Source organism: Xanthomonas sp. GPE 39 (assembly GCF_000963005.1).
GTDB lineage: Bacteria > Pseudomonadota > Gammaproteobacteria > Xanthomonadales > Xanthomonadaceae > Xanthomonas_A.
In genome coordinates this window covers 703,343-759,450 of record NZ_JZHZ01000007.1, presented here as the reverse complement: position 1 = coordinate 759,450, position 56,108 = coordinate 703,343, and the positions used below count along the sequence as shown (strand labels likewise).

Annotated in this window: 52 protein-coding genes, 10 tRNA genes and 1 other RNA gene (1 of these 63 cut by a window edge); 19 read left to right on the top strand and 44 right to left on the bottom strand. The window is 63.6% G+C overall.

Annotated elements, in window-relative coordinates; translation table 11 throughout:
* Positions 1 to 1,103, bottom strand: partial view of a glycosyltransferase family 39 protein gene (locus tag XALGPE39_RS03305; protein ID WP_045726972.1) — the 5' portion only. It extends 745 nt beyond the left edge of the window; the window shows 1,103 of its 1,848 coding nt (coding positions 1-1,103); its start codon is at positions 1,101 to 1,103; its stop codon lies beyond the left edge, outside the window.
* Positions 1,104 to 1,139: 36 nt separating this feature from the next.
* On the opposite strand from XALGPE39_RS03305, the gene XALGPE39_RS03300 reads away from it, so the two are divergent.
* The 4 genes from XALGPE39_RS03300 to XALGPE39_RS03285 are packed head-to-tail and all read left to right on the top strand — an operon-like array spanning position 1,140 to position 5,509.
* Entirely contained in the window at positions 1,140 to 2,093 is a 954-nt protein-coding gene (locus tag XALGPE39_RS03300; protein WP_045726971.1) for a MoxR family ATPase, read from the top strand.
* Positions 2,094 to 2,098: 5 nt separating this feature from the next.
* The gene (locus XALGPE39_RS03295; RefSeq protein WP_045726970.1) at positions 2,099 to 3,055 is read left to right on the top strand and encodes a DUF58 domain-containing protein; all 957 of its coding nucleotides are present in this window, start codon (positions 2,099 to 2,101) and stop codon (positions 3,053 to 3,055) included.
* Positions 3,048 to 4,997: a DUF3488 and transglutaminase-like domain-containing protein gene (locus XALGPE39_RS03290; RefSeq protein ID WP_045728924.1), complete on the top strand. Its 1,950-nt coding sequence runs from the start codon at positions 3,048 to 3,050 to the stop codon at positions 4,995 to 4,997. Before XALGPE39_RS03295 ends, XALGPE39_RS03290 begins: the two co-directional genes overlap by 8 nt.
* The gene (locus XALGPE39_RS03285; protein WP_045726969.1) at positions 4,994 to 5,509 is read left to right on the top strand and encodes a Slp family lipoprotein; all 516 of its coding nucleotides are present in this window, start codon (positions 4,994 to 4,996) and stop codon (positions 5,507 to 5,509) included. The genes XALGPE39_RS03290 and XALGPE39_RS03285 overlap by 4 nt, the downstream gene beginning before the upstream one ends.
* A gap of 112 nt (positions 5,510 to 5,621) precedes the next feature.
* On the opposite strand, the gene XALGPE39_RS03280 is transcribed toward XALGPE39_RS03285, so the two are convergent.
* The 4 genes from XALGPE39_RS03280 to dnaX all read right to left on the bottom strand — a co-directional run bounded on the left by XALGPE39_RS03280 (position 5,622) and on the right by dnaX (position 9,103).
* A complete protein-coding gene (locus XALGPE39_RS03280; protein ID WP_045726968.1) occupies positions 5,622 to 5,969 on the bottom strand; it encodes a histidine triad nucleotide-binding protein in 348 nt (115 codons plus the stop codon).
* 82 nt (positions 5,970 to 6,051) lie between these two features.
* On the bottom strand, positions 6,052 to 6,666 hold the full coding sequence (recR, locus tag XALGPE39_RS03275; RefSeq protein ID WP_045726967.1) for a recombination mediator RecR: 615 nt from the start codon (positions 6,664 to 6,666) through the stop codon (positions 6,052 to 6,054).
* Positions 6,667 to 6,925: 259 nt separating this feature from the next.
* Positions 6,926 to 7,246, bottom strand: coding sequence for a YbaB/EbfC family nucleoid-associated protein (locus XALGPE39_RS03265; protein WP_045726965.1), 321 nt, complete (start codon positions 7,244 to 7,246; stop codon positions 6,926 to 6,928).
* 6 nt (positions 7,247 to 7,252) lie between these two features.
* Positions 7,253 to 9,103, bottom strand: coding sequence for a DNA polymerase III subunit gamma/tau (gene dnaX / locus XALGPE39_RS03260; RefSeq protein ID WP_045726964.1), 1,851 nt, complete (start codon positions 9,101 to 9,103; stop codon positions 7,253 to 7,255).
* 245 nt (positions 9,104 to 9,348) lie between these two features.
* Here dnaX and XALGPE39_RS03255 point away from each other — a divergent pair.
* A tRNA-Ser gene (locus tag XALGPE39_RS03255) sits at positions 9,349 to 9,441 on the top strand.
* Between the two features lie 125 nt (positions 9,442 to 9,566).
* Here the strand turns inward: XALGPE39_RS03255 and XALGPE39_RS03250 are convergent.
* The 5 genes from XALGPE39_RS03250 to XALGPE39_RS03215 form a co-directional block, all read right to left on the bottom strand.
* Positions 9,567 to 10,571, bottom strand: coding sequence for an AAA family ATPase (locus XALGPE39_RS03250; protein ID WP_045726963.1), 1,005 nt, complete (start codon positions 10,569 to 10,571; stop codon positions 9,567 to 9,569).
* Between the two features lie 852 nt (positions 10,572 to 11,423).
* Entirely contained in the window at positions 11,424 to 12,167 is a 744-nt protein-coding gene (locus XALGPE39_RS03235) for a DUF5343 domain-containing protein (protein WP_045726961.1), read from the bottom strand.
* 958 nt (positions 12,168 to 13,125) lie between these two features.
* Positions 13,126 to 13,512 (bottom strand): hypothetical protein, encoded by a 387-nt coding sequence (locus XALGPE39_RS16170; protein WP_045726959.1) that lies wholly within the window; start codon positions 13,510 to 13,512, stop codon positions 13,126 to 13,128.
* A 36-nt stretch (positions 13,513 to 13,548) separates the two neighbouring features.
* Positions 13,549 to 13,782: a hypothetical protein gene (locus XALGPE39_RS16165; protein ID WP_200893858.1), complete on the bottom strand. Its 234-nt coding sequence runs from the start codon at positions 13,780 to 13,782 to the stop codon at positions 13,549 to 13,551.
* Positions 13,783 to 14,157: 375 nt separating this feature from the next.
* The gene (locus XALGPE39_RS03215; protein ID WP_082061811.1) at positions 14,158 to 15,240 is read right to left on the bottom strand and encodes an integrase arm-type DNA-binding domain-containing protein; all 1,083 of its coding nucleotides are present in this window, start codon (positions 15,238 to 15,240) and stop codon (positions 14,158 to 14,160) included.
* A 276-nt stretch (positions 15,241 to 15,516) separates the two neighbouring features.
* On the opposite strand from XALGPE39_RS03215, the gene ffs reads away from it, so the two are divergent.
* Positions 15,517 to 15,613, top strand: an RNA gene (gene ffs, locus XALGPE39_RS15050) — signal recognition particle sRNA small type.
* 144 nt (positions 15,614 to 15,757) lie between these two features.
* On the opposite strand, the gene XALGPE39_RS03210 is transcribed toward ffs, so the two are convergent.
* Genes XALGPE39_RS03210 through XALGPE39_RS03180 form a run of 7 tightly spaced genes read right to left on the bottom strand, consistent with a single transcriptional unit; the run spans position 15,758 to position 19,896 of the window.
* Positions 15,758 to 16,183 (bottom strand): molybdenum cofactor biosynthesis protein MoaE, encoded by a 426-nt coding sequence (locus XALGPE39_RS03210; protein ID WP_045726957.1) that lies wholly within the window; start codon positions 16,181 to 16,183, stop codon positions 15,758 to 15,760.
* Positions 16,184 to 16,186: 3 nt separating this feature from the next.
* A complete protein-coding gene (locus tag XALGPE39_RS03205) occupies positions 16,187 to 16,432 on the bottom strand; it encodes a MoaD/ThiS family protein (protein WP_045726956.1) in 246 nt (81 codons plus the stop codon).
* A complete protein-coding gene (gene moaC / locus XALGPE39_RS03200) occupies positions 16,429 to 16,947 on the bottom strand; it encodes a cyclic pyranopterin monophosphate synthase MoaC (RefSeq protein WP_045726955.1) in 519 nt (172 codons plus the stop codon). The genes XALGPE39_RS03205 and moaC overlap by 4 nt, the downstream gene beginning before the upstream one ends.
* A gap of 31 nt (positions 16,948 to 16,978) precedes the next feature.
* Positions 16,979 to 17,353 carry a DUF4440 domain-containing protein gene (locus XALGPE39_RS03195; RefSeq protein ID WP_045726954.1) on the bottom strand — a complete coding sequence of 125 codons (375 nt, stop codon included), beginning with the start codon at positions 17,351 to 17,353 and terminating at the stop codon, positions 16,979 to 16,981.
* A gap of 4 nt (positions 17,354 to 17,357) precedes the next feature.
* Positions 17,358 to 18,392 carry a GTP 3',8-cyclase MoaA gene (moaA, locus tag XALGPE39_RS03190; protein ID WP_045726953.1) on the bottom strand — a complete coding sequence of 345 codons (1,035 nt, stop codon included), beginning with the start codon at positions 18,390 to 18,392 and terminating at the stop codon, positions 17,358 to 17,360.
* Positions 18,389 to 19,147: an MBL fold metallo-hydrolase gene (locus XALGPE39_RS03185; RefSeq protein WP_045726952.1), complete on the bottom strand. Its 759-nt coding sequence runs from the start codon at positions 19,145 to 19,147 to the stop codon at positions 18,389 to 18,391. The genes moaA and XALGPE39_RS03185 overlap by 4 nt, the downstream gene beginning before the upstream one ends.
* Complete coding sequence (locus XALGPE39_RS03180; protein WP_045726951.1) at positions 19,147 to 19,896, bottom strand: 3-deoxy-D-manno-octulosonic acid kinase; 750 nt, start codon at positions 19,894 to 19,896, stop codon at positions 19,147 to 19,149. Before XALGPE39_RS03180 ends, XALGPE39_RS03185 begins: the two co-directional genes overlap by 1 nt.
* A 20-nt stretch (positions 19,897 to 19,916) precedes the next feature.
* Here XALGPE39_RS03180 and XALGPE39_RS03175 point away from each other — a divergent pair, with 20 nt between their 5' ends.
* Positions 19,917 to 20,966 carry a glycosyltransferase family 9 protein gene (locus XALGPE39_RS03175; RefSeq protein WP_045726950.1) on the top strand — a complete coding sequence of 350 codons (1,050 nt, stop codon included), beginning with the start codon at positions 19,917 to 19,919 and terminating at the stop codon, positions 20,964 to 20,966.
* Positions 20,967 to 20,983: 17 nt separating this feature from the next.
* Here XALGPE39_RS03175 and XALGPE39_RS03170 read toward each other — a convergent pair whose 3' ends face one another.
* Positions 20,984 to 21,388, bottom strand: a complete 405-nt coding sequence (locus XALGPE39_RS03170) for a DUF6165 family protein (RefSeq protein ID WP_045726949.1) — start codon at positions 21,386 to 21,388, stop codon at positions 20,984 to 20,986.
* A gap of 138 nt (positions 21,389 to 21,526) precedes the next feature.
* Positions 21,527 to 21,617, bottom strand: a tRNA-Ser gene (locus tag XALGPE39_RS03165).
* Between the two features lie 209 nt (positions 21,618 to 21,826).
* On the opposite strand from XALGPE39_RS03165, the gene XALGPE39_RS03160 reads away from it, so the two are divergent.
* Positions 21,827 to 22,531, top strand: coding sequence for a PP2C family serine/threonine-protein phosphatase (locus XALGPE39_RS03160; RefSeq protein ID WP_045726948.1), 705 nt, complete (start codon positions 21,827 to 21,829; stop codon positions 22,529 to 22,531).
* A gap of 76 nt (positions 22,532 to 22,607) precedes the next feature.
* On the opposite strand, the gene dnaQ is transcribed toward XALGPE39_RS03160, so the two are convergent.
* Genes dnaQ through XALGPE39_RS03145 form a run of 3 tightly spaced genes read right to left on the bottom strand, consistent with a single transcriptional unit; the run spans position 22,608 to position 24,507 of the window.
* Positions 22,608 to 23,345 (bottom strand): DNA polymerase III subunit epsilon, encoded by a 738-nt coding sequence (dnaQ, locus tag XALGPE39_RS03155; protein ID WP_045726947.1) that lies wholly within the window; start codon positions 23,343 to 23,345, stop codon positions 22,608 to 22,610.
* 26 nt (positions 23,346 to 23,371) lie between these two features.
* Positions 23,372 to 23,830 (bottom strand): ribonuclease HI, encoded by a 459-nt coding sequence (gene rnhA / locus XALGPE39_RS03150; protein ID WP_045726946.1) that lies wholly within the window; start codon positions 23,828 to 23,830, stop codon positions 23,372 to 23,374.
* A 17-nt stretch (positions 23,831 to 23,847) separates the two neighbouring features.
* Positions 23,848 to 24,507, bottom strand: coding sequence for a methyltransferase domain-containing protein (locus tag XALGPE39_RS03145; RefSeq protein WP_045726945.1), 660 nt, complete (start codon positions 24,505 to 24,507; stop codon positions 23,848 to 23,850).
* 12 nt (positions 24,508 to 24,519) lie between these two features.
* Between XALGPE39_RS03145 and gloB the strand changes: the two genes are divergently transcribed.
* Positions 24,520 to 25,296 (top strand): hydroxyacylglutathione hydrolase, encoded by a 777-nt coding sequence (gene gloB / locus XALGPE39_RS03140; protein ID WP_045726944.1) that lies wholly within the window; start codon positions 24,520 to 24,522, stop codon positions 25,294 to 25,296.
* Complete coding sequence (locus XALGPE39_RS03135) at positions 25,293 to 26,513, top strand: lytic transglycosylase domain-containing protein (protein ID WP_045726943.1); 1,221 nt, start codon at positions 25,293 to 25,295, stop codon at positions 26,511 to 26,513. Before gloB ends, XALGPE39_RS03135 begins: the two co-directional genes overlap by 4 nt.
* 249 nt (positions 26,514 to 26,762) lie before the next feature.
* Here the strand turns inward: XALGPE39_RS03135 and XALGPE39_RS03130 are convergent, their stop codons facing one another.
* The 14 genes from XALGPE39_RS03130 to XALGPE39_RS03065 form a co-directional block, all read right to left on the bottom strand.
* Positions 26,763 to 28,751 (bottom strand): peptidylprolyl isomerase, encoded by a 1,989-nt coding sequence (locus XALGPE39_RS03130; RefSeq protein ID WP_045726942.1) that lies wholly within the window; start codon positions 28,749 to 28,751, stop codon positions 26,763 to 26,765.
* 188 nt (positions 28,752 to 28,939) lie between these two features.
* Positions 28,940 to 29,016: transfer RNA gene (locus tag XALGPE39_RS03125), tRNA-Asp, on the bottom strand.
* A 119-nt stretch (positions 29,017 to 29,135) separates the two neighbouring features.
* Positions 29,136 to 29,212: transfer RNA gene (locus tag XALGPE39_RS03120), tRNA-Asp, on the bottom strand.
* Between the two features lie 27 nt (positions 29,213 to 29,239).
* Positions 29,240 to 29,314, bottom strand: a tRNA-Val gene (locus XALGPE39_RS03115).
* An 11-nt stretch (positions 29,315 to 29,325) separates the two neighbouring features.
* Positions 29,326 to 29,643: an HU family DNA-binding protein gene (locus XALGPE39_RS03110; RefSeq protein WP_255352375.1), complete on the bottom strand. Its 318-nt coding sequence runs from the start codon at positions 29,641 to 29,643 to the stop codon at positions 29,326 to 29,328.
* Positions 29,644 to 29,822: 179 nt separating this feature from the next.
* Positions 29,823 to 32,294, bottom strand: coding sequence for an endopeptidase La (gene lon / locus XALGPE39_RS03105; protein ID WP_045726941.1), 2,472 nt, complete (start codon positions 32,292 to 32,294; stop codon positions 29,823 to 29,825).
* A 174-nt stretch (positions 32,295 to 32,468) separates the two neighbouring features.
* Positions 32,469 to 33,755, bottom strand: coding sequence for an ATP-dependent Clp protease ATP-binding subunit ClpX (gene clpX / locus XALGPE39_RS03100; RefSeq protein WP_012915123.1), 1,287 nt, complete (start codon positions 33,753 to 33,755; stop codon positions 32,469 to 32,471).
* 129 nt (positions 33,756 to 33,884) lie between these two features.
* Positions 33,885 to 34,511, bottom strand: coding sequence for an ATP-dependent Clp endopeptidase proteolytic subunit ClpP (gene clpP / locus XALGPE39_RS03095; RefSeq protein ID WP_045726940.1), 627 nt, complete (start codon positions 34,509 to 34,511; stop codon positions 33,885 to 33,887).
* A gap of 134 nt (positions 34,512 to 34,645) precedes the next feature.
* A complete protein-coding gene (tig, locus tag XALGPE39_RS03090; RefSeq protein WP_045726939.1) occupies positions 34,646 to 35,941 on the bottom strand; it encodes a trigger factor in 1,296 nt (431 codons plus the stop codon).
* Between the two features lie 204 nt (positions 35,942 to 36,145).
* Positions 36,146 to 36,230, bottom strand: a tRNA-Leu gene (locus XALGPE39_RS03085).
* Between the two features lie 92 nt (positions 36,231 to 36,322).
* Positions 36,323 to 36,398 (bottom strand) — tRNA-Lys (locus XALGPE39_RS03080).
* A 76-nt stretch (positions 36,399 to 36,474) separates the two neighbouring features.
* Positions 36,475 to 36,551, bottom strand: a tRNA-His gene (locus XALGPE39_RS03075).
* 36 nt (positions 36,552 to 36,587) lie between these two features.
* Positions 36,588 to 36,664, bottom strand: a tRNA-Arg gene (locus XALGPE39_RS03070).
* Positions 36,665 to 36,708: 44 nt separating this feature from the next.
* Positions 36,709 to 36,785: transfer RNA gene (locus XALGPE39_RS03065), tRNA-Pro, on the bottom strand.
* A gap of 157 nt (positions 36,786 to 36,942) precedes the next feature.
* On the opposite strand from XALGPE39_RS03065, the gene XALGPE39_RS03060 reads away from it, so the two are divergent.
* A complete protein-coding gene (locus XALGPE39_RS03060; RefSeq protein ID WP_045728922.1) occupies positions 36,943 to 37,716 on the top strand; it encodes a Bax inhibitor-1/YccA family protein in 774 nt (257 codons plus the stop codon).
* A 94-nt stretch (positions 37,717 to 37,810) separates the two neighbouring features.
* Here the strand turns inward: XALGPE39_RS03060 and XALGPE39_RS03055 are convergent, their stop codons facing one another.
* The 3 genes from XALGPE39_RS03055 to grxC form a co-directional block, all read right to left on the bottom strand.
* A complete protein-coding gene (locus XALGPE39_RS03055; RefSeq protein ID WP_045726938.1) occupies positions 37,811 to 38,818 on the bottom strand; it encodes an isocitrate dehydrogenase in 1,008 nt (335 codons plus the stop codon).
* Between the two features lie 168 nt (positions 38,819 to 38,986).
* Positions 38,987 to 39,385, bottom strand: a complete 399-nt coding sequence (locus XALGPE39_RS03050) for a carboxymuconolactone decarboxylase family protein (protein ID WP_045726937.1) — start codon at positions 39,383 to 39,385, stop codon at positions 38,987 to 38,989.
* Positions 39,382 to 39,693: a glutaredoxin 3 gene (grxC, locus tag XALGPE39_RS03045; RefSeq protein ID WP_045726936.1), complete on the bottom strand. Its 312-nt coding sequence runs from the start codon at positions 39,691 to 39,693 to the stop codon at positions 39,382 to 39,384. The genes XALGPE39_RS03050 and grxC overlap by 4 nt, the downstream gene beginning before the upstream one ends.
* A gap of 139 nt (positions 39,694 to 39,832) precedes the next feature.
* Between grxC and XALGPE39_RS03040 the strand changes: the two genes are divergently transcribed.
* The 8 genes from XALGPE39_RS03040 to lpxH all read left to right on the top strand — a co-directional run bounded on the left by XALGPE39_RS03040 (position 39,833) and on the right by lpxH (position 50,111).
* Positions 39,833 to 41,488 (top strand): M48 family metalloprotease, encoded by a 1,656-nt coding sequence (locus XALGPE39_RS03040; RefSeq protein WP_200893857.1) that lies wholly within the window; start codon positions 39,833 to 39,835, stop codon positions 41,486 to 41,488.
* An 83-nt stretch (positions 41,489 to 41,571) separates the two neighbouring features.
* Entirely contained in the window at positions 41,572 to 42,261 is a 690-nt protein-coding gene (gene phoB / locus XALGPE39_RS03035; protein ID WP_045726935.1) for a phosphate regulon transcriptional regulator PhoB, read from the top strand.
* A gap of 66 nt (positions 42,262 to 42,327) precedes the next feature.
* On the top strand, positions 42,328 to 43,653 hold the full coding sequence (phoR, locus tag XALGPE39_RS03030; protein WP_045726934.1) for a phosphate regulon sensor histidine kinase PhoR: 1,326 nt from the start codon (positions 42,328 to 42,330) through the stop codon (positions 43,651 to 43,653).
* 11 nt (positions 43,654 to 43,664) lie between these two features.
* Positions 43,665 to 45,761 carry a polyphosphate kinase 1 gene (ppk1, locus tag XALGPE39_RS03025; protein ID WP_045726933.1) on the top strand — a complete coding sequence of 699 codons (2,097 nt, stop codon included), beginning with the start codon at positions 43,665 to 43,667 and terminating at the stop codon, positions 45,759 to 45,761.
* A 54-nt stretch (positions 45,762 to 45,815) separates the two neighbouring features.
* The gene (gene ppx, locus XALGPE39_RS03020) at positions 45,816 to 47,342 is read left to right on the top strand and encodes an exopolyphosphatase (protein ID WP_045726932.1); all 1,527 of its coding nucleotides are present in this window, start codon (positions 45,816 to 45,818) and stop codon (positions 47,340 to 47,342) included.
* A gap of 213 nt (positions 47,343 to 47,555) precedes the next feature.
* On the top strand, positions 47,556 to 48,689 hold the full coding sequence (locus XALGPE39_RS03015) for a glycosyltransferase family 1 protein (protein WP_045726931.1): 1,134 nt from the start codon (positions 47,556 to 47,558) through the stop codon (positions 48,687 to 48,689).
* Complete coding sequence (locus XALGPE39_RS03010) at positions 48,673 to 49,200, top strand: phosphatase PAP2 family protein (protein ID WP_045726930.1); 528 nt, start codon at positions 48,673 to 48,675, stop codon at positions 49,198 to 49,200. Before XALGPE39_RS03015 ends, XALGPE39_RS03010 begins: the two co-directional genes overlap by 17 nt.
* A gap of 173 nt (positions 49,201 to 49,373) precedes the next feature.
* The gene (gene lpxH, locus XALGPE39_RS03005; protein ID WP_045726929.1) at positions 49,374 to 50,111 is read left to right on the top strand and encodes a UDP-2,3-diacylglucosamine diphosphatase; all 738 of its coding nucleotides are present in this window, start codon (positions 49,374 to 49,376) and stop codon (positions 50,109 to 50,111) included.
* Positions 50,112 to 50,360: 249 nt separating this feature from the next.
* Here lpxH and XALGPE39_RS03000 read toward each other — a convergent pair whose 3' ends face one another.
* The 5 genes from XALGPE39_RS03000 to folC all read right to left on the bottom strand — a co-directional run bounded on the left by XALGPE39_RS03000 (position 50,361) and on the right by folC (position 56,021).
* Positions 50,361 to 51,203, bottom strand: a complete 843-nt coding sequence (locus tag XALGPE39_RS03000; protein ID WP_045728920.1) for a ferritin-like domain-containing protein — start codon at positions 51,201 to 51,203, stop codon at positions 50,361 to 50,363.
* 58 nt (positions 51,204 to 51,261) lie between these two features.
* Entirely contained in the window at positions 51,262 to 52,728 is a 1,467-nt protein-coding gene (gene purF, locus XALGPE39_RS02995; protein ID WP_045726928.1) for an amidophosphoribosyltransferase, read from the bottom strand.
* Positions 52,729 to 52,756: 28 nt separating this feature from the next.
* Positions 52,757 to 53,509 (bottom strand): CvpA family protein, encoded by a 753-nt coding sequence (locus XALGPE39_RS02990; protein ID WP_045726927.1) that lies wholly within the window; start codon positions 53,507 to 53,509, stop codon positions 52,757 to 52,759.
* Positions 53,510 to 53,602: 93 nt separating this feature from the next.
* Complete coding sequence (locus XALGPE39_RS02985; protein ID WP_045726926.1) at positions 53,603 to 54,691, bottom strand: SPOR domain-containing protein; 1,089 nt, start codon at positions 54,689 to 54,691, stop codon at positions 53,603 to 53,605.
* A 70-nt stretch (positions 54,692 to 54,761) separates the two neighbouring features.
* Positions 54,762 to 56,021, bottom strand: coding sequence for a bifunctional tetrahydrofolate synthase/dihydrofolate synthase (gene folC / locus XALGPE39_RS02980; protein WP_045726925.1), 1,260 nt, complete (start codon positions 56,019 to 56,021; stop codon positions 54,762 to 54,764).
* Between the last annotated feature and the right edge of the window lie 87 nt (positions 56,022 to 56,108).

Below are 56,108 nucleotides of genomic sequence, written 5' to 3'. Positions count from 1 at the left end.
TTGCGCGGATAATATTTGTCCGCGGCAGCATGCTCGCGTATTGCCGGCACCGACACCGCCAGGTAGTAGCCAAATGCGCCGATCAGCCCCAGCCCGGTCAGCAACCAAGTCGCACGGCGCAGCCGTTTTGACCAGCCGCTGAGGATCACCGGCGTGGCGATCAACAAGGCCAGATAACCCGGCAACGGCCAATGGAAACTGACTCGCTCGGCATCGCTAAAGAAGCCCAGCAGGAAAATGCCCAGAGTGGACACACCACCGAGCAGACCGAAGTAACGCCACTGCACCCGTGCGCCACCGTTACCGCCACCGCGTGTGGCGATCAACGCAACCTTTGCCATCGCCACCGCCAGCAATGGCGTCACCAACAGCAGTTGGATCACAACGAACGCGATGCCGGCGAATCGGAAGCTCCAAGGATGGCGGTCGATCAACTGAAACTTGATGCCAGCCTCACCGTTATCCACATTCCACGCCAGCAGCGGCAACCAGGCAACGATGCCCAGCGCCAGCGCAACCCATACCTGCGGATCGCGCAGCATGCGCCGGCCTTGCGGAATCAACAGCAAGGCAATCGCGCCGACCCCGATCACGCCGACAAAACGGTAGTGACTCAGCGCACCAAGGCTCAAACCCAGCGCCAATTCCACCGCACTCATCGCCTCGACCTTGCGTAGCAAGCGCGCGCTGGCGTCGATGCACAGGATGGTTGCCAACGCCATCGGCACGTCCGGCAACGCGAGAATGCCCAGCGTCCCCGACAAGGGCATCAGCAAGGTCAGAGCGCCGGCACGCCACCCCGCCACCGCGCCGAACCAGCGCGTGGCGATGCGCACGATCAACCACGGCAGCACCGCACTCAGCAGCAAGAACGGCGCGCGCAGCGCCAGCAGATGATCGCCGCCGATGGCCACGCCCAACCGCGCCAGCCAGGCGGTGAGCCCAGGCAGATCGGAGTAGGCAGCGGCAAGATGCTGGCCCTCTTGCCAGTAGAATGCTTCATCAACGAACAATGGCAAATGCGCAGCCACCAGCAGCTTGGCTGCCGTCACCAGTATCCACAACAGCACAAAGATGCTGCGTGCACGTTGTTCGCCTTGCATTGCCCGTAAACTCCTTAAGACCGTTGCGAGAATGCGATGTCGACTCCGCCCCCCTTACCAGGAATCCTAACCGATACGCTACGCGAAGCACTCGCGCACGCGCAGCGGCAGGTCAATGCGCTAGTGCTGGGTAAGCCGCAGCAGGTGCGTCTGGCCTTTGTCGCCCTGCTATCGGGCGGACACTTGCTAATCGAAGATCTGCCCGGCCTGGGCAAAACCACCTTGGCGCATGCGTTGGCGGCAAGCCTGGGCCTGGGTTTCCAACGCGTGCAGTTCACCTCCGACCTACTGCCTGCCGATGTGCTCGGGGTCTCGGTATACGACCCACAATCGCGTCAATTCCAGTTTCATCCCGGACCGGTGTTCACCCATGTGCTGCTCGCCGACGAGATCAACCGCGCACCACCGCGCACCCAGAGCGCGCTATTGGAGGCGATGGCAGAGCAACAAGTCACCCTGGATGGCACCACGCATCCGCTGCCTGCGCCGTTCTTCGTCATCGCCACACAGAATCCGGTGGATTTATCGGGCACTTTTGCGTTGCCCGATTCGCAATTAGACCGTTTTTTACTGCGCCTGTCGCTGGGCTATCCAAACAGCGAATCCGAGCGCGCATTGCTCAGCGGCAGCGACCGCCGCGATCTGATCGCACAAGCACAGCCGCTGCTCAGCGATGCCGACATCGCCACGCTGCGACACAGCGTGGAGCGGATTCATGCCAGTGACGCGCTGGTCGGCTACGTGCAGGCATTGCTGGCACGCAGTCGTCAGCATCCGGGAGTGCGCGTGGGCCTGTCGCCGCGCGCCGGCATCGCACTCCTGCGCGCCGCCAAGGCGCATGCGTTGCTGCTCGGCCGCAGCCATGTCCTGCCCGAGGACGTACAGGCGCTGTTCCTGGAAGTGGCCGAGCACCGATTAGTGGCCGAGCAGGAATCGGCCTCCGGACAGGCACTGGCCAAAGCAATCCTGCACAGCGTCGCCGTGGACTGATACCGATGCCGGCACGGCAGCACGACTGGCGGCAACGACTGGCACACCTGGCGACGCCACGCGATCCGGAACCCCTGCCAGTACGACTGGACCGACGCCGCATCTATATCCTGCCGACGCCGTTCGGCAACTTCATCGCCCTGCTGCTGGCGACGATGCTGCTCGGCGCGCTGAACTACAACAACAATCCGGCACTGCTGCTGGCGATGCTGCTCGGCGCGGCCGCGATGGCCAGTGCCATCGTGGCGCACCTGCAACTGTCGGGATTACGCCTGGACGCCCTATCGGCGCAACCGGTCGCCGCCGGCAGTCCACTGCGGCTGCGACTGGCACTGACAGCCAGCGATGGTCGCCGCCGACGTGGCCTGCGCGTGCGCTACGGCGAAGTGCTGGCCCACCTCGATCTGCACGACGACGCTCGCAACGAAGCCGACCTGCACATCCCCACCGAACGCCGCGGCTGGATGGATCTGCAACGCATCCAGATCTCGACCACCCAGCCACTGGGTCTGCTGCGCGCCTGGGCCTGGTTCTGGCCCGAGACTCCACTGCTGATCTATCCGCAACCGGAAACCGACGGCCCGCCGCTGCCGACCGGTACCGGCACCCCCACGCAAACCAGGCTGCATGCACTCGGAGAGGAACTCCACCAATTGCGTCCCTATCGCGCCGGCGATGCGCCACGCACGATCGCCTGGAAGCATTCGGCACGCCGCGACACCCTGCTGGTACGCGAGTACGAACGCCCAATCGGTGTGGACGTGGTGCTGGACTGGCGCATGCTGCTGCCGCTGCCTTACGAACGCCGCATCGCACGGCTAGCACGCTGGGTCGACGAAGCCGAGCGCGATGGCCGCCGCTATCGCCTGCTGCTGCCGGGGCATCCCGCGCTGGGTCCGGACCGTGGCCCACAACACCGACACCAGTGCCTACGCGCGCTCGCGCTGTTGCCACATGACTGAGTCGCGCACACCCGCATTGAGCACATCCAGCCGGGCCTGGGCACTGAGCACGGCACTGCTGTCGCTGCTGCCACTGTTGCTGCAACTGCCCACTGCACTGGCTTGGCTGATCGCACTCGCCGCACTGCTGGTCGGTGCCAGTTCGGCCTGGCGCCCAGTGCCGGCCGCACTGCGCCTGGCACTGATCGCGGCGATGCTGGCGACGCTGTACTGGCAAGCCGGGCTACGCTTCGGCCGCGACACCGGATGCGCCCTGCTCGCGGCCATGTTGGCGATCAAACCATCGGAGCTGCACACGCTGCGCGATGCACGCAGCCTGCTCGGCTTCGCGCTGTTCGCGCCCTTCGCTGCCTTCCTGCTGGATCAAGGACCAGCGACGATGGCACTGGCACTGGCTGCGGTGATTCTCGCCCTGCTGTGCATGCAGCGCTTAGCCGATCAGGAAGGACACAGCGAACGCCGCCCACTGCGTGGGCAACTCATCAGCGTTGGCCGCCTACTGCTGTTGGGCCTGCCACTGGCGCTGGCCGCATTCTGGCTGTTTCCGCGCCTGGGCTCGCCACTGTGGGGCGTGCCGGAACGCGCACTGGGCCGACCCGGCCTGTCGGACACCATGACCCCGGGGCAATGGCTGGACCTGATGGCCGATGACACCCCGGCACTACGCGTGCAGTTCTTCGGCCCGGTGCCACCGCCCACGCAGCGTTACTGGCGTGGACCGGTGCTGTGGGATTTCGACGGCCGCACCTGGCGCGGCCAGAACGACAATGCAACGAGGCCCGCACCGACGATACAACCAGGACCGAGTGCGTGGGACTACCAGATCGACGTGGAACCGACCGATCGCCGCCAACTGGTTGCGCTGGAACTGCCGCTACAGGCGCCCGCCGGCACCCGGCTCACGGCCGACGCCGTACTGCAGACCGAACAACCGCTCAACGCCCTGACCCGCTGGCATCTGCGCTCGGCACCGGCGCAGCGAGTGCAAGCCGATCTGGCACCTGCGCAGCGCCAGCGCGCACTGGCACTACCACCTGGCTATAACCCGCGCACGCTGACGCTGGCCCGACAATGGCGGCAACAAGCCGGCAGTGACGACGCGGCGATCATTGCCCGCGCGCTGCAATGGATCCGCCGCGACTTCGCCTACACCCTGCAGACACCACTGCCCGGCCGCGATAGCGTGGACGAATTCCTGTTCCAGCAAAAAGCCGGCTTTTGCGAACACTTCAGTTCGGCGTTCGTCGTACTGATGCGCGGCGCGGGCATTCCCGCCCGCATTGTCACCGGCTATGCCGGAGGCACCCGCAATCGGCTTGGCGACTATTGGATCGTGCGGCGCATGGACGCCCACGCCTGGGCCGAGGTATGGCTGCCGCAACGCGGCTGGGTGCGCGTGGACCCGACCGCAGCGGTCGCACCGGAACGCATCTACGACACGCTGGAAGACCGCATCGGTGGCGGCGGCACCACACAGGGCGACGGCGCCATCTGGCAGTGGCGTGACATCGCCGACTGGGCCCGCCGCGGCTGGAACGATCTGGTGCTGTCCTTCGACGCCAATCGCCAGCAGCAGCTACTGCGCCTGATCGGCATCCCCCGGCTGGAGCCGGCGCAGCTGGTCGCCCTGTTCGCGGGTTGCGCGGCGATGCTACTGGGCGCAATGGCCTGGTGGCTGGCCCGTGGCGAGCGCGAACGCGACCCGTTGTTGCGCGCCTGGCGGCGCCTTGGCGGGCGCTACGCGCGGCTGGGCCTGGAGCGCCAGGCGCATGAACCAGCACAGGCATGGGCCGCACGGGTGGACCGGGGAGTAGGCGACACGGGGCTGATTTCACTCAGCCGGCGTTTCGCCGATGCGCGATACGCTGGCGCCGATTCGGACAGCGCTTCATTGTTGCGCGACCTGCGCAGGCACCGTCCGCCAACCGGAGCATCCCGATGAAGATCCGCCTACTGTTCCCCATACTCGCCGCGCTGGCACTGTGTGCCTGCGCCACCGCGCCCAAACCGCTGCAAGGCCAGTTCGCCTCCGTCACCCCACGCGATTCGGTCGCAGGACAGCAAGTCGGTGCCGCCGTGCGCTGGGGCGGCAAGATCATCCAGACCAAGCCCAGCCAGGGCCAGACCTGCTTCCAGATGCTGTCGCGGCCGCTCAACGCCAGCGGCCGACCGGATAGCGACTCGGCCGACGCCAGCGATGGCCGTTTCGTCGCCTGCCGCTCCGGCTTCTACGATCCGGCCGTGTTCGAACCAGGCCGCGAAGTCACCTTCATCGGCCATGTGGCCGGCTACGAGAACACCCGCATCGGCGAATACGACTATCGCCTGCCGAAAATAGAAGCCGATGTGGTTTACCTGTGGCCGGTCGTGCGTCAGGTCGAAGTGGTGCCAGCTTATCCTTATCAACCCTGGGGACCATGGGGTCCGTGGGGTCCGCGCTGGGGCTGGTGGTGAACCTCTCGCATTGAGCAAGAACGCAACACCGAAACGCCGCTGACTCAGCGGCGTTTCGCATTACAGGCAAAAGCGACAATGCCAGCACGCGCCAGCATGGCTAACGCCGCGCTCAAGGCGTACCGAAGTGCCCCAACGGTGCCCCTGCCAGCAAATGCAAGTGCAGATGAAACACCGTCTGTCCGCCATGCTCGCGGCAGTTGATCACCACGCGATAGCCATCCTCGGCCAGACCCTGTGCGCGTGCGTAGCTGGCCGCTGCAAGCACCAGCTTTCCGACCAGGGTGGCCTGATCCGGCAACAAATCGTCCAGCGTGGGAATCTCCACCTGCTTGGGAATAAACAACACATGCACCGGCGCCTGCGGCGCGATGTCCTTGAACCCAAGGACGACATCGTCTTCGTAGACGATGCTGGCCGGAATTTCGCGACGAATGATCTTGCCGAAAATAGTGTCCATGAAGCATGCCTGGAACAGTAAAAAGAGGAGAGGCCGTTATAGCCCAATTCGGCGCGGTGCCGCAGCCAGCACGCAGATGGCGCTATTCGCCCACACTGCCGCGCGGCACTTCGCTACGGCTGCCAAAAGCATGCGACAAGGTGCCGCGATCCACGTATTCCAGCTCACCGCCCAACGGCAAGCCCTGCGCCAGACGGCTCGGCCGCACGCCGTGCTGACGCGCCAACTGCGCCAGGTAATGCGCGGTAGCCTCGCCTTCGACCGTGGAATTGGTGGCGATGATCAGTTCGGCGACCTCGCCTTGCGCCAGCCGCGCACCGAGCCGATCCAGACCGAGTTCGCGCGGACCGATCCCATCCAGTGGCGATAGCCGTCCCTGCAGAATGAAATACAACCCGCGATAGCCGGTGGCTTGCTCGATCACCAGGCGGTCGGCCGGCGACTCCACCGCGCACAGTTGCTGACGGTCGCGGCCGGGACTGGCACAGATCGCGCAGATGTCGGTTTCGCTGAAATCGCGGCATTGCGAGCAGTGGCCGATCCGCGCAATCGCCGCATGCAACGTGTCGGCAAGCCGCTGCCCACCGGCACGTTCGCGTTCGAGCACGTGATAGGCCATGCGTTGCGCGGTTTTCTGGCCGACTCCCGGCAGGATGCGGAACGCCTCGATCAACTGTTCGAGCAGCGGCGAACTCATGCGTCCCACGCGCTCCGGAACCGCGCGAGGTCAACACGCTCGAACAGTCCGCGAAACCGGCACAGCGCCTTGGCCACCATGGCATCGATCTGCGGCTTCAATTCCAGGCCGCACTCGATCAACATCGGCCACCGGATACCCTCGACTTGCACACAGTGCGCACCCTGGCACGGCGACAACGTCACCACCCGGACATCGCCGACGACGCCAATACCTCGGCCACCGGGCAGATGATCGTGACGCCTGCCGTTCACCATGCTCAGAACGGCAGCTTCATGCCCGGCGGGATCGGCATCCCGGCCGTGGCCGCGCCCATCCGCTGCTTGGACTCGGCATCGACCTTGTTGGACGCATCGTTGAAAGCGGCGGCGATCAAATCCTCGACCATCTCTTGGTCGGACAGAATGCTCGGATCGATCCGCACCTTGCGGCACTCCTTGGCGCCGGTCAGGGTGACGCTGACCATGCCGCCACCGGCGCTGCCGGTGACTTCCAATTGTGCCAATTCTTCCTGGGCGCGCTGCAGGTTTTCCTGCATCTTCTGCGCCTGTTGCATCAGTTGGGCGATATTACCGCGCATCTTGGTTCACTCATCGTAGGGACGGATGGAATCGGGCACGACCCGCGCACCTTGCTGCTGCATCAGCGCTTGCACCGCCGGGTCGTTGAGGAACGCAGCCTCGGCCGCGTTCTGACGTTCGCCGCGTTGCCGGTGCGAACGCTCGTGCAGGGTTTCGGTATCGACGGCGATGCCGCTTTCGATCACGATCTTCGGGCGCTGGCCGAGCGTCTCGGCCAGTGCATCGGCCAGCTCACCGAGCGAACGCTCCGACTGCAAATATTCGAAACCAGGCGACAGCGACAGCCGCAGCACGCCCTCGGCATGACTGACAAAGGCGGCATTGGCCGCGAGTTGCCGCGACGGACCGGTCAAACCGCAGTCGGCGACCAGTACCAGCCAGTCTTCGGTGCTGTGCAGACTGCCTCGCGCGCCAACAGCCGCCGACGATGAAGCACGCGTTGCCTCGGCAGGTGGCGGCACTGTGTCCGCTGCGGCGGCTGACGCAAACGGCGGACGCGTGACAGTGGGCATCGGCGCAGCGGACGCGCTCGAACGTGCCGGCGGCGACGCGGGCGGATCCCACGGCGGATCCAGCGCACTCGCGGACGCGTTGGGAGATGTGTGGACGGGTGTCGGTGTCGGTGTCGGTGTCGACGACATGTTGGATGCGGAAGGCGTGATCGCCGACGGAATCGACGAAGACGCGACCGAGGCAGCGGACGCAGTCGCCGCCGCACCATCGCGCCCCTGCGCTGGCGCGCCCGCAGCAGAGGTCGCCGGCAATGCCGCAGCATTGGCTGGGCGGAACGCCAACATCCGCAATACCGCCATCTCGAACCCGGCGCGCGGACTCGGTGCCAGATACAGATCGCGGCGTCCGTTCAACGCCATCTGGTACCACAATTGCACGATTTCCGGACGCAGCCGCTCGGCCAGCGGCGCCGGATCCAAACCGTCCAGCACATCCAATGCCGCACCCGGCACCAGTTGCCGTACCTGGATGCGATGCAACGCCTCGGCCAGCGCTTCCAACACGCCACCCCAATCCGGAGAGAACTCGGCCAACCCCGCGACGACCTGCAGCAATCGCGCTCCATCGGCATCAGCCAGCGCATCGAGCATGGCGCCGACCTGGGTGCGATCCACCGTCCCCAGCATCGTCCGCACCACATCTTCGCGCAGCGCGCCGCCGGCGTAGGCGATGGCCTGATCGAGCAGCGATAGACCATCACGCAGACTACCGTCGGCGGCCTTGGCCAACTGCACGATGGCCGAGGCATCCACCTCGATCTGCTCGGCAGCCAGAATCTTGGTCATCTGGCCCTGGATCTGCATCTCGTCCAGGCGCTTGAGGTTGAACTGCAGACAGCGCGATAGCACCGTCACCGGCAGCTTCTGCGGATCGGTGGTGGCGAGCAGGAACTTCACATGCTCCGGCGGCTCTTCCAGCGTTTTCAGCAGCGCGTTGAACGCCGCCTTGGACAGCATGTGCACTTCGTCGATCAAATAGACCTTGAACTTGCCGCGCGAAGGCATGTACTGGGCGTTTTCGATCACCTCGCGCACATCGTCCACGCCGGTGTTGGACGCGGCGTCGATCTCCAGCAGATCGATATAGCGGCCAGCATCGATATCCAGGCAGGCCGCACACTTGCCGCACGGATCGGCACTGGTGCCCTGCTCGCAGTTCAACGACTTGGCGAAGATGCGCGCGATGGTGGTCTTGCCGACACCACGCGTGCCGGTGAACAGAAACGCATGATGGACCCGCCCGCTGTCCAGGGCGTTGGTGAGCGCACGGACCACATGCTCCTGCCCCACCAGCTCGGCAAAACGCTTGGGGCGCCACTTGCGGGCGAGAACGAGATAGGACATCAGGCGACCGTCTTCATCTGAACCGTCATTGTGCCATGCCGCGCCCGGGTCATTGCTCAGGCGTCAGCGCGGCCAACCTATCCGCCTCTCGCGGCCTGGGAAAACGTCGGATCCAGGCGCTGGGCGATCATGAACAGGTACTGGCGGCAAGGCTGAGCGCCAGCCACGCCCGCTCACCTTGTGAATGGAGGCCGTGACGGCTAGAATTCCGCCCTTGCCCGGACCGCTGGCCCGCGCAAGAAACCGGAGAGGTGTCCGAGTGGTTGAAGGAGCACGCCTGGAAAGTGTGTAAGCGTCTAAACCGCGCTTCGGGGGTTCGAATCCCCCTCTCTCCGCCAGTTATCCAGTAGGTAGTGTCTTCGGCCAAGCAGTTCCGAAGCTTCCCTGCTATTAAACACCTACTACGCCTGATGTGCTGGGCTACGTGGACTAGAAGGCCACCCGTCAAGGTGGCTTTTTTGCGTCAAGCCTCTTCTTTTACCAACCCGATAATCTTATCGGCCATCTGAGTGAACAACTGCTCTGTTTCGCGAGCCCTCTGCACATGTGCGCCTGTCAAACCATCGTGCGCCGTGCAGTCAAAGATCGGCTTCCTCGCCTCTTGAGAGTAAGGCACGAGACTATGTAGGTTCGGGATAGCGCCCAAATTATAGGAGCCACCATCCCAATCGATGACCTGCCCAAGTGGACGCAGCTTATCCACGACATTCTGTTGGACGGCCTCTTCCACGCGGCCACCAAAAATCTGCCACCCTCGCGTCATTCCTTCGGCGTTATTCCTCGTGTTGTATTGCTGACGCACATACCCAAGGAAGCGCGGCGCGCCCTTCGGCAGGTCAATATCCTCTGACTGTCCAGCAATACGGATGATATCCCATTCTTGCCGCCAACCAACAAGCTTCTCACCCAAGTTTTGTGCGCCACGAATCGAGAAGAGGTCGGGAGAAATTGGGACAATAAAATCATCGCAAGAGGTCAACGTGGTCCTATTGAGCGGACCAAGATTCGGCCCCATATCGATAAAAGTGACTTGTGCATCGACCTGTTTCTCAGCCCACTTCACATAGCGGTAGATACCTGACTGCTTTCTCAAGTCCGCCGGATTACCGCCACGCGCACGGTTCCAAGTATCACCCAACGTGTCCTCAAACCGGCTGAGCGCAGGATCACCAGGCACAAGCCATAAAGTCGGGTAATCTTCGGGCCGAGGCTGCAAGGGCCCACGGTTTCGGATATCACCAAGACTTTCATGGAGAGGCTCAATCGCAAGGAAGATGCTATTTCCCCGAGATTGTCTCCAAGCACGCTCAACCGCGATGTCGGGCAAACAGTATGCCGTGAGATTACATTGCGGGTCAGCATCGACAAGCAAGACACGGATTCCACGCCGCGCAAGCGAGTACGCGATATGATAGAGGTAGGTTGTCTTTCCTACGCCGCCTTTATTGTTGAAGATTCCAAGAATCATCTCCGCCTCTCCTGTAGCAGTTGCTGGTTAAAAGACACTATGCCTGTGAGTGGGCACCGCACCATCTTGCTACTTCACCATCCGCTTGTCAGGTAGAGCAGATCAGATTCGCGGCGTTGCCGCCACGTCTGCGAAACTCCTACTCCACACCACTTCGTCAGGCGTCAGCTCGCGGAACGCTTCAAGGATGCCCTTGTTGATTCCCCAGTTTCGCCGGCGACTCTTGTACACGTGATGCTCACCGAAGGTCATGCGGATACAAAGCGGAGCGGAAGACTGCACTAGGCGATTGTTCCACCGGTACTGGTCGAGCACCCACTGGGCTAAGGCCTTCTCCTAGTCAGTCGAAGAAGCCATGTTTCCTCCTATTCCTGGGAAGCCCGATGTCCGGAATGGCGGGAGGCGCCCCGAAGGGCGCTCCCGGGTGCTGCGCTTAGCCCGGAGGGCTGCGCCAATGCTGGCATACGTACTCCAGACGGCCCTTCCGGAACCGGGTGTACGAGCAAACATGCACCGTCTTCTTTCCGGCCATTGAAGCCTCCACAAGACGGACTGTGAGGGCGATATCTATTCCCAAGGCCGGGACGGGGCTATACTCCCGCTGCTGTACCGGGCCTCGGGCCGGCAGAGGGCTCCCGCTCACTGCCATGCCGTAATGCCGGTGCGGGCGGCTCGGACTGCCGTTGAGCCCACCTTTCCAGAGGTGAATTCAACGCCGAACCAGCACCACACCAGCGTTTTGCCTACCTAGCGCCCCGACTCAAGCCTGTTTTGCGACTGGGAACTTGAGTTGGGGCGTTGCTTTATCTGGGCCACCAGCGGCGGTAGTCAGCCGATGGCCACGATCTAATGTCACAAAGAGTCCTCCTCGTCTGCATCGGGCTCCTCAGCCATTGTGTCCCGATAGTTTTTCAAGATGAACTCAGTCATCTTGATCACATTTCCCCACTGCTTCTGCGTCATCTGGCCAGGCAGATAAATCACACCGTCCTGCCCACCAAAGATAGGGATCGGGATCGCCACCATTCCATCGCGTGGAGGCCTCTGCTTAGAGTGATCTTGCGCAATGTGAGCTGGCGGATTAGAAGCAACGGGCGGCATCACAACTGCCTTGGTCTTGCGCTTTGCACCACTTCCACCGGTAACCGTCGGCGCCTTGGCATGGGGACTTACAACAATGCCGGCCTCCTTGGCAGCTGCGAGGAAGAAAGTGACCGACTTGCTAAGCGTTGAGCCACCGATCTCGTACTGCCTGAACTGCTCAGCAAGCTGCGAGGTAGTCGCACTCCGGAGATTGAAGGTTCCGTCAGTAATGGAACCGTAAGACGACTCAACCAATTCCTTTAGCAGCGCTTTTGATTCCTGCTCATCAGCCACGATATAAGCCTCCAAGCGCTCCGTCGGAGTGCCATCGTCGCTAACAAGCTCGAACCACTTGAGGGTCCCGATCAGAGCGGACTTCTCCGAGCCAGAGCGCTTACCCAAGTAGCTACGGTCGATAGCTGCGGGCACAACCTCGTGCTCCTTAAGATCAGTCATCAGCTTCATGAAGCTTCTATACGACGTGTAAGGCGGCTTCACGTTCTTGTCGACCACGGGGAGCTCCGTTCCGGATTGAGATTTCCGGGCGAGTGAATTCCATCACACGTCCTTAGGGGATGCAACACCCACTCCAACACCCTGGCAAAAAGGATCCAATGCCACGAATTTTAATTTCTCGAAAATATTTGCAAATTATTGATTTAAAATGATTTTTTTATTATTATATTTTTGTGCGCATTCAATCTCGTCAAATTTTATCGACAAGGTGACCGGGCCGCGAGGCGACCAAGTGCGCAAGGAGGCGCATACAAAACCTTCGCCGACGTCTCGAAATGGATTTCGTGCAGAAATTTGCGTAGCCGCACTAAGGAAAAATCCATCGCGGACTCTCGCCCAGCAGGCTACGCGGCGCGAGCCGCCAGCCCTGCGAGGTCTGGATGCGCACAGCCACGAGGCCGTCCAGCGATGTGGGCAGTAGGCCATGTTCCTGGCGCATTTCGAGCTTGGTCCGGGAGACGATCAGCCCGGACTCGATGTGCTGCCAGCGGTAGGTGCGTTCGTCGCGGTGAAAGCGGCCGGCACACTCCCTGTACGTGGGGTCTGCCCACCTAGCCTTCATCTGTGCGGATATGCGCTCCCGGAATGCAGGGTCATCCCACAGCGCGCGCATGTGCTTCGACGAAACGGCTTGCTGCCGCGAACGCGACGATGTGGGCGTGGGGTCATAATCTGGACTGCGCCGAGCCAACGGCCACGCGGGGAGCTTTTCTGGTTCTACCACCGCGCCTCCCGCACCGCAGTCAACCGCCTTGGCTCGACTTGGCTCGCTTCACTAGCTTGGCAAGCTTGACCGAGCGCTCGGCTTGCTTTTTCTCGTGGAACGCCTTCGCCTTCAGGACATTGGGAACTGCGCCTTTCATGCTTCGCCCCCCCCGACGCCTCGGCGATAGCCCGGGCGGCGAGCTGGTTGCTCAGATTGGCGATGGGGTCGGCCTTACCGCGCACGAACTCATCATTCGCAGCACGCGCGGTGCGCTCGGCAAGGAGCCCCCTTGAGCTTGGCCGTAACCTCGGCGTGCTGACCGCCCCACACCTTCTCGGCAAACGCCGCCACCGAGAACGGCCGCCGATCCGAAGGCCGGCGGTCTACCACGGTCGCAATCGCGGCAGCCAACGGCATGTCGGCGGCGGCGATAGCGGTGATCGCAGCAGTCTCCAGTTCGATCGGCCCACCGCCCTCAAGTTGGAGCTGGTACTGCGTGCGCCGCGTGTCGCCCAAGGCAACGCGGCCGAGCATCTGCGCAGGCGACTGACACAGGCTCAGGGGGAACGTGGCATCGGCGGCGACTTTCGCCAGCGGACGCAGGAGTTCCTCACGCTGGCCGCGGCTCGATTCCACGATGGTCAGGCGGAACTTGGCGATGCGCGAGGCAAGCTACTTCTTTGCGAACTGCTTGGCCACGGCACGGTTTGCCGAGTCAGTCTCACGAATGATGTCGTCCGCCTCTCTGCCGAATCGCTGACGTGCGTCGTCTACTTGCTTCTGAATGCTGGCGATGCGTGACGCAAAAGCTGTGGCAAGTTCGGAGGCCCGGTCCGCGAGCCGGTCGATGTTCGCCGTGGTCAGCGGGACATCGGTGGGGATGGTGTTGAAGTTGACGTTCGGCATGGGGCTATTCCTCAGCATGCGGCCCAGCCAGTGGGGCCACTCGCTCCCGACCATATGGACCGGATTTGCCCCGCGCGAGTGTTATTTATTGGACCGGTTTACTTCTTCGGCTGAAAGCGGATCGCCGCACTGGAAGTAGTGGGCTCAGCTGATTTCGATCTTCCTTCCCAGCTTTTTGTTGAACGCATCATTTCCTGCTGCTCTACCCAGGCGAGCGCACTGGAGCGACTGGATCAAACCAAGATGACTCGATCATCGCGTGGCAGCTTCGCAACGGGGTGAAAATCCTCTTGGATCACGCGCCCGGCCGCCTCGCCCGCGATGGCGTAGCTTGTTGCGTCCAATGCGTGGTCGTTCGCCTTCGTGTCCACGTCATCAGGGATACGCGAATCGCGCGGCAGGCTCGGGACGGTCGCCAGCCAGAACCAACACCGCGACGCCACGAAGAACTCGCCGTTGACCATCAACTGCTTCAACTGCTCGAAGCGCGGGACGCGCGGGCCTTTCCTCGCCAGGCTCACGCGAACGCCAGCCGCCCGGAACAGGTCCGACAAGCTCGCCTCCATGCGCCCGGCGGTGCGAGCCTCCGCCGCGGAATCGATGACGCCACGCGCGCGAACACCGTTCCGGCATGCCAACTTCGTCCCAGCGCGCACCACGCGCTTCGCCCGACCGGGCCGCGGTCAGGATCGCGAACTCAAGCACCCGCGCACCCATGCCATTGCGCGAGCGAAGGTCCAGCATGAACGACTGCATTGGGGCATAGGGCAGCGCCGGATGGTGCTGCACGTCCCTTACCTTCCCGGGCGCGGGTAGGACCTTATCTAGATAGCCATTCCAACGCGCCGGGTTGTCGCCCTCGCGGAAGCCGCGGACCTTTGCCCAGTCCAGCACCGACTCCATGCGCTGGCGCACCCGGTTCGCCGTCTCGTTCTTCTCAATCCAGATGGGCTCAAGGACGCGCAGGACGTGTGCGCGGTCGATGTCGGCGACGCGGAGCGAGCCCAGCACCGGGAAGGCATAGGCTTCGAGCGAGCTGGTCCACTGGTCGGCGCTCTTGCCGCCCGACTTCCATTCCGCGGACTTGGACTCGATGAACTGGTGCGCGGCCTTCTCGAATGTGATCTCAGCCAGGCGCGCCGCAAGCATGGCGCTCCGGGCCTCTCGCTTCGCGGTGATCGGGTCGATGTTCTTGGAAAGCAGTTCGCGCGCCTCGGCGGCCTTGCGCCGCGCTTCGGACAGCGACACGTCCGGATAGCCGCCCAGCCCAAGATCACGCCGCCACGGCTTGTCGGTTCCGGGTTTCACACCAGCGGTGTAGCGAAGCACCCAGCTCCGGGCTCCGGTCGCGGTGACTTGCAGCAGGAGTCCCGACACAGCCCCACCGACAGCGTAGTATCCGGGCTTTCTCAGGTTCCGGACTGCTATGTCTGTCAGCTCTTTTGCCTTGCGAGGCATGGGGCGCTCATCAAGTTTTAACCTACTACCTACCCTACTATGAACGAGCGATGTAGCGATAGAGGGCGAGACCACCCGAGACGAAAACTTCTTGCCGAAACATGTAGGTACAGCGAGAATAGATACCTAGCGAGATGAGCTAAGGCTAAGCAAGCGCGGCCCCTCTCTCCGCCAGTTTCCCCGCGCTGCCCCTGCGCAGATTCCTTCGCTTCCTGCGCAGGAATTCCTAACGGGCAACAACCGCGCTGCTGGCGCGGTTTCGTCTCTATGGTGGCCCCGTCGGCCCCTCGCGACGCTAGGTCGAAAACCCCGCCAGGGCCGGAAGGCAGCAACGGTATCGATCGACGCGGGCGCCGAGGTCAGCCGGCGGGGTCGCCACCCCTCCTTCGACTGTTCGCGCTCTCGCATCGCCGAGCGTCTGGCTTGCTGCAACCTGGCATCATCGAGCATCTCGCTTGCTGCACGCTCGTACATCAGTCGGCAACTGCAGCATGCGCGTTACGCGGCGTCACGCACGCTATTGCGGATGCAGCCAACCCGCCTCACCGTCGCGGTAGCGTTCGTGTTTCCAGATCGGCACTCGCGCTTTGACCTCGTCAATGACATAGCGACAGGCGCCAAAGGCGGCATCGCGATGCGCCGCCACCACGCCCACCCACACGGCCAAGTCACCGATCACCAAGTCGCCGATACGGTGGACGCAACGCAGGTCGAGAATGGCGAAGCGCGCCAGTGCTTCGTCAACGATACGCTGGCCTTCGACTTCGGCCAGGGCGGCATAGGCGTCATAGCGCAGGCCATCAACGGCGCGGCCGTCGTTGTGATCGCGTACCCAGCCTTCGAAGCTGGCATAGGCACCGGCCTGCGCATGGGCCAGCGGCGCACGCAACGCAACAGGATCGAGCGCGTGGTCGGAGAGATGGAAACGCGGCGCGGTGGACATCACTCAGCCTCCCGACACCGGCGGAATGAACACCACTTCCGCGCCATCGCGCAATGTGTCGCCCCAATCGGCGAAGGCGCCATCCACTGCCACACGCAGACGTTGTGCAGGCCAACGCAGGCCATGCCGCGCGTCGAGTTCGGCGTACAGCGCGCGCAAGTCGGGCGCGGCCGTGCGCACCTGCTCTCGATCAATCCCCGCCGCCTCGCGCAAGCTGGCGAAGTACAGCACGGTCACCGAGGCGCTCATGCCACGCTCCCGACATCGCGCTTGCCACCACGTTTGCCGAGCAATCGCACCGGGCCGATGGTCATCGCGTGGGTCAAGGCTTTGCACATGTCGTAGACGGTCAGCGCGGCGACGCTGGCACCGGTCAAGGCTTCCATCTCCACGCCGGTACGATGCACGGTGCGCACGCGGCATTCGATCCGCAACACCTGCGGCGAGGCCCAGTCGATGGCGAAGCGACAGCCATCGATGGGCAACGGATGGCAGAACGGAATCAATTCGTGCGTGCGCTTGACCGCCAACGTGCCGGCAATCACCGCAGTCTCGACGATGCCGCCCTTGGCGCTGCGCAACGCATCGGCACGCAATTGCGCGGCCACCGCCGCAGGAAAACGTACCCGCGCCTCAGCAACCGCCACGCGCGCGGTGGCGGGCTTGGCGGAAACGTCCACCATCGCAGGCAGCCCCTGCGGGTCAAGATGGGTCAGCATCGGCGCCGATGTGCCTGCCGGCTTGGTGGATCTTTTCTTGGTCATGGATGACGCTGCCCCTCCCACGGCGCGATGCTCAGACAACACCGGGAATCGGCGTGCCTTGATGGAACAGCATGCGCCATCGACGGTCGCGGCGCTGCCACAATGAACTGTGCAGCGCCTGCTGCGGCGGTTCGCTGCCGCCACCACGCTCGCTGCGGTCACGCAATTGCACAAGAGCTGGCGCCAACGCCTGCGCGTCCATCTCGAAAACACGATAAACGAAGCCGCTCGCCTGGACAGATCGCGCCTGCAACATGGCAAGCTTGTCGAAGCGACTAGCGGATGTGCCAAACTCCAGGAAAGCACCGTGAAGCAGATCGGCCACGCGTTTGGACCAAGCGCGCAGTGTCGGCTCCAGCAATTCCAGTTCCAACGCGACTAATTCACCTTGCAGCGCGGTGTCCATCGGCTCAACCACCGATCAGGAACATTTCGACGTGCTTGCCGCGCGTCGCCGTCGCATCGCCACGCAATTCGCTGTAACGGTCATTGCGCTGCTCCCATAAGTCGCGCACGCGTTCGGCCAGCGCCTGCTCGCCATCGGCCAGCGCCGGGGTGAGATCGGCACCTTCGGCAGCGAACAGACAGGTATAAAGACGACCATCCGCCGAAACCCGCGCACGATGGCAGTCGCCGCAAAACGGCGCGCTGACAGAAGTAACGAAGCCAACCTCGCCACCGCCATCAGCGAAGGCATAACGCGCGGCGACTTCGCCAGGATAGTGCGGCTCCAGCGCGTGCAGCGGCCAGCGTGCGGCAATGCGCTCGCGCAGTTCCGCAGCGGGCACCACCATGTCGCGACGCCAAGCGTTGCACGTGCCCACGTCCATGTATTCGATGAAACGCAACACATGGCCGCTACCGCGAAAATGCGCCAACAGCGGCAATACCTGTTCGTCGTTGATCCCACGCTGGACCACGCAGTTGAGTTTGAGCGGGCCAAACCCGGCCGCAACGGCGGCATCAATACCGGCCAACACCTGCGCGATTTCGCCACGACCGCCGGATAGTTGCCGGAACACCAACGGATCGATGGCATCCAGACTGACCGTAACGCGCTGCAAGCCGGCGTCACGCAAGGCCTGCGCGTGCGATGCCAACAACACGCCGTTGGTGGTCATTGCCAAATCTTCCACACCCGCAATGCGTGCGAGCCGCTGCACCAATTCCGGCAGTTCGCGGCGCAGCAAGGGCTCCCCGCCAGTCAGGCGCAGCTTGCGCACGCCGTTACGGACGAAGGCGCGTACCACGGTCTCGATCTGTGCGAACGACAGCCGCGCGGCCGCGTCGAATCCGTAATCGTCGGGGACTTTATCGACTGGCATGCAGTAGCCGCAGCGGAAATTGCACGCCTCGATCACCGACAGGCGCAGATCGCGCAACGCACGCCCGCGCCGGTCCGCTGGCGTCGCGGACGCAAGCGACGGGCGCGCGATGGCACTCATCCGGCCGGCATCTGCGGCAAACGTGGCGTAGGCAGCGCCACGCACTCGCCCGGCCGCGCCACGCGATGGCCACGCGCGCGCAAGACCTCGGCATCTGTGGCGCTGGCGTAGTGGTAGAGCATCATCCTTCGCACCAGTTCGGCGGGATATTCACGTTCCAGATCGTCCACGCCAGTATGCGAGGGGTTGCCGTGAAGACCACAGTCGTGTGCGATCAGTTCGCCGTCGTCGGCATAGCGGTTGAGCATTTCCGGAATCGGCCGGGTATCCCCACTCCACACCAACGCGCCCGGCAGGCGCACGCCATAGGCCGTCTCCGGCCAGTGATGGCGTACTGGGAAAACCTCCAGACGCACGCCGTCGTGCCAGAACGCCTCACCGACCGCGATCAACTGAAACGCGTCCCAGAAGTTGGCGCCGCCCTCGGCCAACACGTTCGGGTAGTCGGCCACGCGGCGGTGCAGCAGCGGCAGCACCGGCGCGGGCACGTACAGGCGCACCTTGCCGCGCCGTTCGGAGAAATAGCTATCCACGAACAGGCGCTCGAACCCGGCCACGTGATCCAGATGCACATGGGTGACGAACAACGCCTGCGGCATGGCGCCGTAGTGCGCCTGGTAAGCACTCAGGCCCTCGCCGCCGCAGTCGATGCTCAGCCACGGCAGCGCGTCGCGCTCGATCGTGGCCATCGGCGAACCCAGCTGCACCGCCGAGGCGTTGCCCACGCCCTGGAAACGCAGCACCCAAGCGCTCATCAGCAACCGCGCTCCCAGGCCAGGTCGTAGGCGCGACGCAGACGTTCGTAGTCCTTTTCGACCGCATCGATGCCACGCTCGCCGCGCAGCTTGAGCAATGAGCGATGCAGACGCTTGAGATTGCGCTCGCGCCAGCCGGTGGCAGGAATGCGCAGCACGCTGCGGTCGAAGTCGATCAACCAACCGTGACCATTACCGTCGAACAAGATGTTGTGCGCGTTGAGATCGGCATGATCCAGACCAGCGCGATGGAAGCGCGCGATCAATCGCCCAGCCTCCTCCCAGGGCGCGCCACGGCCAGCGATCAATGCGCGCTCTGCCAGGGAGCAGACATCCTCCAGCCGCTCCATCAACAGCGCGGCACGATAGCGCGTGCCCTGCCGCAGGTAGCAGGCCGCCAAGGGTTTGGGCACCGGCAGCTTGCGCGCGATCAACGCGCGCATCAGGCGGAACTCGGCGAAACTGCGGGTACGGTGGGCACCGCACCACAGGTAGCGGTCGCGACTGAGTTTGGCGACCAAGCCGCCACGGCGGTACTGGCGCAGCACGCAGGCGCCGAACGGGGCATCGATGAACCATGCGCTTCCGCGCCCACCCGCATCCACCGGACGTGCGCGCTCGGCCCAGGATGTGGCCGAGAACAACGCCGGCTCGGCTTGCCGGAGTCGTTCGCGGTCGAACAAAATGGCACCATAGCCGCGACCCTCGCGGTACGGCGTCAGTGCTTCAGTAGCGTCGAATGCAGCCATCCTACGAGTCTAACAACACCATGCCGGCAATGCTCCCCTCGCTGTGCCTGTTGCGCTTGTCGGCGCTGGGAGACGTGACTCACGTCGTGCCACTGGTGCGCACGCTGCAGCACGCCTGGCCACAGGCACCGCCGCTGCACTGGATCATCGACAACGCAGGACTCAAGCTGCTGGACGGGCTGCCCGGGGTGGTCTTCCATGGCTACGACAAACGCAGCGGCCTGGCTGGCATGCGCGCACTGCGCCACGCACTCCCGAGACAAGGTTTCGATGCGCTGCTGCAGATGCAGGTGGCACTGCGCGCCAATGTGCTCTCGGCCTGTGTGCGAGCGCGCCGTCGCATCGGCTACGACCGCAGTCGCTCGAAGGATCTGCATGGCCTGTTCGTCAACGAACGTATCCCCGACCGCCCCGGCATCCATGTGCTCGACGCGATCGGCAGCTTCTGCGAGCCACTCGGGCTACGTCAGACGCAGGTGCGCTGGGACCTGCCAGTACCCGATGCGGCCCATGACTGGGCGCGTGCGCAATGGCCCGACGACGGCCGACCGGCGCTGCTGATTTCGCCATGTTCCAGCCATGAGCGCCGCAACTGGTATGCCGAGCGCTACGCCGCAGTCGCCGACCACGCTGTCGCGCAAGGTTGGCGGGTGGTGTTATGCGGCGGGCGCAGTGCGCTGGAGCGCAGCACTGCCGACGCCATCATCGCTGCGGCGCGCGCGCCGCTGCTGGATTTGGTCGGTCGCGACACGCTCAAACAACTGCCCGCGCTGCTGCAGCGCGCGGCGCTGGTGATGACGCCCGATTCCGGCCCCATGCACATCGCCAACGCCATGGGCGTCAAGGTGCTGGGCCTGCACGCGGCAAGCAACCCGCGCCGCAGCGGCCCGTACTCGGACATTCGCTACTGCGTGGACAAATACGATGCGGCCGCGCGCAAGTACCTGGGCAAGCCGGCCGAGGCACTCAAATGGGGGCGCAAGATCGAATACGATGGCGTCATGGCGCTGATCGAGGTGGACGCGGCAATTGCCGCGTTCGAGCGCTACCGCGCCGATCACGGCGCCTGAGCTGTACGCGGCCGCACTCAAGCGGACGGCGTGCGGTAATCCTGATAGGACTTTTCTTCTACGTAGCGGGAACCCAGCGCCAGGTTGATTTCTTTTTTGATGCGCGCGCGTTCGTCGTTTTCGTAGTACACGCTGCGTGCAAGCTGGATGAATTCCGCATCGAAGGCCTGCGCTTTCTCTTTGATCCGGATCTCGTCTTCGATCACCCACAGCCGCTCATTCACCGCCTTCAATTCCGCGCGTAGGCGCACGACATCGCCACCGGCAGCCGGATGCGCCATCCAGGTTTTCTCCAGCGCCGACAACTCCGCGTGCACATTGACCAGCTTGTCCGGGGCGGCGATGCGCTCGGACTTGATCTGCAAGATGGCGATCTTGTCGAGCAATTCGCCGAAAGACACGGGAACCAGAATTTCGGACATCACAGACACCCAAGCGGCTAATGAAGAGCCAAGAGTGTAACGGGCGAGCTTGAACGCCACATCGGCGCAGCATCGCGACCGCTCCGAAATACCACCACTCAACAACATAAAGGCCCCTGACGGGGCCCAATGCGCAACTGGCGGGAAGGGGGGGATTCGAACCCCCGAGGCGCTATAAACGCCTGCCTGATTTCGAGTCAGGTACATTCAACCACTCTGCCACCTTCCCGGGTGGTCCCCGGCGGACCGGGGGCAAGCATCATACGGTTCCCACTGCGTGCGAACAAGCCATGCGACGCCCACGCTTGAGTGCCCTCGGATCGAGCGAGGCCCATGAACCCCACCTGCGCCAAGCCGACGCAGGCGATTGCCGGATGCGCGCGCGACCGCGATGATGGGGGTTGAACTACAAAAAGCCCGGCCAGCCACAGGCGCGCAATGATCGAATTCGGACACCTCACCCACCTCGGCCTGCGCCGCGACCTCAACGAGGACACCTACTACGGCGATAACGAGCTGGGCCTGTGGCTGGTGGCCGATGGCATGGGCGGCCATGCCTGCGGCGAAGTCGCCAGCGCGCTGGCGCGCGAGGCCATCGTCCGCGAAGTGCGCGGCGGTGCCACGTTGGCGCATGCAATCCGGATTGCCGACGAGGAGATCATCCACGCCGCGCGGCTCCGTCACGCCCCACTCCCGATGGGCACCAGCGTGGTCGCTACACATGTGCAAGGGAACCGCTTTGAAGTGGCCTGGGTCGGTGACAGCCGCGCTTATCTATGGCGCCACGGCAAACTCGCCCAGCTCAGCCAGGATCACAGCCACGTGCAGGCGCTGATCGCACAGGGCGTACTGACTGCGGAACAGGCAAACGCACCTCCGCATCGCAATGCGGTCACCCAGGCGCTCGGCATTACCGATCCACAGCATCTGAACGTGGCCTCGATGACCGGCGAACTGCGCCCAGGTGTGTGCCTGCTCCTGTGCAGCGACGGGCTGACCGAGCATGTGGGCGAAGTGGGTATTGCCACTGCGCTGGGCCACGACGATTGCAGCGCGCAGGAATGCGTGGACATGCTGGTCGCGGCGGCGCTGGACGACGGCGGTTCGGACAACATCACGGTCGTCTTGGTACGTTGCCACTGAACGACGCAAGCCGCGACACCTTCCCCACACCAGCGCACACACGGCGACCGTCACGCGACGGCCAGCACTCAGTTCCTCAGCCCGGCGTCGCCTCGGTCGACACCGGCTCGGCCGCATCCCACAGCGCGCGACCAGCCTTTTTACGCAAGGTGTCGAGCCGCGCCTGGTGTGCCTCTAATTCGGAAGCGGTCGGCAGCACCTGCGGACGCGGCAACAACGTCGCCATGTCGAACGCCGCAGCATGGGCGTCGTTCTTGCCCGTCCTCTCATCGACCAAGGCAAAACCGATTTCCTCCTGGCCGGAGGTCAACGCGATGTACACCTCGCACAGGATCTGCGCATCGAGCAACGCGCCGTGCAGTTGCCGATGCGTGTTGTCCACACCCAGCCGCTTGCACAGCGCATCCAGCGAATTGCGCTGTCCTGGAAAACGCTCGCGGGCCAGCAACAAGGTATCGACCACACTGGCACGGTCGAGAATGCGCCCGTAGGACTCGCCCAGCCGCGACAATTCGTAGTCGAGGAAGCCCAGGTCGAACGAGGCGTTATGGATGACCAACTCGGCACCGTCGATGAATTCCAGGAACTCATCGACCACCTCATGGAATTGCGGCTTGTCGGCGAGAAACTCCAAGGTCAAGCCGGTGACCTCTTGCGCACCCGGTTCGAAATCGCAATCCGGACGCAAATAACGGTGGAAATTGCGCCCGCTGGGACGGCGCTCAAGCAGTTCCACCGCACCGATTTCGACGACGCGGTTGCCCTTCTTCCATTCCAGGCCGGTGGTTTCGGTATCGAGGATGATCTGGCGCATAGGGCTCGTTGCAGGGAAAAGAGGGTTCAGGAGGCGACCGCGCCGCCACCGGCACGCACACGCAACGCTTGGTCGCGCGCCAGTTGATCGACCCGCTCGTTATCCGGGTCGCCGTTATGGCCCTTGACCCAGCGCCAGTCGATCGCGTGCCGCTGCGCGGCGGCGTGCAGCCGCTCCCACAAATCGCGATTTTTGACCGGATCGCCGCCAGCGGTCTTCCACTGCCGCCGCACCCAGCCCGGCATCCACTCGGTGATGCCCTGACGCACGTATTGCGAGTCGGTATGCAATACGATCTGGCAGGGCGCGTTGAGCGTCTCCAACGCCATGATCGCCGCCATCAGCTCCATGCGGTTGTTGGTGGTGTGCGCCTCGGCACCGGCCACCTCCCGTTCCTGGTCCTTGTAACGCAGCAACGCGGCCCAGCCACCGGGGCCAGGATTGCCGAGACAAGCGCCGTCGGTATGGATATCAACAGTCTTCATGAGGATCCAATGGGAATTCAGATAGAAGCGACCGAGCCGCGCCAACGCAGCGGCGCGCGCAACGGAATGGGGCCGATGCCGGCGGCGGTGCGCTTTTCCACCTGAAACAGGCAGACCGCGCGCAGCGGTGCGGTCGATGCGATCGAGCCGGTCCCGGCGCGGGTCGGCCACACCGGTCCGAGATACCGCAGTTGCTCCTGGCATGGCAAACCGGCCTGTTCGAGCAAGCCACGCCAACTACCTGGCTGTCGCGCCACCAGCCCCTGACGGCGCCAACGCAGCCGGTACGGACTCATCGCGTTGAGCGCGAACAACCACAGCCGACCGCCGGGCATCAGCACCCGTTCGCACTCTTCCAGCAAGGCGAGCGCATCGTCGGCCAGCACGTGCTGCAACACGATCGCATTAACGCTCTCCGATGGCAGAGGCAACGGCAATCTGCAGATCAGGTCACCCGCATACCCTTTTGCACTGCGATGCAGGCGCAGGCCGCGCCCCGGCACCTCGCGCGACAGCGGCATCGACGGCACCGGAGCCAGCCACAGCCAGGGCTGTGCGGGACGCTTGAGCAACGCCTCCTGGATCAGCGGTTGTTCAGCCTGCAGCAGCACGTGCGCCCCGGCTGTATCAAACCAGGATGAGACGTTGGCTTGACGAGGGTGCAGAACGGCGGGCATGGTGTCGATTCTATGCGACTGATCGCCCTGCCGGCATTCCAGGACAACTACTTTTGGATGATTGCCGCAGACGATGGGCAGGCCTTGCTGGTCGATCCCGGCCAGGCCGAACCGGTGTTCGAGGCCGCAGCGCAGGGATTGCAGCCAGCGGCGATCCTGCTCACCCATCACCACGACGATCACATTGGCGGCGTCCCGGCCCTGCGTGCGCGGTGGCCGGAACTACCGGTATACGCGCCGGAGGATCCGCGCATCGATTGCGCCAGCCATCGGGTCGGCCACGGCGACAGCATCCAGGCGTTACACTGGCGGTTCGACACCATCGCCGTCCCGGGCCACACCCGCTCGCATTTGGCCTATGTCGGCCATGGCTATCTGTTCAGTGGCGATACCCTGTTCAGCCTGGGATGTGGACGCATGTTCGAAGGTACGCCTTCCCAGATGCTGACTTCGCTGCAACGGCTCTCTGCCCTACCGGGCCAGACGCTCGTCTGCTGCGGGCATGAATACACCCTGGCCAATGCGGCATTCGCCGTCATGGTCGATCCCACCAACGTCGCCCTGCGGCAGCGCTATCAGGAAGTCCAGGCCATGCGCCATGCCGCACATCCCACTGTCCCGGTCACACTCGCTAGCGAGATGGCGACCAATCCGTTCTTGCGCACGGCCTCGCCTGCGATCCGGCAGGCTGTCGTCGCCCGCCTCGGCCGCGCGGCGGACGACACAACGGTGCAGGACGTGGACATCTTCACTGAATTGAGGCGCTGGAAAGACGCTTTCCACGCATGAAAGCGCTGGCTCTCACTGCCGCGCTGACGTTGGCGTCGGCATTGCCCTGCACGACGACTGCCACGCCGCTGGGTACCACGCTGGAACAGACCATGGCCGGGGTGAACGCGTTACCCGCGGATCCAACATCGCTACCACCCACGACGACCCGCAATGGCCGCGACATCCTGGCACGCTTCCGCGACGGCCTGGCCGACGCGCACTGCGATGCCAGCACCAGCGATTCGCGCGCGCAGCAGCAGTTCGCGCACGCACCGGCACGGCTGGCCAACGCAGACGAAGACGTGCTGCCGCTGTTCGGTTACGTGATCGATGAACTGCGCGCGGTGAACTTGCCGACCGAGTTCGCACTGATCCCATTCGTGGAGAGCGGCTATCGACCGGCCGCGCGTAGCCGCCGCAATGGTCCGGCCGGCTTGTGGCAGTTCATTCCCGCCACCGCACGTCGCCACGATGTCGCGGTGGAAAGCAGCTATGACGGCCGCTTGTCGGCGGTGGAATCCACACGCGCCGCATTGCGCTATCTGCAGACGCTGCACGGGATGTTCGGCGGCGATTGGCGGCTGACGCTGATGGCGTATAACGGCGGCGAATCTCGCGTCCTCCAGTCCGTGCGCCACGCTGGCATGAATGTCCACGGCACGCACCCGGATAAATTACCGGGCATGGCGTCGATCACCTACGCCTACGTCGAGAAACTGCACGCACTGGCCTGCGTGCTGGAGCAGGCCCAGACCCACGCCGAATGGATGGCATCGCTGGATCGGGACGTGCCCATCCTGCAAGCACAGACTCTGCCAGCCGGCATGGCCCTGGACGACTGGGCTCGGCAGCAGACACTACCGAGCAACCAGCTCGCACGTCTCAATCCCGCCCTCGACACCAGACGTCACAACAAGCGCGCACTGCCCGTGCTGGCACCGCTCGGAATGAGCAGCGGCTCAGCACTTGCCCAGCGCGGCACGCCAACGTCACAGGACACGGCAACAGCGATCGCCGCCAGCGCCAACAGCACCACGACCAGCGCATCGGCGATGCCTACTCCCGGTCCGCGCCCATCCAGGCCACGCCAGCACACGCATACGGTCCGCGATGGCGACACCGCCTGGAGCATCGCCAAGCGCTATGGCATCACCGTACAGGCGTTACTGACACAAAACGGATTGTCGGCAGGCAGCCTACTGCGTCCCGGCATGGTCTTGAACTACGCAGACTGAGACTGCATGCCCCGTCCATAAGCGTGCGGGGTGTGCGCACCGCCTCATCCAGCGGAACGAGCAGCGTCGCGTGGTAGGCGCGAAACGCGCCGCAGTCGGATGAACAGGCGTACCGACGATGCGATATGGCGCACGCCGCAAACAGGCGAACCGACCGCGAACGCACGCCGACAGGCCCTCACCCTCGCAAACGCGACAGGCCCGGCAATGCCGGGCCTGTCGTACATGCCATCAAGGCAGGAGATCTGTTTACAACTGCGCTTCCTGCACGCTCACCTTGTAACGCTTGCGCATTGCATCGACATAGGCCTTGGCATCGGCCGCACCTTCGAGCTGCGCCAACTGCTGCTTGAACATGGTCTGTTGCTCGGCCGGCACTTTACTCAAATCGCCAGGCGTTACCTTGGTGACCGCGAACAGCGCATAGCGCTTGCCACCTGTACCCGGCGCCGCAGGCAAGACGACCTTACCGAACGACGGCTTGCCAGCGACAGGCCGCGGTGCGCTGAAGATCGTGCGATTGGCTTCGGGGCTAGGCATCGGCGCACTGCGTGACAGAGCGGGCATCGGGTTGATCTGCAACTTCTCCGGGCCAGCCAGCGCCTGCAAAGACTCGCCCTTGCGCAACCGTGCTAGCAAGGCATCGGCCTTGGCTGACGCAGCTTTGGCGGCACGGTCGGCATGCACTGCGGCGATCACCTGCTCGTGCACCTTGGCCAACGGCAGGACCTGCTCCGACTGGTGCTTGGTGACGCGGATCATCACACTGTGGTTCGGCCCCAGGTTGATCGGGTCGCTGACCGTACCGTCCTGCACCAGCGCGTCGGAGAATGCCGCCCGCAATACTGCCGGCTGTGCCGCGATACCACTGGCGCTGGCGCGAGTGAACGGCCCCAGGGTCTGCACCGGCAAGCCGACGTCCTTCGCCGCCGATGCCAGCTCGGTCGGGTTCTTGTACACCTCGTCCACCAGCTTGCCACTCAGTGCGCTTAAGGCCTTTTCGTTGTCGGCCTGCAGTTGTTCGGCGGCGAGCTGGTCGCGCACCTGTTCGAACGACTTGCCCTTGCCACCCTTGACCTCACGCAGTTGGATCACGTGATAACCAAACGTGCTCTTCACCGGGCCGACGATCTCGCCGGGCTTCATCGCAAACAACGCATCTTCGAATGGCTTCACCATCACGCCCTTCTCGACCCAGCCTAGATCGCCGCCCGCGTTCTTGGAACCGGGATCGTCGGAGTTGGCACGAGCCAATGCGGCGAAATCGGCACCGGGGCGCTTGGCCTCGGCGGCCAGTTTGATCGCCTTGGCTTCAGCCGCCTTCTGCGAAGCCGCGTCCTTGCCGGCGCTGATCAGAATGTGCGAGGCAAGGCGTTGATCGGGTTCGACGAAGCGGGCTTTTTCTTCCTCGTAGCGCTTGCGCAAGGTGGCCTCGTCGGCCGGCTTGGACGGCGGCAAATTGGCCGCGTTCAATTCGACATACTCGATCGACACGGTTTCCGGCTGCTTGAAGTCGGAAGTATGCGTGTCGTACCACTGCTGCACCTGCGCATCACTGACTGGCGTGGTGTCGGCGGGCATCTCCGGCAGCTGCGCCAACTCCACATCGCGGGTCTCGCGCAGCATCTTCATCAGACGCTCGGCTTCCTGTTTGCTGACAAACGCCGATTCCATCAGGCCAGTGGGAATGACCGATTGTTGCAGCGCATCGCGCACCAGTTGCTGGAACATGGCCGGCGTACGCGGCGGCGTGCCCGACGCCAACGCCAAACGATAACGCTCCGGATCGAACTTGCCGTCGTTCTGGAAGGCCGGAATGCTGGCGATGTAATCGCGCACAGCGGCATCGCCGATGGCCACGCCGGCCTGCTCTGCGGCCAGCTTGACCACCTGCTCGTCGATCAGTTGGTCAAGCACTTTGCGCTTGTTGTCGATGCTTTCGAACTCGCGCGGGTCGAATGCCTCGCCCTGCTGCTGGCGTGCCTGCTGACGCGCCTGCTCGAAGCCCATGCGGAATTGTTCCGTGCTGATCTCTTGATGCTTCCACAACAAGGAGACAGGCCACCACGACGGCGCCGATGACCACCATGACGGCGGCGCCTGCACCTTGGCCACGTTATTGGCACCGACGCCACCAAGGTAGCTGGTATCGATAACGAACAAGAACGGAATCATCAATAGGCCAATGATCGCAGTGGCGATCCAGCCCGAGGTCTTTTCGCGAAGTGTCTGCAGCATTGGGAACCAAAGGCCTATTAGCAAGCCCAACAGTTTAACCCGCTTCACACCCCGCAGAGGAAGGTTACGCCGGACGAACTGCGCCACAAGAGCAAGGAGCCAGAGAACGTGGGCACCACGCACCGAAGAAACACGGAAAAGACATAAATAAAAAACCCCCCGATCACTCGGAGGGTTTGCGTGCAACGTGGCGGAGTGGACGGGACTCGAACCCGCGACCTCCGGCGTGACAGGCCAGCATTCTAACCGACTGAACTACCACTCCGCATTCGAACGGTGACAGGCACAATGGCCTGTTTTCCCGGAGCGGCCCGGCCGGAATGAAACGCGGCGCGGTGTCTGCGAGAAAAGAAGCCTCTGATTTCTCAGAGGCTTCGGTACAACTGGCGGAGTGGACGGGACTCGAACCCGCGACCTCCGGCGTGACAGGCCAGCATTCTAACCGACTGAACTACCACTCCGCTTTTTAAACTTGCTGCCTGGTGCTTTGGTGGGTGCTGAGGGTTTCGAACCCCCGACCCTCTCCGTGTAAAGGAGACGCTCTACCGCTGAGCTAAGCACCCCAGCGAGTCGATTAGTTTACGGCATCCTTCAGCGCTTTGCCAGCCTTGAAGGTCGGGTTCTTCGAGGCAGCGATCTTGATGGAGTCACCGGTCTTCGGGTTGCGGCCAGTGCGCTCGGCACGGTCGCGCACCTGGAAGGTGCCGAAGCCCACGAGGGTCACGCTGTCACCCTTCTTCAAGGCCTTGGTGACTTCGGACACGAAGGCATCGACGGCACGACCAGCTTCGGCCTTGGAAATATCGGCAGCAGCGGCGATAGCGTCGTTCAGTTCGGCTTTATTCATTTCTTGATGACTCCATGTGCGGCAGAAAGCCGCGGAATTAAGGATCGGGTATCGGCTTGGCCTGCCTCGCCTGACGAAGCCCCGATTGATTTGCACTACCGAGCATACCCGTTTAAGGCGCTCTTAAGCCTTGTATTTATACCAGCGGGCACATACCCGCGCAAGCCGAAAAGCCAGCAACGGCGAGGGTTTGAGCTACTTACGTGAACCCGGTTCAGCGCGCGTCAGTGCTTAACGCGCGCATTCGACGACGCCTTTTGCTTGCGCCGTACCGGTGCCTGCTCGCCGTCAGTGGCGGCAGCCTTGGGCGTCAGCGGCCGCTCCAGCGCCAGATCGAGCACTTCGTCGATCCACTTCACCGGCACGATCTTCAGATCGCGGGTCACGTTCTCTGGAATGTCGGCCAGATCCTTGCGGTTTTCCTCTGGAATCAACACGGTGCGGATGCCACCACGCAACGCGGCCAGCAGTTTTTCCTTGAGCCCGCCAATCGCCGAGACGCGCCCACGCAAAGTGATCTCGCCGGTCATCGCCACGTCGGCCTTCACTGGCACCTTGGTCAGCATGGACACCAGCGAGGTTACCATCGCAATGCCTGCGCTGGGACCATCCTTGGGCGTGGCGCCATCAGGCACGTGCAAGTGCACATCCTGCTTCTGCAGGAAGTCGGCCTCGATGCCGAGCCGCTCGGCGCGCGAGCGCACTACCGATAGCGCGGCAGAGGCCGATTCCTTCATCACATCGCCGAGTTGGCCGGTCAGGATCACCGCGCCCTTCCCCGGCACCAGGGTCGATTCGATCTGCAGCAGGTCGCCACCAACCTCGGTCCAGGCCAGCCCCGTGACCAGGCCGATTTCATTCTGCTCCTCGGCACGACCGAAGTCGAAGCGACGCACGCCCAGATACTTTTCCAGATTCTTGGAGCCGACGCTGACCCGCGCCTTGTCCTTGCCCGCGCGCCCTTTCTTCGCCGTCATTTTCTTTGCCACGGCCGCCGGCTGCGGACCGGCCAGTGCGATCTCCTTGACCACCTTGCGGCAGATCTTGGCGACTTCGCGCTCGAGGTTACGCACGCCGGACTCGCGCGTGTAGTAACGCACGATGTCGCGGATCGCATCGGCGCCTATTTCCAATTCGTCCTGTTTGAGCCCATTGGCTTTGAGCTGCTTGGGCGTCAGGTAACGCGTGGCGATGTTGAGCTTCTCGTCCTCGGTATAGCCGGGGATGCGGATCACCTCCATGCGATCCAGCAGCGGACCGGGAATGTTGAGCGAATTGGAGGTGGCCACGAACATCACTTCGGACAGATCCAGGTCCACTTCCAGATAGTGATCGTTGAAGGCGTTGTTCTGCTCCGGATCGAGCACTTCCAGCAGCGCCGAGGACGGATCGCCACGGAAATCCATCGACATCTTGTCGATTTCGTCGAGCACGAACAAAGGATTCTTGCTGCCGATCTTGTTGAGGTTCTGCACCATGCGGCCCGGCATTGAACCGACGTAAGTGCGGCGATGTCCGCGAATCTCCGCCTCGTCGCGCACGCCACCCAGCGACATCCGCACGAACTTGCGATTGGTGGCCTTGGCAATGGACTGACCCAGCGAGGTTTTGCCGACACCCGGCGGCCCGACCAAGCACAGGATAGGCCCCTTCATCTGCTTCACCCGCGACTGCACGGCGAGGTACTCGAGGATGCGCTCTTTGACCTTCTCCAACCCGTAGTGATCGGCATCCAGGGTTTCCTGTGCCACCTTCAGATCTTTGCGCACTTTGCTGCGCTTCTTCCACGGCACGCCCAGCAGCCAATCGAGATAGTTACGCACTACCGCGGCTTCGGCCGACATCGGCGACATTTGCCTGAGCTTGTTGAGCTCGGCCTTGGCCTTGGTCTCCACCGGCTTGGGCATCCCCGCCTCGGCGATCTTGCGCGCCAGTTCCTCCAGCTCACCCGGCGCATCGTCGAGGTCCCCCAGTTCCTTCTGGATCGCCTTCATCTGCTCGTTGAGGTAGTACTCGCGCTGGCTTTTCTCCATCTGCGACTTGACCCGACCGCGGATGCGCTTCTCCAACTGCTGCACGTCGATCTCGCCATCGACCAGACCGACCAGCATCTCCAGCCGCTCGCCCACCTGGAGCATTTCCAACAGGCGTTGCTTGTCGGCCAAACGCACGCCGATGTGTGCGGCGATGGTATCGGCCAGACGTCCGGGCTCATCGATGCCCGACAGCGTCTGCAACAACTCCGGCGGCAATTTACGGTTGGTCTTGACGTATTGCTCGAACAGCGACATCAACGAACGCGCGATCGCCTCGACTTCACGCTCCTCGCGTGACTCGACGGCATCGATCTCGCGACCTTCGCCCTGGAGCGCACCGTCGCGCTCGACCACTTTGTTCACGCTGACACGCGACAGACCTTCGACCAACACCTTGATGGTGCCATCGGGCAACTTAAGCAGTTGCAGCACCTGCGCCAACGTACCGACGTTGTACAGATCGACCGCCACCGGATCGTCGGTCTCGGCGGATTTCTGCGCGACCAGCAAAATGCGTTTATCTGCCTCCATCGCATGCTCAAGCGCACGCATGGATTTGTCGCGACCGACGAACAGCGGGATGACCATATGCGGAAAGACCACCACGTCGCGCAACGGCAACACCGGCAGGTCGAGGACTTCGGATGGAGACTGAGCCATGAGGATTCCGATATGGGAGGCAGGGACGCGTGACGCGCGGCCATAAAAACGCCGATGGCCCCGTTATGGGGCCATCAGCAGGATGATGCAAGGGCGCAGAAAGATATTCTTCCTTTTCAGCGACTTACCGCACAGTCTGGAGCTGCCACAGGATCGGCACAGGTGCCATCCGGCTCACTCCGCAGATGCCAGCTTGGCCGGCGCCGGAGGCGTCTGGTAGATCAGGTAGGGTTCGGACTTGTGCTCGATCACCGACTCGTCCACGACCACCTTGCTGACGTTTTCCTGCGACGGCAGTTCGTACATGGTGTCCAACAGCACGGACTCGACGATGGTACGCAGGCCACGTGCGCCGGTTTTGCGCTTGAGCGCTTTCTTGGCGATGGCCAGTAGTGCGTCCTGACGGAATTCCAGCTCCACACCTTCCATCTCGAACAGCTTTTTGAACTGCTTGGTGATCGCGTTCTTCGGCTCGGTCAAGATCTTGATCAACGCCGGCTCGTCCAGCTCCTCGAGCGTGGCCACTACCGGCAGACGACCGACGAACTCGGGGATCAGACCGAACTTGATCAAGTCTTCCGGCTCGACCTCGGCCAGGATCTTGCCGACTTCACGCTTGCGCTCGACACTCTTGACCTTCGCGCCGAAGCCGATGCCACCGGCATCGTTGGAACGCTGTTGGATCACCTTGTCCAGCCCGGCAAAGGCACCGCCGCAGATGAACAGAATATTCTTGGTGTCCACCTGCAGGAATTCCTGCTGTGGATGCTTGCGCCCGCCCTGCGGCGGCACCGAGGCAACCGTGCCTTCGATCAGCTTCAGCAGTGCCTGCTGCACGCCTTCGCCGGACACATCGCGGGTGATCGACGGGTTCTCGCTCTTGCGCGAGATCTTGTCGATTTCGTCGATATAGACGATGCCATGCTGCGCCTTGTCGACGTCGTAGTCGCACTTCTGCAGCAGCTTCTGGATGATGTTCTCCACGTCCTCGCCGACGTAACCGGCTTCGGTCAATGTGGTCGCATCGGCGATGGTGAACGGGACATTGAGCAAGCGCGCCAACGTCTCGGCCAGCAACGTCTTGCCAGAACCGGTCGGGCCGACCAGCAGGATGTTGGACTTGGCCAGTTCGACCTCGTCGTTCTTCTGCCGGCTCTCGATACGCTTGTAATGGTTGTACACCGCCACGGCCAGCGTGCGCTTGGCGCGTTGCTGGCCGATCACGTACTGGTCGAGCACTTCCAGAATTTCGCGCGGCTTGGGCAGGCTACTGCGTGCGGACTGCGCCTTTTCCTCGAGCTCCTCGCGAATGATGTCGTTGCACAACTCGACGCATTCGTCGCAGATGAACACACTCGGCCCCGCAATCAGCTTGCGAACCTCGTGTTGACTCTTCCCGCAGAACGAGCAGTAAAGAATCTTGTTGCTGTCGCCGGAACGGCCCTGCCGGTCTTCGCTCATTAGCTTCGCTTACCCAGTTACCCCACCCGATGCACGGGGGTTCGATTTCGAGAATAACACAGGGCCGGATGGACGCTAGCCCGACCCCGACCCTGCGGAATACGCCACGTTTTCCAGTACATGCAAGCCTTATGCCGGCTGGATCGACTCATCAGGGCGACGCTCCAACACCTGATCGACGAGCCCGTAGGACTGCGCATCGGCGGCACTTTTGAAGTTATCGCGCTCGGTGTCGCGGGCAATCGTTTCCAGCGACTGGCCCGTGTGCTTAGCCAACACCTCGTTCAGTCGCGCACGCAGGGTCAGAATCTCGCGCGCGTGGATATCGATATCGGTCGCCTGCCCCTGGAAGCCTCCCAGCGGCTGGTGGATCATCACCCGCGAATTCGGCAATGCGTAGCGCTTGCCGGCTGCACCCGAGGCCAGCAACAGCGCCCCCATCGACGCGGCCTGACCGACGCAGATGGTGCTCACGTCCGGCTTGATGTATTGCATGGTGTCGTAGATCGCCATGCCTGCGGTGACCACGCCACCTGGGGAATTGATGTAGAGGCTGATGTCCTTTTCCGGATTGTCCGCTTCAAGAAACAGCAACTGCGCCACGACCACGTTGGCCATGTGGTCGTCAATCGGGCCGACCAGGAAAATGAGGCGCTCTTTCAATAAGCGCGAGTAAATATCGTAAGCACGCTCGCCGCGACTGGTCTGCTCGACCACCATCGGAACCATATTCAAGGCCTTGGTTACATTGTCCACGCGGTGATCTCCTGCTGCTGTGTGTCGTGCCTGCACGGGTGTGCAGGGTTTCTCATGTCCACTCCGCAACTGCGGAGGCATGGGCTTACATCCGCAACCCGCATGCACGATGCGGGCCACGGCATGGTGCCACCTTATTGGCGGATCGCTTCCTGGAACGTCATCGCCTGCTCGGTGTGCTGGGCGCGCTCGGCGATCCAATCGATCACCTGCTCTTCCATCACGCGGCTCTGCAGCCCCCCCATCAATTGGGGATCGTTGCGGTACATCTCAATGACCTGCTCCGGCTCCTCGTAGGTCGAAGCGATCAGGCGCAGCGTCTCCGAAACCCGCTTGGGGTCCAAACGCAACTCGTTGCGGCGCGCGACCTCGCCAACCAACAAGCCAACCAGCACGCGCTTGCGCGCGGCATCCATGAAGCCCTGATGCGCATCGTCCGGCACCTGACCCGGATCGCGGCCGGCGCGACGCATCTGCTCGACCTGTTCGGCCAGCATCGCGCGGGCTTCGTTCTCGACCAGACGCGGCGGCATCTCCACCGACGCATAGGCAACGATCAGTTGCTCACCCACCTCGCGGCGCAGGCGATTCATCAGCGCCCCCTTGAGCTCCCGCTCCAAGTTGACACGAATGTCTTTGCGGAACTGCTCGAGATCACCACTCTTCACGCCAAAGCTCTTGATGAACTCCTTGTCCACCTCCGGCAACACCGGGGCAGCGACCTCGACTGCCTTCACATGCACCTGCACCTGCTTGCCGGCGAACTGCGGCACGCGCCAGTCGGCAGGAAAATCGACCGAAAGGGTCTTTTCCTCGTCCTTGGACAGGCCGAGCAAGCCCTGCTCGATCGCCGGGAACATGACACCCGAGCCGATCACGCTGCTGCCCTTCTCCACACCTTCGGCGGGCAAGCGCTCATCACCCACCTGCGACCAGGTCTCCAAGGTCACCAGATCGCCATCCTGCGCCGCACGCCCAGCCGGCTGCCAGGTACGGCGCTGTAGACGCAGGTTCTCGATCATCTGCGCGATGTCGGCGTCGGTGACCTCGGCGGTATGACGAATGACCTGCAACGCGGAAACATCGATATCGCCAAACTCGGGCACCACCTCGAACGTCGCCACGAACTGCAAGGCGTTGTCGTCGGCGCGGTCAATACGCGGATTACCAGCCAGGCGCAGCGCGTGCTCGCGCACCGCCGAGTCGAAGGTCTCGCGCAGCAGGCCATCCAACGCCTCGGCGCGGATCTGCGGCCCGAAACGCTGCTCGATCACCTTGGCCGGGATCTTGCCGGGACGGAAGCCCTTGATCCGCGCGGTGCGCGCGACTTCGCGCAGGCGACCGCCGACATGGCTTTGCAGACGCTCCTCCGGCAAGGTGAAAGTCAAACGCCGTTCCAGGTTACCGGTGGTTTCGATCGAAGCTTGCATGTGGACTCCTGCCACCGGGAGCGAACGGCTCTCGGCACGATATAGAAGAATACGGATTGGACGCGGGCACGGGACGACCGCAGCCGGATAGTTTCGCCTATTCCCGCCATGCCTGCCAGCGCAAGGCCAAAGGCCATGAGCCAGCGACACGGGAAGAGACTGACCTATCAGGCCTTGAGACCTATGCCAGACCTGACCGATGGATGGTGCGAAAGAGGGGACTCGAACCCCTACGCCTTGCGGCACTGGTACCTAAAACCAGGGCGTCTACCAATTCCGCCACTTTCGCGCTTTGGCGCCGAACGCGCCTACCGAGACACATTGTTGCAGGCTATGCGGAAAAGAAAAAGGCACCTGTTTCAGCAGGCGCCTTTTTATTTTTGGTGGGCCGTCAAGGATTCGAACCTTGGACCTATTGATTAAGAGTCAACTGCTCTACCAACTGAGCTAACGGCCCTGAAACTTAGTCGCACATCGTATGTGCTTTCTGACTTTCTTGCAACATCCCGAAAAGCAGCGGTTCACGCGGTCAATGGGGTGGCTGAGGGGACTCGAACCCCCGACATCTGGAATCACAATCCAGTACTCTAACCAGCTGAGCTACAGCCACCATTGAACACTTGCACTATCTGCCAGACGCCGATGTTGGCGCGCCCGACAGGAATCGAACCTGTAACCGCCGGCTTAGAAGGCCGGTGCTCTATCCAGTTGAGCTACGGGCGCCCATTCCGGATTGTCGCATTCCTCTGAGCCGTTGCACATCGGATTGGTCGGGGTAGAGGGATTCGAACCCCCGACATCCTGCTCCCAAAGCAGGCGCGCTACCAGACTGCGCTATACCCCGGCAGAACACCCCTCGCGGCCGAGGCTGCGAAGGTCGGCTATTGTGGGAAGCTGGCGCCTCGCTGTCAACGTCGCGCGCGCGCGACATCGCCTGCGCTATGCTCGACGCCTAGCATCGACATCAGTCGGGGCGACTTTTTACTTGGAGAAACAGCATGATCCGCAGCGGCAACCCTGCGCTGAAAGAATCCACCTTCCTCGACCTCGGCAGCGGCGCGGTGATCGCGCGCGATGGCGGAGCGATGACCCTGAACGGCACCGTCAACAAAACCGGCGCCCTGCTGCTGCTGACCGTCTTGACCGCCGCATTCGCATGGAGCCAATCGCTTTCGGTCGATGCCGCAGGCCGCGAGGTGGTCGCACCGGGCGTGATCGGCTACGTCCTGGGCGGCGCGATCGGTGGCTTCATCCTGGCCCTGATCACCACGATGAAAAAGCAATGGTCGCCGATCACCGCGCCGCTGTATGCGCTGGTGGAAGGCTTCTTCCTTGGATCGATTTCGGCACTGTACGAACATCGCTTCAACGGCATCGTGATGCAAGCAGTGATGCTCACCTTCGGCACCTTGTTTGCCTTGCTGTTCGCTTACCGCAGCGGCGTGATCAAGGCCACCGAAAACTTCAAGCTGGGCGTGGTCGCGGCCACCGGCGGCATCGCCCTGGTGTATCTGGCGACTGCCGTGCTGGGCCTGTTCCACATCCAGATTCCCTACATCCATGGCTCGGGCACGGTCGGCATTGTGTTCAGCCTGTTCGTGGTCGTGGTGGCAGCGCTGAACCTAGTGCTGGACTTCGATCTCATCGAGAGCGGCGTGAAACAGGGCGCGCCCAAATACATGGAATGGTATGGCGCGTTCGGCCTGATGGTCACGTTGGTGTGGCTGTATATCGAGTTCCTGCGCCTGCTGTCGAAGCTGCAATCGCGCAATTAACGGCATCGGCACGCATCCCGCGAGCCCCGATCCATAACGCAACAGGGCGCCGCATGGCGCCCTGTTTTTTTGACCGATTCGGCCGCACTTGGCCTCACAGACGGCTGGCGATGGCCTTGGCAAAGCCCATGGTGTTGCCACTGCCGCCCAGGTCCGGCGTCACCCCGTCCTTGGCATCCAGCGTGGCGACGATGGCATTGCGCAAACGTTCGGCGTTCTGCGGCTGGCCGATGTGGTCCAACAGTTGCGCCGCACCCAGCAGCAGCGCGCAAGGATTTGCCTTGCCCTGCCCGGCGATGTCCGGAGCCGAACCGTGCACGGCTTCGAAGATGGCCGCATCCACACCGATGTTGGCACCGGGCGCCAGGCCGAGGCCGCCAACAAGACCGGCGCACAGATCCGACAAAATGTCGCCGAACAGGTTGGTGGTGACGATGACATCGAATTGTTCCGGGCGCATCACCAACTGCATGCACGCGTTATCGACGATCATTTCCTGGAATTCGATCTCCGGATAGTGCGCCGCGACTTCGCGCGCCGCTTTCAGGAACAAGCCCGATGTGGACTTGATGATGTTGGCCTTATGTACCGCAGTGACCTTCTTGCGGCCGGTCGCGCGGGCCAGATCGAAGGCATAGCGGACGATGCGCTCGGAGCCCTTGCGGGTGACCTTGGCCATCGACAGCGCGGTCTCGCCATCGGCCGACACTTCCTGGCCTTCGCTCAAATATGCGCCTTCGGTGTTCTCGCGCACAGTGATCAAATCCACCCCGGCACCGAAGCGCGACTTGGTATTGGGAAACGACTTGGCCGGACGCACGTTGGCGTACAGATCGAACTGGCGGCGCATGGCCACATTGATCGAGCTGAAACCCTCGCCCACCGGCGTGGTCAGCGGACTCTTGAGCGCGATCTTGTTCTTGCGGATCGATTCCAGCGTCGCGGCAGGCAACAGGTCGCCATGTTTCTCCAGGGCAACCAGACCAGCGTCGGCATACTCGTAGGTGAGGCCAGCGTTCAGCGCATCGAGCACGAACAGGGTCGCGTCCATGATCTCGGGGCCGATGCCATCGCCACGGATGATCGTGATTGTCTGCGTCATAAAATTGCCGATTCCGTACAGAGAAGGAGCGCCGCCCGGAAACCGGGCTGCAGGCGCAAGGAGGTTTCAGGTGTAATTATGCCCGAAGCGGGCGAAAGCCCCCAAACCGCGCCAGCCCCGCCAACGCGCCATCGGCACGAGTCGGGGGGAGCGCGACGGGAGACAGCGTCAACCATGCGCATGCGCCGCCGGCGCGGCGGCACCGGCGTCGAGAGTATCCAGAAAATCCACCGCACGGCGCAGGTGCGGGATGACGATCGAGCCGCCGACCACCAGCCCCACCGAGAAGGTCTCGAAGAATTCCTCGCGGCTGACTCCCGCGTCCTTGCACTGGGCAACGTGGTAACTGATGCAGTCGTCGCACCGCAGTACGAGCGAGGCGACCAGACCGAGCAGCTCCTTGGTCTTCACGTCCAACGCACCGGCCTGGTAGGTCTGCGTATCCAGCGCGAAGAAGCGCCTGACCACCTGATTCGGCTCGTCCAGAATGCGCTGATTCATGCGTTGCCGGAACTCGGTGAATGCACGCACGCGCTCCTCGGCACCGCCCTCGCCCATCGCACTCATCCCTGTCCACCGGAAGCATGGGCATCGAGCAGCGGCTCCAGCTTGCCGGCCCGATGCAGCGCCATCATGTCGTCGTAGCCGCCCACATGGACATCGCCGATGAAGATCTGCGGCACGCTGGTGCGGTGCGTCAGGGAGACCATCTTGTCGCGCTCGGCTGGATCCAGATCGATCCGCACCTCGCTCCAGCTACATCCCTTACTTTTGAGGAAATTCTTGGCCGCCACGCAGTAGGGACAGATCGCGGTGGAATAAATAGTGATCGGCGGCAGGCCGGCCTGGTCAGCCTCGATGGTTGGGTTGTCCACGGGAAACTCCGGGCAATCTGAAAGGTCTAAGTCACTATGGTAGCGCCTGGGTGGATTTTCGAGTCCGCAGCCGCAACACTGCGGATCACTCTGGTCTCACCGTCGTCTCCGGACGCCACCTGGCGCCCGCCAGCCCCACATGGAGCCTGTCTTGCGCCTGCTGCCGCTTGCCTTCGCGATCACCCTGACCATCGCCTGCGCCGTTGCGCCGGCACAGGAGAACAAACTACCGGACATCGGCTCCTCGGCTGGCGAATTGCTGACCCCGGCGCGGCAGGCCGAGTACGGCAAGATGATGCTGGCCGAATTGCGCAGCTACGGCTATGTCTTGGAGGACCCCTTGATCCAGGACTGGCTACAGACCATCGGCACCCGACTCGGTGCCAACAGCGATCAGCCGCAACAGAAGTTCACCTTTTTCATGCTGCGTGACCGCCAGATCAACGCCTTCGCCACCCTCGGCGGCTATGTCGCGGTCAATGCCGGGCTGGTGTTGGTCGCCGAGCGCGAGGACGAAGTGGCCGCCGTGCTGTCGCACGAGATCGCCCACATCACCCAGAAGCACGTGCTACGCGGGGTGGAGCGCGCGCAGCGCGACCAGGTGCCAATCCTGCTCGGCATGCTCGCCGCAGTGGTGGCCGCGCAGCAAGCCGGTGGCCGCTCCGGCGGCCAAGCGACCCAGGCGGCGATCGCCAGCGGCCTGGGGCTGATGCAACAACGGCAAATCAATTTCACCCGTTCCAACGAGTCGGAAGCTGATCGCCTGGGCATTCGCACCCTGGCACGCAGCGGCTACGACGTCGATGCGATGGCCGACTTCTTCGACCGCATGTCGCTGGCGATGCGCGGCAACCAGGGGGGCTACACCACACCGGACTTCCTGATGACCCACCCGGTCACCGCCACCCGTATCAGCGAAGCGCACGAACGCGCCGAGCAGATGAAGAAGAACACCCTGACCTTGGTCACCAGCGTACCGGGCGGCACCTTGCAAGAGCGCGTCGACCCAAACGACGTATCGCTCAGCCAGCCCCTGGGCGCACCGAGCAATCCATTACTGCCAGGCAACCTGCAACTACCGTTCACCAGCTATTCGCACGGTGTCAGCGGCCAGTTCGATTGGGCGCGCGAGCGCTTGCGCGTCCTCAGCGCCAACACCCCAGCCGATGCAGTCCGCGAGTACGAGGCCCTTCGCCAAGGCAGCAAGCAGGGCCTGAGCGATGCGCAGCGCTATGGACTGGCGCTGGCGCGGTTGCGCGGTGGCGGCAGCCCGCAGGAAGCCGCAAAGACACTGGAGAGCTTGCTGCAAGCCCACCCGGACAACTGGTGGCTCAGTCTGGCGGTAGCCGAAGCGGAGGCCCGAAACGGGCACCCCCAACAAGCCGAGCAACACTTCGACGCCCTACTCAAGCGCATGCCCAACAACCGCGCGATCGCGCTGAGCTTCGCCACAGTGCTCAACGAACAAGGCGGACGCGGGGCGGGGAAGCGGGCACAGGCCGCGCTACGCCCACTCCTGGGCGCGGCGACGGAGGACCCGATATTCCAACGCATCTTCGCCCGCGCCTGCGAGCTGGCCGGCGACGACACCCGCGCCGGCGAAGCCTACGCCGAAGCCGCCTACCTGAACGGACATCCGGAACAGGCGCTGATCCAACTGAATAACCTGAAGAAGCGCGGCGATCTGGATTACGTGTCACGTTCACGGATCGATGCGCGCATCGCCGCCATCACCCCGACCGTACTGGAATTACGCCGCCAGGGCGTACAAGACGAGGAAATGCAACGGCACTGAAACGCGACCGTCGCATGCGTCACTTAATCGCAACAAAACCGTAGTCTACTGGCGATCTCTCTCCCCAGTTCCATGGTGCCGTTGTGCAGAAACGCATCCTGATCGTCGACGACGAGCCCGCCATCCGCGACATGGTTGCGTTTGCCCTGCGCAAGGGGGACTTCGAGCCGGTGCATGCCGGCGACGCGCGGGAAGCGCAGAGCATGATCGCCGACCGGGTTCCGGACCTGATCCTGCTGGACTGGATGCTGCCCGGCACCAGTGGCCTGGAGCTGGCACGGCGCTGGCGCAAGGATGCGATGACCCGCGAAGTGCCGATCATCATGCTCACCGCCCGCGGCGAGGAGAACGACCGGGTCGGCGGCCTGGAAGCCGGCGTGGACGACTACGTGGTCAAGCCGTTTTCCGCGCGCGAGTTGCTGGCGCGGATCCGTGCGGTGATGCGCCGTACCCGCGAAGACGACGAGGACGGCAGCGTTTCGGTCGGCAACCTGCGTATCGACGGCGCCGCGCACCGGGTGTTCGCCGGCGACGCGCCGGTTCCGATCGGTCCGACAGAATACCGCCTGCTGCATTTCTTCATGACCCACCCCGAGCGCGTGTACAGCCGCGCACAGTTGCTAGACCACGTGTGGGGCGGCAGCGTTTACGTGGAGGAACGCACCATCGACGTGCACATCCGCCGTCTGCGCAAGACGCTCGAACCATTCTCCGTGGAAAACATGGTGCAGACCGTGCGTGGCTCTGGCTATCGCTTCTCTGCATCCATCTAACCACCGCCCTCGCCTGCGCTAAGACGGGCGGACGGATCACTCTTTTTGCGACAGGCTGTGTTCCCGATGCCACGCCACATCCGCTCCGCCTGGTTGAAAACCCTTGGCACGCTTGCCGTGCTGCTCCTGTCGGCATTGCTGGCCGGCTGGATCGGCGACCACGTCTGGATGGCGCTGACCCTGATGTCGCTGGCGGTCATGGCCTGGCACTACTGGCGGCTGCGCCGGGTGCTGAGCCGACTCACGGCGCGTCAACGTTGGGAACCACCGGCCGGGACCGGGGTGTGGAACGAACTGGACAGACTGCTCTACCGCAGCCAAGCGGAAGTGCGCACCCGTAAGCGACGGTTGCTGGATATGTTGCGCGCTTACCGCGCCGCCGCCGCTGCATTGCCGGATGCGGTGGTGGTGATTGATCGCAATAGCCAGCGCATCCAATGGTTCAACGAGGCCGCAGGCACGCTGCTCGGCCTCCATCACCCCAGCGATCTCGGCGTCCTGGTGGTGGAACGGCTGCAGCCAATGCCGTTGGCGCACTGGCTCAGTGACGGGCGCAATGCCGAACCGATGCTGGACACGCCTTCGCCAGTGAATGATCGGCTGCGTCTGAACCTACGCCTGATCCCCTATTCCGAGGACTATTGGCTGCTGGTCGCACGCGACGTCAGTAAGCTGCTGCAACTGGAGCAGGTGCGTCGCGATTTCGTCGCCAATGTTTCCCACGAGTTGCGCACGCCACTGACCGTGGTGCACGGCTATCTGGACATGCTCGACCCGGAGGATTTCCCCGATTCTGGGCAGATGATCGCCGAGATGCGCAAGCAATCGCAGCGCATGACCCAACTGGTCGAGGACCTGCTCACGCTCTCGCGGCTGGAGTCGCAGGAGCATGCCAACGAAGAGAGCATTGCGATGGGGCCGATGCTGGCCACGCTACGTCGCGAGGCCGAAGCGCACAGCCAGGGCCGCCATCACATCGAAGTGCACGACAACGCCGACTGCGACCTGATCGGGTCGAACAAAGAACTGCACAGCGCCTTCTCCAACTTGGTGACCAACGCGGTGCGCTATACCCCGGCCGGCGGCACGATCCATATCCGTTTTGCCCGCGAAGGTGACGGCGCGGTGCTGTCGGTGCGCGACAGCGGCTACGGCATTCCGGCACATCATCTGCCGCGTATCACCGAGCGTTTCTACCGGGTCTCCAGCAGCCGTTCGCGCGAAAGCGGCGGCACCGGGCTGGGGCTGTCGATCGTCAAGCACGTACTGGGCCTGCATCAGGCGCGCCTGGGAATCGAGAGCGAAGTCGGCAAGGGCAGCACCTTCTCCTGCCATTTCGGCGCAGGGCGCGTGCATCGGCGGCAGGAACATGCCACCCTGTTTCATGCCTAACGAGTAACGCCATGCCACGCGCCACCGCTCTGCCGCCCACCCCAGCACCGGACGTCCCTAGCGACCCACTGCGCGATCCATCGCTGTATCTCAATCGCGAACTATCGCAGCTGGACTTCAATTTCCGTGTGCTGGCGCAGGCGCAGGATCCGCAGGTGCCGTTGCTGGAGCGGCTACGCTTCCTGTGCATTTCCTGCACCAATCTGGACGAATTCTTCGAGATCCGCGCGGCCACCGTGCGCCATGCGCAGGAATTCGGCCTGCCGCCAGCGCCGGACGGGATGAGTCCGAGCGCGATCCTCAACGCGATCCACGACCGCGCCGCGCAATTGGTCGATCAACAGTACCGCTGCTGGAACGAGGTCTTACGTCCTGCGCTGAAGGATGCCGGCATCGGCGTGCTCGGACGCCATTCCTGGAATGCGCGGCAGAAGCGCTGGCTGCGCGCCTACTTCCGCAACGAGATCATGCCGGTGCTCTCGCCATTGGGGCTGGACCCGGCGCATCCGTTCCCGAAGATTCTCAATAAATCGCTGAACATCGTCGTGGTGCTGAAAGGCGTGGACGCGTTCGGTCGCGTCGGCCACCTGGCCATCGTGCGCGCACCGCGCTCGTTACCACGCATCATCCAGTTGCCGGAGAGTCTGGCCGAGGGTGGGCAGAGCTTCGTGTTCCTGTCATCGGTGCTGTCGACCTTCGTCGATGAGTTGTTCCCTGGCATGGAGGTGACCGGCTCCTACCAATTCCGCGTCACCCGCAACTCCGAACTGGTGGTCGACGAAGAGGAAGTGGAGAACCTGGCACTGGCGCTGCGCGACGAACTGGTTAACCGTGGCTATCGACCGGCGGTACGACTGGAAATCGCCGAGGACTGCCCGAAGTCCATCGTGCGCACCCTGCTGCAAAACTTCGCCTTGCCCGAGAACGCGCTCTATCGCATCAACGGCCCGGTCAACTTGAGCCGGGTCAACCAGGTCTATGACTTGGTACAGCGGCCGGATCTGAAATATCCATCGATGAATCCGCGCACGCTGCGCGACAACGAAGGCATCTTCCAAATCGCGGCGGCAGGCGACGTACTGCTGCATCATCCCTTCGACGCGTTCACTGCGGTGCTGGACCTGATTAAACAGGCCGCCATCGACCCGAACGTCCTGGCGATCAAACAGACCTTGTACCGCACCGGCAAGGACTCGGGGATCGTCGATGCCCTGGTGCTGGCCGCGCGTAATGGCAAGGACGTCACCGTCGTGGTGGAGCTGCGTGCGCGCTTCGATGAAGAGGCCAACCTGGGCCTGGCCGACCGTCTACAAGAAGCCGGCGTGCAGGTGGTGTACGGCGTGGTCGGCTACAAGACCCACGCCAAGATGCTGCTGATCGTGCGCCGGGAGGGGCGCAAGTTGCGCCGCTACGTCCATCTAGGCACCGGCAATTACCACAGCGGCACCGCGCGCGCCTATACCGATCTGAGCCTAATCACCGCCGACGTGGACATCGGCAACGATGTGCACCTGCTATTCCAGCAACTGTCGGGGCTCGCGCCGAAGATCCGCCTCAAACGTCTGCTGCAATCGCCCTTTACGCTGCATCCAGGCTTGCTGCACAGGATCGAGCGCGAAACCAAACTCGCCACCGCCGGCCGTCCGGGCCGCATCATCGCCAAGATGAACGCGCTCAACGAACCACAGGTGATCCGTGCGCTGTATGCCGCCTCCCAAGCAGGGGTGAAGATCGACCTGATTATCCGTGGCGCCTGCACCCTGCGCCCTGGCGTCCCCGGCATCTCCGACAACATCCGGGTCCGCTCGATCGTCGGTCGCTTCCTCGAACACAGCCGCATCTACTGGTTCGGCAACGATGGCGCGCCCGAGCTGTTCTGCGCCAGCGCCGACTGGTTGGAACGTAACCTGCTGCGACGCGTGGAGACCGGCTTCCCGATCCTGGCCCCGGATCTGGTCAAGCGCATTCAACGCGAAGTGTTGCAGAACTATTTGGCCGACAACCTCAACGCCTGGGAACTGGACGCCAAAGGCAATTACCACAAACTAGCCCCCGGCCAGGACCAGCCACCGCACTCGGCACAGATCGCCCTGCTCGACGGATTGTGACCGCAACGCACCGCTCGCACGAGCAGTGTGTCACCTATCGGCTACCATTCCGTCATGCCTGCCATTTCCCCCACTCATCCGCCGCTACGCGACGGCGACCTGCTGGCCGCCATCGACCTGGGTTCCAACAGTTTCCACATGGTGGTCGCCCGCTATCAGCTCGGGCAATTGCGGGTGGTGGACCGCCTGCGCGAAACCGTGCGCATGGCCGACGGCCTGGATCACAAGGGCGGCCTATCCGCCGAGGCGCGGCAACGCGCGCTGGAGTGCCTGGCCCGCTTCGGCCAACGCATCCGTGACCTGCCATCGCTGCGCGTTCGCGCGCTCGCCACCAACACGGTGCGTCAACTGCGCTCGCCGCAGACCTTCCTGATCCCCGGTGAAACCGCGCTCGGGCATCCCATCGAGGTCGTCAGCGGCCGCGAGGAAGCACGCCTGATCTACCTCGGCGTGGCCCACGCGCAACCGCCCAGGCCCGACCAACGCCGGCTGGTGATCGACATCGGTGGCGGTTCCACCGAATTCATCATCGGCCGTGGCTTGCAGACCCTGGAGCGGGAAAGCCTACAGGCCGGCTGCATCGCCAGCACACGGCGTTTCTTTCCCGGCGGCAAGCTGTCCAGAAAGAAATGGAAGGATGCGCTGACCGACATCGGCGCCGAGTTCCAGCAGTTTGCGATGCAATACCGCGCACTGGGCTGGGACGAGGCGATCGGCTCCTCGGGCACGCACAAAGCGATCGGCGAGATCTGCGCGGCAATGAAACTGACCAAGGGCGGGATCACCGCCGAGGCATTGCCGCAACTGCGCGACCAGCTTCTGCTGGCCAAGCGTATCGAAGACATCGACCTGCCTGGCCTGTCCACCGACCGCCGCCCGATCATCGCTGGCGGCGTGTTGATCCTGGAAGCCGCCTTCCAGGCACTGGGCCTGGAACGCCTCATGGTGAGCAAGGCGGCCATGCGCGAAGGCATCCTCTACGACATGCTCGGCCGCGGTGGCGAGAACGACCCTCGCGCGACCGCGATCGCCGCACTCACCCAGCGCTACGGCATCGACGAAGCGCAGGCCGCGCGCGTGGAGAACACCGCAATGGCACTGTTCGCGCAGGTCGCTACCGACTGGGCGCTGGATGCCGACGACGGACGCATGCTCGGCTGGGCAGCGCGCTTGCACGAACTCGGCCAAGCCATCGCGCACAGCCAATACCATGTCCACGGGGCCTATGTGCTGGAGCATTCGGACATCGCCGGATTCTCGCGGCAGGAGCAGCAGGTGCTGGCCGCGCTGGTACGCGCGCACCGACGCAATGTCTCCAAGACCGCGTTCGACGCGCTGCCCGACCGCCTGCTGCTCAGCGCCAAACGCAAGACCGCCCTACTGCGCCTGGCGGTGCTGTTGCATCGCGCGCACGAGACCGATCCGATTCCGTCGTTGGAACTGAAAGCCAACCAGAACACGCTGCACATGACCCTTTCACAACCCTGGCTCGAAGCACGGCCGCTACAACGCGCCGATCTGATCGGCGAGATCGAGGGCATGGCCGGGCTCGGCATCAGCTTCCAACCATTTGTGGCATAAGCAGCACTGCACAGGAACCGTGGCGGGTACTGCGCTGCGGCAAAGCACTGTGCATGGCTGCTATCTGCGCTGGCGTTGCCCGCGTGCCAACGCATCGCCGCACTTGGCCCCAGCGAACGCCCTGTCCGGGCCCAGGGCGTCATGATTCCTACATCCAGTGGACATGTTCGCTTCACTCCACGACGCGAAGCTTAGGCAAACCGGAGCCTACGCATGCGCTACGCAATCGTCACCGAGACGTACCCCCCCGAGGTCAACGGCGTTGCCCTGACCGTGCATGGGCTGGAATTAGGACTGCGCGCATGCGGCCATACGGTCGAAGTGATACGCCCACGTCAGCTCAGCGACACCGATATGTCGGATCTTCGTCTGGTGCGTGGCGCGGCGTTGCCGCGCTATCCCGGACTGAAGTTCGGACTGCCCGCGCCGCGACGGCTGAGCCAACTATGGCAAACAGCACGACCGGACGCGGTCTACATCGCCACCGAAGGCCCACTCGGCTGGTCGGCGTTGCGCAGCGCGCGGCGTCTTGGCATTCCGATCGCCACCGGCTTCCATACCCGCTTCGACGAATACCTGCCTCAGTACGGCGCAGCCTGGTTGCAATCGACCGCACTGCGCTGGATGCGACGCTTCCACAACCAGGCGCAAGCGACTCTGGTGCCGACCCGCGAACTGCTGGAATTTCTCACCACGCAGGGCTTCGAGCGAGTGCGCCTGCTGGCGCGGGCGGTGGACAGCAAACACTTCGAACCGCAACGTCGCGACGCACAACTGCGTCGGGAATGGGGCCTGCAGGACGATGACTGCGCGGTGCTGTACGTCGGCCGCATCGCCTCGGAAAAGAATCTGCCGCTGGCAGTGCACGCGTTCCGCCAGTTGCAGAAGATCCGCCCGCGTGCACGCTTCGTGTGGGTGGGCGACGGCCCACTGCGCGAGCGCCTGGCGCAGGAGAATCCCGACTTCATCTTCTGCGGCGTGCAGCGTGGCGACGCGCTGGCCCGCCACTTCGCCAGCGGCGACCTGTTCCTGTTCCCCAGCCGCAGCGAAACTTTCGGCAACGTGACCCTGGAAGCCATGTCCAGCGGCGTGGCCACTGTCGCCTTCGATTACGGTGCGGCACGCGAATACCTGCGCGACGGCATCAACGGCGCGGCAGTGGCCGACGATGATGCATTCATCGCTGCAGCGCTGCGCCTGGGGAGCGACGACGCCCTGCGCCGACGCCTGGGCGAAGCGGCCTGCGCGACGATGCGACCACTGCGTCCGGAGCGGGTCGTCGCCGATTTCGATGCGCTTCTTGGCGAACTGGCGGACACCCGGAGGCTCCATGTCGACGCGGCTTGACACCCTACGCTGGCACGAGACACGCTGGTGCCGCCGCGCCAACCACTGGTGCCGACGGCGCTCGGTGCGGCACTTCTTCTCGATGATCAGCCGGCTCGGCGATGGCGTGTTCTGGTACGCGCTGATGACCTTGCTGGTGTTGTGCGACGGCATGAACGGCGTCTTCGCCTCGGCGCACATGGCCGCCACCGGCGTGGTGGCATTGAGCTTGTACAAAGGCCTCAAACGCTGGACGCGGCGCCCGCGCCCATATGCCGCCGACCTGCGCATCCGCGCCTGGGTGGCGCCGCTGGACGAATTCAGCTTCCCCTCCGGTCATACCTTGCATGCGGTGTCCTTCGGCATCGTCGCCCTGGCCTACTACCCTTGGCTTGCGCCGCTATTGGTGCCGTTCATCGCCTGCGTGGCGTTGTCGCGCGTGGTACTGGGACTGCATTACCCCAGCGACGTACTTGCCGCGACCGGTATCGGCACGCTGTTGGCCGGGCTATCGCTGTGGCTGGTGGGATAAGCAAGCACCGGCAATACGTGACCCGAGGCCCGAAACGCAAGGCCGCACTCAACCGCGATAGCAGATGATGCGCCGCGCAGTGGCATGCGCATCGGCAAGCCTACGCAATTGCGCAACGTCGTAACGCGCTGTCGCCGATTCCCGGTCCCGAATCCGGGCATTACAATGCCGCAATGACCACGCTGTTCATCTCCGACCTGCATCTGGATCCGGCACGCCCGGCAATCACCGAGCTGTGCCTGAACTTCCTGCGTGGGGAGGCGCGCCAAGCCGAAGCGTTATACATCCTCGGCGACCTGTTCGAGGCCTGGATCGGTGACGACACGCCATCGGCCGCCGCTGATGCGGTGGCGCTGGAACTACGCGCACTACACGAGGCTGGCGTGCCGGTATTTTTCATGCACGGCAACCGCGATTTCCTGCTCGGTGCCGACTACGCGCAGCGTGCCGGCATCCGCCTACTGCCAGATCCCTGCGTGATCGATCTATACGGCGAGCCCACGCTGCTGATGCATGGCGACCTGCTGTGCACCGACGACACCGCCTACCAGGCGTTCCGTGCGCAGACCCGGGACCCGGCATTCCAACAGCAGTTCCTGGCACAACCACTGCAAGCGCGCATCGCCTACGCACAACATGCGCGCGCCGCCAGCCAGGCGCGCCAGACCGAACTGAAGCAGGGCGACCACGCGCAGTTCGAGACCATCACCGATGTGGCGCCGGCCGAGGTGGCCGCGACCTTCGCACGCTACGGCGTGGCGCGCATGATCCACGGCCACACCCACCGCCCCGCCGTGCATGCACTGGACATCGATGGCCGTGCCTGCACCCGCATCGTACTCGGCGACTGGTACGAACAGGGCTCGGTTCTACGCGCGGATGCGCAAGGATGCCGGTTGCAACATCTGTAGCATCGCGTTCGCCTTAAGGCGCGAAAGCTGGCGTGGCGCATCGCCAGCACAATGCGTATCGACTACCTCGAATCAGACCAACATGCCCGAGCGCCCGCAGCACAATCAGCGCCTGAGTGACGCGCTCTGCCGAATCGCCATCGGCTGTCCTACTGCTCAGTCGCGATAGACCTGATCGCCTCGTCAGAAACAACAGCGCGTTCGATGTTTCCGCGCAAACAGAGCGCATCCGCCGCAGCAATCACCGGCTCAGCCGGCATGATGCTGCAACGCCAGCAGTTCGTCTTCCTCAAAACCGGCCTGTAGGCGTGCCTGCAAATTGAATGGGCCGTGCAGGTAACCGCCAGCATATTCACGCAGCAGCTCGGCGAAGCGCGCACGCGGCTCGATTCCCGCGCGTTCGCAATACCAGCGGTACCAGCGCGAACCGGCGGCGACATGCGCCACTTCCTCGCGCAGGATCAATTCCAGAATCTGCGCCGTGGCCTCGTCGCCGAGCGCACGCAGTTTGACGATCATGCCTGGAGTCACGTCCAGTCCACGCGCCTCCAGCACCCGCGGCACCAGCGCCATCCGCGCCAGACCGTCATGGGCGGTCTTCTCGCACATCTCCCACAGACCGTTATGCGCGGCAAAATCGCCATACGCGTGACCCAACGCGTGCAGGCGGTCGCGCAGCAACACGAAGTGGCGCGACTCGTCATCCGCCACCGCGACCCAATCGGCATAGAACGCCGTCGGCAGGCCGCGAAAACGATAGACCGCATCCCAGGCCAGATCGATGGCATTGAGCTCGATATGCGCGATGGCATGAATGAAGGCCGCGCGGCCTTCGGGACTGCCGAGCCCACGTCGCGACAGCGCACGCGGATGCACCAGCAACGGACGTGGCGGTCGTCCTGGCATGCGCATCGGCTCGGGCGCCGGCGCCGTGGCCGAGATCGCCAGTGCACCGTTGCGCCAGGCAGCGGCATAACGTTGGGTAAGGGCCACTTTTTCGGCAGGATCGGCTGCATCCAGGCAGGCACGGGCGGCCAGATATAGATCGCCGGTCACCGCAGCGCAGGCCTGCGCCGCGTGGTCGCCGTGCAGCGCGACCAAACCAGCCGACGCCACCGCGCAATCGGTAGCGGCGGCACCGTCATGCCGCTCAGGCACGGCGCTTGCGCTTTGCCTCGTCCGAGCGCAACTGCATGATGCGCTCGAAATAATCCTGTTCGATGCCAGTGGTGTAGTGGCCGTTGAAACAAGAGGAGTCGAACGTCTTCAGTTCCGGATTGCCCTCGCGCACGGCCGTCTCCAGATCCTCCAGATCTTGATAGATCAACCAGTCGCACCCCAGAAACTCCTGGACTTCCTCTTCGCTGCGACCATGCGCGACCAGTTCGTCGGCGGCCGGCATGTCGATGCCGTAGATGTTGGGATAGCGCACCGGCGGTGCGGCACTGGCCAAATAGACCTTGCGTGCGCCGGCTTCGCGCGCCATCTGCACGATCTGCCGGCTGGTGGTGCCGCGCACGATCGAATCGTCCACCAGCAACACCACCCGATTGCGGAACTCCAGGTGGATCGGGTTGAGTTTGCGACGTACCGACTTCACCCGCTCGCCCTGCCCCGGCATGATGAACGTGCGGCCGATATAGCGATTCTTGACGAAGCCCTCGCGGTACTTCACCCCGAGCACGTTGGACATCTCCAGCGCGGCATCGCGCGAGGTGTCCGGGATCGGGATGATGGTGTCGATGTCGTGGTCCGGACGCAGGCGCAGAATCTTCTCGCCCAGCTTCATGCCCATGCGCATGCGCGCCTTGTGCACCGAAACGTTGTCGATCATCGAGTCCGGGCGGGCGAAGTACACGTACTCGAAGATGCAGGGCGTGTGGTGGGTGGGCGAGGCACAGACTTCGCAGAACAGTTCGCCGCGACCGGTAATGACCAGCGCCTCGCCAGGACGCACGTCGCGCACGCGGGTAAAGCCGAGGATGTCCAGCGCCGAGGATTCGGACGCCACGATGTACTCGTCACCCTCCACGCCCTCGCGCTTGCCCAGTACCAGCGGACGGATGCCGTGCGGATCGCGGAACGCGACCAACCCCAGGCCCAGCACCACGCTGACCACCGCGTAGCCGCCCTTGCAGCGACGATGCACGCCGGCCACCGCGCGGATCGCCGCTTCCGGGGTCAACATGCGCTGCGCGTCCAGCTCGTAGGCGAACACGTTCAGCAGCACCTCGCTGTCCGAATCGGTGTTGATGTTGCGACGGTCGGCTTCGAATACCTGCTGGCGCAACGCCTCGGTGTTGATCAGATTGCCGTTGTGAGCCAGCGCGATGCCGTAGGGCGAGTTGACGTAAAACGGCTGCGCTTCGTCCATGCCTTCCGAACCAGCAGTGGGATAACGGCAATGGGCGATGCCGACGCGGCCTTCCAGCACCGCCATGCGCTTTTCGTCGAACACATCACGCACCAAGCCGTTGGCCTTCTGCACACGCAGCCGGGTGCCATCGGCGGTGGCGATGCCTGCCGCGTCCTGGCCGCGATGCTGCAACACGGCCAGGCCGTCATAGAGTTGACCGGCCACATTCTGGTTGCCGACGATTCCAACGATGCCACACATTTGAACACTCTCCGCAGTACGAATGCCGCTATTGGGAAGGTGGCCGTGCCTGGCCGTTGGACTCGACCCGTGCCGGATCGCGCGCTGCCGGGCGCGCCTGCGCCGGGTCGATATTCGCAGGCATGCGCTGCGACGGATCGCTCCCGGGCGGCGCGGACCGCGCCCCGGGACGCCCCAGGGCCTTGGACATCATGTCCTGCAGACCAGTCGCCTGCAGGGCATTGTGCACGGCGGCATTATCGCCCGCCGAAGGCACGTTGCCCAAATCCATCTTCGACATGTTGAGTTGCGGTAATTGCGACATATTCAGTTGCGGCACGCGCCAGTCCGGCAATTGCGCGCGCATCCAGCTCACACCGGGGCTCAACACCGGCAGCACCATCGATTGGCGCCACTGCGGTTCGCGAGTCAGCGGGGTGAAGCTCATCAATAAGGTCAGCACGGCAGCGAAGAACCCGCCGCGCAACGCGCCCAGACCAAACCCGAGCGCGCGGTCGGTGCCCGACAACATAGTGGAACGCACCACGGTGCGGATCACCATGCCGGTGATGCCGACCACCAGCATCACCGTCACAAACGTCAACGCATAACCGCCGAAGTAGTAGCTCATGCTCGGATGCGGGCTGTCGGCCAGCCAGCGCCCGACATCCCCGCCGAACTGGAAGCTGGCCCAACCCGCCAGTAGCCAGGACAGGGTCCCGACCACGATGCCGACGAAACCGCGCAAGGCACCGAGCAAGGCCGAGACCAGGATCACGGCCAACAACACGATGTCGATCATGCGCGCCTCCCTCGACCGCACCGCTTCGCGTGGATCGCGCACCACGTTTGCCTTCCCTGGAACATGCAGGCAACTCCATGGGCCACAGCCCGATCAAGGATGTGGACGTACCATACCGCTGATACCGACCTTTGCCGCAACCTGCACGCGCAACTGCTCGGCCTCGGCACGGCTGGCGACCGGCCCGACCCGGACCCGACTCAAGGTGCCCTTGTCGGTGCGGACCTGCTCGACGAAGGCGCTGAAGCCGGACGCGCGGGCCTTATCGCGCAGCGCATCGGCGTCTTCGTTCTTGGCAAACGCGCCCAGTTGGACGGCGAAACCGGTACCGGACGCGGCCGGCGCCGCCGGCGCGCTAGGCGCCGGTTTAGCGGCGGCGGTAACGGCAGACTTGGTCGGCTCGGACTTGGATGCTTCCGGCTTGGCAGGCTCGGGCTTCGCAGGCTCGGACTTGGGCGACGCGGGCTTGGCTGCAACGACCGGCTTGGCCTGCGGCGCCGGCAACGCCTCGGTCTTGGCAGGCGCGCTCGGCGCGGCAACGGCCACGCTGCTGGCTGCCGGAGGCGCGACGGCAGGACTTGGCGCAGCGTCCAGGGTCACCACCTGGGCATTGACATCGTTACGCACCTTCACCGCCTGCAAGCGTACCGATTCAGCCTGGGCACGGTCGGCATAGGGACCGATCCGTACCCGCCATGCCTGGCGTCCGCCCAGCATGGTCGCCTCACGGAAACCCGGCAAATGCGCCTGCTTGAGCCGCGCGACCACCGCATCGGCATCGGACGGGGTGGCGTAAGCGCCAAAATTGACCGCGTAATTCCCCGCCGCCACGCTCGGCGGCAGCGGTTGCGCGGCACTCGCGGTGGCCGGAGTGGCCAGATCGGCGGCATCGGGATTGTCCTGCATCGGCGCGGGTGCGGCGGCAGGCGGCGGCGCAGCGGTAGCGGTGGCGGGCGCTTGAGTCATGCCCACCGCACCACCGCTGGGGGTCTCGCCCGGAGTCACCAGGGGTAACTCGCGGGTCTCGAACTGGCCATCGGCGGGCGCGGCAGGTGCCTTCAGCGGTACGTTGGCGACCCCGCTATCGGGCGCAGGCCCCTTGACCAACATCGGCAGGAAGATCACGGCAAGCGCCACCAGGATCAGGGCGCCAATCAATCGCTGTTTCAGGACGGTATCCACGGAAAAATTTGGGGGAGCGGCATGGCGGAGTGCCGCAGCAATTATAAGGTGACCCTAGCAAGGGGCGGGATCAATCGGCTGAATGCAGCCAATGCAGCGCGTCGGCCGCCGTGTGGAACGAACCGAACACCAGCACCCGGTCCCCAGGACGCGCCTGCTGCAACGCCTGCTGCAACGCCTGCACGACACTCTCGGCGACGACGGCCACGGCGGCGGCAGTGCCGGCCAGCCGTTCCCGCAATTGCACACCGCTCTGGGCGCGCGCTCCGGACAAGCCGGCCAGGTGCCAGGTATCGACCTGCGCTTCCAACGCCTTCACCACACCGACAGCGTCCTTGTCGCCCAACGCCGCGAATACGGCCCAGGTTGCGCCGACAATCGGCTGCGCTTGCAGCGATGCGGCCAGTTCCCGCGCCGCCTGCGGATTGTGGCCGACGTCGACCAGCACCTCCACCCCATCGCGCATGCAAACCTGCAGCCGTCCACGCAAACGTGCCGCCGCAATGCCGTCGGCGTAAGCGCTACGCGGCAGGGACTTGCGCAGCGCACGCAGCGCGGCGATGGCCGTGGCGGCATTGGCTCGCTGTACCGGCGCGCGCAACTGCGGCAAGGGCAACAATAGGTTGGTGCCGACGTCGCGCCAACGCCAGCGTTCGGCGTCGAGCGGTTCGTGGAAGAAATCGCTGCCGGCGCGGAACGTACTGGCACCGATTGCATAGGCATGGCGCAGCACACTGGAGGGCGGATCAATCTCGCCGAGCACCAGGGGCTTCCACGGCCGCGCAATGCCGGCTTTCTCCGCACCGATCGCTTCGCGGTCGCTGCCGAGCCAATCTGTATGGTCGATGTCCACGGTAGTAATCACCGCCACATCGGCATCGACCACGTTCACCGCGTCGAGCCGGCCCCCCAGGCCCACTTCCAACACCGCCAGATCCAGCGCTGCCTGCTGGAACAACCACAGTGCCGCCAGGGTGCCGTATTCGAAATAGGTCAGTGGCGTGTCGCCACGCGCGGCCTCCACTGCGGCGAAACCAGCGATCAATTGCGCATCGCTGGCCTCTTCGCCATCGAGATGTACCCGCTCGTTGTAGCGCAATAGATGCGGCGATGTGTAACTGCCCACCGCCCAACCGCCGGCACGCGCGATCGCCTCGATGAAGGCCACCGTCGACCCTTTGCCGTTGGTGCCACCGACGGTGATGACGCGCTTGGCTGGTCGGGTCAGGCCCATGCGCACGGCCACTGCACGCACCCGCTCCAGGCCCATGGCGATGTCGCGCGGATGTTGCTGCTCGATATAGGCCAGCCAATCGGAAAGCGTGTTCATACGATCAACCCAACTCGATTGATGTGCCGAAAACGCGTGAACCGCCGCAGCCGTGCTTTGCTTTTGTGCTGTTGCATCACTATGCAC

Excerpts from the sequence above, each read along its gene's own strand:
- XALGPE39_RS03300 (WP_045726971.1), top strand. The coding sequence starts at position 1,140 with ATGTCGACTCCGCCCCCCTTACCAGGAATCCTAACCGATACGCTACGC.
- XALGPE39_RS03295 (WP_045726970.1), top strand. The coding sequence starts at position 2,099 with ATGCCGGCACGGCAGCACGACTGGCGGCAACGACTGGCACACCTGGCG.
- XALGPE39_RS03290 (WP_045728924.1), top strand. The coding sequence starts at position 3,048 with ATGACTGAGTCGCGCACACCCGCATTGAGCACATCCAGCCGGGCCTGG.
- XALGPE39_RS03285 (WP_045726969.1), top strand. The coding sequence starts at position 4,994 with ATGAAGATCCGCCTACTGTTCCCCATACTCGCCGCGCTGGCACTGTGT.
- XALGPE39_RS03280 (WP_045726968.1), bottom strand. The coding sequence starts at position 5,969 with ATGGACACTATTTTCGGCAAGATCATTCGTCGCGAAATTCCGGCCAGC.
- recR (WP_045726967.1), bottom strand. The coding sequence starts at position 6,666 with ATGAGTTCGCCGCTGCTCGAACAGTTGATCGAGGCGTTCCGCATCCTG.
- XALGPE39_RS03265 (WP_045726965.1), bottom strand. The coding sequence starts at position 7,246 with ATGCGCGGTAATATCGCCCAACTGATGCAACAGGCGCAGAAGATGCAG.
- dnaX (WP_045726964.1), bottom strand. The coding sequence starts at position 9,103 with ATGTCCTATCTCGTTCTCGCCCGCAAGTGGCGCCCCAAGCGTTTTGCC.
- XALGPE39_RS03250 (WP_045726963.1), bottom strand. The coding sequence starts at position 10,571 with ATGATTCTTGGAATCTTCAACAATAAAGGCGGCGTAGGAAAGACAACC.
- XALGPE39_RS16165 (WP_200893858.1), bottom strand. The coding sequence starts at position 13,782 with ATGCCGAACGTCAACTTCAACACCATCCCCACCGATGTCCCGCTGACC.
- XALGPE39_RS03215 (WP_082061811.1), bottom strand. The coding sequence starts at position 15,240 with ATGCCTCGCAAGGCAAAAGAGCTGACAGACATAGCAGTCCGGAACCTG.
- XALGPE39_RS03210 (WP_045726957.1), bottom strand. The coding sequence starts at position 16,183 with ATGTCCACCGCGCCGCGTTTCCATCTCTCCGACCACGCGCTCGATCCT.
- XALGPE39_RS03205 (WP_045726956.1), bottom strand. The coding sequence starts at position 16,432 with ATGAGCGCCTCGGTGACCGTGCTGTACTTCGCCAGCTTGCGCGAGGCG.
- moaC (WP_045726955.1), bottom strand. The coding sequence starts at position 16,947 with ATGACCAAGAAAAGATCCACCAAGCCGGCAGGCACATCGGCGCCGATG.
- XALGPE39_RS03195 (WP_045726954.1), bottom strand. The coding sequence starts at position 17,353 with ATGGACACCGCGCTGCAAGGTGAATTAGTCGCGTTGGAACTGGAATTG.
- moaA (WP_045726953.1), bottom strand. The coding sequence starts at position 18,392 with ATGAGTGCCATCGCGCGCCCGTCGCTTGCGTCCGCGACGCCAGCGGAC.
- XALGPE39_RS03185 (WP_045726952.1), bottom strand. The coding sequence starts at position 19,147 with ATGAGCGCTTGGGTGCTGCGTTTCCAGGGCGTGGGCAACGCCTCGGCG.
- XALGPE39_RS03180 (WP_045726951.1), bottom strand. The coding sequence starts at position 19,896 with ATGGCTGCATTCGACGCTACTGAAGCACTGACGCCGTACCGCGAGGGT.
- XALGPE39_RS03175 (WP_045726950.1), top strand. The coding sequence starts at position 19,917 with ATGCCGGCAATGCTCCCCTCGCTGTGCCTGTTGCGCTTGTCGGCGCTG.
- XALGPE39_RS03170 (WP_045726949.1), bottom strand. The coding sequence starts at position 21,388 with ATGTCCGAAATTCTGGTTCCCGTGTCTTTCGGCGAATTGCTCGACAAG.
- XALGPE39_RS03160 (WP_045726948.1), top strand. The coding sequence starts at position 21,827 with ATGATCGAATTCGGACACCTCACCCACCTCGGCCTGCGCCGCGACCTC.
- dnaQ (WP_045726947.1), bottom strand. The coding sequence starts at position 23,345 with ATGCGCCAGATCATCCTCGATACCGAAACCACCGGCCTGGAATGGAAG.
- rnhA (WP_045726946.1), bottom strand. The coding sequence starts at position 23,830 with ATGAAGACTGTTGATATCCATACCGACGGCGCTTGTCTCGGCAATCCT.
- XALGPE39_RS03145 (WP_045726945.1), bottom strand. The coding sequence starts at position 24,507 with ATGCCCGCCGTTCTGCACCCTCGTCAAGCCAACGTCTCATCCTGGTTT.
- gloB (WP_045726944.1), top strand. The coding sequence starts at position 24,520 with ATGCGACTGATCGCCCTGCCGGCATTCCAGGACAACTACTTTTGGATG.
- XALGPE39_RS03135 (WP_045726943.1), top strand. The coding sequence starts at position 25,293 with ATGAAAGCGCTGGCTCTCACTGCCGCGCTGACGTTGGCGTCGGCATTG.
- XALGPE39_RS03130 (WP_045726942.1), bottom strand. The coding sequence starts at position 28,751 with ATGCTGCAGACACTTCGCGAAAAGACCTCGGGCTGGATCGCCACTGCG.
- lon (WP_045726941.1), bottom strand. The coding sequence starts at position 32,294 with ATGGCTCAGTCTCCATCCGAAGTCCTCGACCTGCCGGTGTTGCCGTTG.
- clpX (WP_012915123.1), bottom strand. The coding sequence starts at position 33,755 with ATGAGCGAAGACCGGCAGGGCCGTTCCGGCGACAGCAACAAGATTCTT.
- tig (WP_045726939.1), bottom strand. The coding sequence starts at position 35,941 with ATGCAAGCTTCGATCGAAACCACCGGTAACCTGGAACGGCGTTTGACT.
- XALGPE39_RS03055 (WP_045726938.1), bottom strand. The coding sequence starts at position 38,818 with ATGACGCAGACAATCACGATCATCCGTGGCGATGGCATCGGCCCCGAG.
- XALGPE39_RS03050 (WP_045726937.1), bottom strand. The coding sequence starts at position 39,385 with ATGAGTGCGATGGGCGAGGGCGGTGCCGAGGAGCGCGTGCGTGCATTC.
- XALGPE39_RS03040 (WP_200893857.1), top strand. The coding sequence starts at position 39,833 with ATGGAGCCTGTCTTGCGCCTGCTGCCGCTTGCCTTCGCGATCACCCTG.
- phoR (WP_045726934.1), top strand. The coding sequence starts at position 42,328 with ATGCCACGCCACATCCGCTCCGCCTGGTTGAAAACCCTTGGCACGCTT.
- ppk1 (WP_045726933.1), top strand. The coding sequence starts at position 43,665 with ATGCCACGCGCCACCGCTCTGCCGCCCACCCCAGCACCGGACGTCCCT.
- ppx (WP_045726932.1), top strand. The coding sequence starts at position 45,816 with ATGCCTGCCATTTCCCCCACTCATCCGCCGCTACGCGACGGCGACCTG.
- XALGPE39_RS03015 (WP_045726931.1), top strand. The coding sequence starts at position 47,556 with ATGCGCTACGCAATCGTCACCGAGACGTACCCCCCCGAGGTCAACGGC.
- XALGPE39_RS03010 (WP_045726930.1), top strand. The coding sequence starts at position 48,673 with ATGTCGACGCGGCTTGACACCCTACGCTGGCACGAGACACGCTGGTGC.
- lpxH (WP_045726929.1), top strand. The coding sequence starts at position 49,374 with ATGACCACGCTGTTCATCTCCGACCTGCATCTGGATCCGGCACGCCCG.
- purF (WP_045726928.1), bottom strand. The coding sequence starts at position 52,728 with ATGTGTGGCATCGTTGGAATCGTCGGCAACCAGAATGTGGCCGGTCAA.
- XALGPE39_RS02990 (WP_045726927.1), bottom strand. The coding sequence starts at position 53,509 with ATGATCGACATCGTGTTGTTGGCCGTGATCCTGGTCTCGGCCTTGCTC.
- folC (WP_045726925.1), bottom strand. The coding sequence starts at position 56,021 with ATGAACACGCTTTCCGATTGGCTGGCCTATATCGAGCAGCAACATCCG.